The sequence below is a fragment of the Bacillus sp. NH11B genome (assembly GCF_001884205.1).
In the GTDB taxonomy this organism is placed as follows: domain Bacteria; phylum Bacillota; class Bacilli; order Bacillales; family Bacillaceae_G; genus Bacillus_A; species Bacillus_A proteolyticus.
Genome location: NZ_MAOG01000043.1, coordinates 1 through 44,604 on the forward strand (window position 1 = coordinate 1; position 44,604 = coordinate 44,604).

Consider the following 44,604-nt stretch of genomic DNA (forward strand, 5'->3'; position numbering starts at 1 on the left):
ATTAGAGTTCGATAGAACTCTTTACTTAGGAATCCCCCTCTTCTAAACGAAGTGAAAGTGGGGGTAGTTCAATAACCATATAGAATATAAATGTGTCTGCATTTCGCATCACCGTATCCCAACTACTCGTGTATCTCTACTAAGTGGAATATAAAATTCACCACTCCTTAACCTGTCACTGGGATAGATGATTTTTATCAGTACTATGTGGTTGCAATTATAGTCATACGACTGCTATACTACTTAGACATAACGTTTAGGCAGCGGTTATGACCAAGCGGATACATATCATTAACAAAATAGAGCTAGCCAGTCTGGACAGCTCGTTTCCATAATTATCGTTATCAGAAGTTGTTTTTAGATAATCAGTTCTTATATTTTATAATAGTGCCGTTTGTTCCTTTGTCTCAGTCTTCAATTTGTCTTGCAGATCTGATTTGTTTAACTGAAGTTGTATTACTAGGAATGCTAGGGACAATTGCATTGAGAGGAATAATGGTCACTATTTCTTCGTTTGTATAAAGATATTAATGCTTATAAAAAAGACACTCATTCTAAAATGTACCCTATAGAATAGACAATTAAAAAAGTCTATTCTATAGGGTGTTTTTATAGAAACATAATGTTACTATCGTTGGGCTACGCCCTTCACAAGCTTGAGGAAGAAGAATTATTTCGGGGAATTCGTTAAATTCGTAAGTTTATCCTTTATTGCAAATTGTAACTACAGTTTACTTTGCTGTAAAGAAACAAAAAACATTTTTCTTATTCAATAATTCCAATTTCTAGAGCCTTTTGAACAGCTTCTTCTTTGTTACGGACTCCTAGCTTTGTATAAGCTGTGGAAGCATAATTTCTGACCGTACCATTCGATAAATATAACCTTGATGCTATGGTAGTGTATCGAAGTCCTTTTGCTACTAGTTGCAATATTTCTATCTCCCTAGCTGTTAGCTCATAAGCGGTTGCTTTTGATTGTGGTGTCTCTTTTTGCTCATCAAACTTCTCAAATATTTTGTGAGACATTCCCTGATCAATTAGTGTCCCACCTTTGTGAATAAGTCGAATCGTATTAGCTAGTTCCAACGTTTCAATAGATTTGAGTAAAAAACCATCCGCACCATTGCGAAATGATTCCAACGCCTGTTCGGTATCCTGAAAAGTTGTAAAAACCAATACGCGGATATGTGGCCATTGTTGCTTAATCTTTTTGGTTGCTTCGACTCCATCCATGTGCTGCATATCTAAATCCATAAGTATAACATGGGGTTGAAGGCGCCCACACAAATCGATGGCTTGATTGCCATCCTCAGCCAAACCGACTACATTTAAATCTTCATATCTATCGAGTAGTGTTCTCAAACTTTCCCGAACAAATGGCTGATCGTCTACAATTAACAAACGAATAAGTCCATCTTTTATTTCAGTTTGTCGTGGTATGGTACAAGTAACAAGCATTCCTTCCTCTGGCTTTGTATATACAGACAATTGACCTTGCAAATTCATTGCCCGCTCTTTCATCGCATTCATACCAAAGCCTTCCTGCCATTCTACATTTCCTGTTCCATTATCTTGAACTTCTAACCTCGTATATTGTTGTTCAAACTGCAATGAAACTATAATTTCAGTCCCTTGACCATGACGTACTGCATTCGTAAGGGACTCTTGTAAGCAACGAATGAATGCGATCTTCGCTTGCCGAGACAATTGATATTCCTCTCCGAATGTCCTAAAACTTACATTTACCTGAGCGTGCTCCTGAAATTCGGCTCCAAGATTTTGTAGAGATTGAATCAAGGAAGGGGATTGACACGGAGAATCCATTTGGTGTAGATAACCTCTCACGTTCTCGATGCTTTTACGCCCCATTTCAAGCAGAGAATCTAGCCTCTGTATACCCATTTCAGTAGCAAGTTCGGTACGCAACGTTTCCATCCCCATAATAATAGAAGTATAAGCGTGACCAACTGTATCATGAAGCTCGCTCGACAGCCTGTTCCGTTCTTCTGCCAGTGTAATGCGTTCAATCTGAGACATATATTGCTCAAGTACTGCGTTTTGTTTACGAATTGCTTCATTTTGCTTATGATTGGCGATTAATAAATGAAAAGCGAATCCCATTACATAAGCGAATCCATAATAGGTGACCATAGCCCAATAGCTATTACTTGGCGCAACCGCATAGAAAATTCCAGTTGTTATAAAAACTGTTGTTGGAGCTGTCCAATAATAGGACAAATGCTTACTATTTACAGCAATTAGAAACACCGATATAAGAAATATGTTGTAAGCTTCCGGAAATAATGAGGTTAAATATATACATTGTCCACCATACAGCAGTATTTCTGTGAACAAGTAATATTTGTAATTGAACAGTAAGGCTACCCATGGAATTGAGAAGGCAACAACCTCCCAAAGAATAATGATCCAAAGTGGCAATGTTAACCCATCCTGAAAACTTAATGTAGCTAGGATGATAGACACACTAGTAAGTAGACGTATCCCTAACATAATCCAATCATACCAAAACCAATACTTAACCATATCTAACAAGTCATTTACCCCCTAAATAGCCTACCATTTTACTTCCTATATTAAAATTTAATCCTTCATGTCTTATTATACTTTTAAATTTAAAACTGCGATACTACTCACAGACTGCAAACTTCTATTGATTTAGTTGCCGAATCATACTACGTGTATAGCCCCCAATTTTCTTTGTCAAACGATCTACTATTCTAATACTTATGGCGGTAAATACTATACCCATAAACATTACAAAGAGTGACTTGGAAAAAGTATCTATCTGTATGAAAATAATATTCATTTCGATGTAGCGATACAGTAGTGGTGCCAACAGGAACATAAGTGGCATTACATAAAAAATGGTTGCACTAATAAGACTAAAAATGCCAATCGTAAGTTTCTGCATTAACCAATAGACAGCAGACCAAGTACGGCGATCTGTAAGCACTAATTTCACCTGAGTCCAGTTCGATGTATCTATTGTTATACTTCTATCATAAGAGTCTGTTGAAATATCTGTATAAATTTTCGTCTGTATGCGCTCGAATTGGATAAAAGGTGTAGTAGTCTGTAGTACGCGTATAACTAGTGGAATCCCAATTACCGTAAATGAAAGGGTGAAGCTGAATAGCAGAGCTATTAGATAAAAACAAAAATAGAACAATCCTGTAACGAAAGTTAGCAATAAAAAATAACCATTCTGGATGAATCTTAATTTCATAAAGTTCATCACTCCTATCTATGTAATAACCGAATTGTACTGCTTTTTTTGTCATTCTCACTAGTGTAAAAGTGTCATATGACATTTCTAAATGATGCTAAAAAGGGGAGAGTAACCTACTTCTGGTTAAAAAAGATGCTTATATTAATCTCCATAAAATAATCCCGTTCTTGCAGATGCAAGAAGGGATTGTTTTGTACTTTTATTTAATATGAGATGGACTTGTTTTTCGAATGTGAAAAATAATATCAAATTGCTCAAGCAATGACTTATCAAAGTATGCCGATTCGTTCGGTAAGAGTCGTGCCCCTATACTTAGTAATGGTCTTTTTGCTTTAACCCATTTCTCTGCTGGTCCTTTAAGGTGACGGTTATCCAATAAAAACATTTTATATGGTACTTTTCCGAGGGTATAATTGAAACTATTTATATCTTGTGGAATCAGATCCGTTGTAATCTTATCTCCAGTGGCGTTGTATAAGGTGAAATTCCCCTCCGTAGTTGTACTGCCAATTGTGACATAATTATTGTCTAAACGTTCCTTCAAAAATTGCCCCGCAACATAAGGGTATAATTTCTCATCGATAATTCCTTTAGCTATATGAATATTGTGTCCCCATACCATTGTTTTACCACCCAATGTCTCTTGTGCCCACATTGCATGATCGGCCAAGTATTGCTCATGTAGCTTTAACATACTTGGATAGTCGTTAGGAATTAGCATTGTGGTAAATTTCTCTATTGCACTTGCCGTTGCTTTCGCCCAGATGTACTCGGGTGAAACTATTTCTGTGTTGGCTTGCTTATTCTCATCTTTTAGTAATCGAGCTACTCTCTCAGCGTTTGCTTTGAACTTTTCTTTTATTTCAGGAGCAAGGTCCATATATTCCTGTGTACTTCCATTAAAAGCCGACAATTCTTTATAATTTTCTTCTACTTCTGCCAGCAAATCTGGTCGATGCAGCCTTACATAATCAATTACTTTATTAAAGCAACCTTGGTCCAACTCCTTTAAGTCGAGCCCAATAAATTGGATCTTTTTTTTATTGGATGGATCAGCATTATAATCTTTCATCCACTCAATCATGGCTATAATTTCATCAGTAGGATATAAAAAGTTTAAAAATTCCCTAGGGTTTCCTTTTCCTGTTTGGATATATTCATTTAGCTTTAAGCCGTTTCCCCAATCTTCTTCCATTGTGAAATTTGTAAAACCCATCTCAGTAACCAAATATTTCACAAGTCGAAACTTCATAGTGAAAATTTCAGAGCTTCCATGAGTATTCTCTCCTAATGCTACATATTGTGCGCTCCCAATCATTTTCTTAAGTGGTTTTAAATCCTCAAATGTTTTTGATGGCTCTATCGTTTTTAATGGGTAAGCTTGTGATTGTATTGATTTAATTATATTTTTTTGGATTGATTGACCTGAATTTTCGACTGCTACCGTTTGAGCGTTTCCTACTTCCACACATCCTGTGACTAATAAAGCTGTACTAACCATTGCAATTATCCTTTTCTTATTCATCTTTGCCACCTCAATTGAATTATTTTTATAAGCAAGATTGATTCATGTACTTGCATGAATCCTTTGCCTTAATTCAATTGTTATCTATTCCATATCATATTTTCTAGTTACATATTGTCATAAGGTTAAATTGACACAAGTCATAGGTTAATCATTACACTTTTGTACTAACGGCTATGACAACTTATAAATAATAATTACATTGATGAGTCGCAAGTAAGACTAGATTATGAGTTTGGGAGGGATTTTAAAGATGAATGATCTGTATGTCAAAATATTTTTATTCTAAAGTGTGTCTGTGGAAATGACAAGAAGTAAATTCGATAAACAAGTGAATTAAAGGGGAAGGGCGGATTACAATGATATTACACGCAAAATCGTTCCACAATAAAGATAAAATCCAACGTGCTAAAATAGGACTTCAACTCTTTCTGAGTATCTTAATCATTACTTCTATTATCCTAAATGTAGTAGTAATAATTACTAAAAGTATGCCGCTTATTGTGGTATATATGTTTACCCCAGCATTTTCTTCTATTTTGACTCGCATAATACTGAAAGAAGGGTTTAAAGATGTATCTTTTAGTCTCGGTAACTTAAAGATATGGAAGGGGATTGGTCTTGCTCTGTTAATACCTATGATAATATGTGGAATTACTTATTCTATCGCCTGGTTGAGCGGAATTGCGAGGTTTCAGCATCCCGAAGGTGGTATGTTAGAACCAATCTACAATATACTTGGACTTCAGTATTTACCGGCACCATTCAGTTTCATTTATCTAGTAGTATTGAGCGGCGTTTTAGGAAGCTTGCTTAACTTAATCCCAGTTATGGGGGAAGAAATGGGTTGGCGGGGGTATATGCTCACAAGGCTAGTCGATGCGGAATTTTCACGTCCCATCCTTATTAGTGGATTGATTTGGGCAACGTGGCATGTCCCAATTGTTATTGCTGGATTATACGTAGAGGGAACATCTATCTTTCTCTCTGTACTTGGCATCTATTTTTGTATTGTACCATTCAGTTATATTACTGCTTATCTACGACTTTTAACAGGTAGCATTTGGCCTTCGGTTATCATCCATACTACTTGGAATGCCATTATTCAAGGACCTTTCGCGCGTGCAAGTACAGGACATCAAACTGAGATTTGGATTGGAGAATCTGGTTTGATAACCGCTATTATTATCTTAATAACTGCAATAATTGTGTCACGAATAATAAGATTTACTAAACATTGATTTTGTTTGTAAACAATTAATCAGTTTATGTGTAAATAGTTGTATTTTGATTATTTTCTTTAATACCATGTAGCATAATTTTTTCACTTCCAAAAGAGGTACTATGGAATGCTGTTGTTATTCAAAGATATAATTAACTAGAAAGAATTTTAGTGTTTATTATATAGAAAAATCAAAATGTTACAAGTCAATATTAACTAAGCCGCTATAAAATACCCCCATTCGATATTTTGAAAGAGGGTATTTTAATTTGGGATATTTGCCTTTCTTCGAATGATGGGCATATGCCATTACCCATCGCTATCCTCGAAAGGGTTCTGGTGCAAAGATTGTATTTATTTGAAAGAGGTATATTGATTCCTAATGGAATCTATTCTTATGCAGACATTCCGAATAGTTGATGAATAAACTTCACTTCATTTCATTTCATTTTGGACAGACTTGTCCCGTAAAATAAGTTGGCCTTTTTTAATGATATGCATCGCTTCTATTTCTGAAAGAATAGATTTTGCTTTTCCATACCAATCACATCCTTTTTTAGAGTAATAGTATCAGTATGTCCAAGTCTGAAAGACTTTTTTTAGATATTTTGAAGTTTTTGCACCAGAACCAAAAAGAGCACCCAGTATAGGTGCCGGAATAAAAATTATTCAATGATAAAGATAATTACTTATCACCATTTTATTTGTATGTTTCAATTAAAAACATGAACAAAAATTGTACATGTCTATATAAAATCTATGTTCTGTCTATGTAAACATTTGTTTTATTTACAACGTAAATAAGAATTCCATCTGGTGTAATATCTATACCAACAGGTTCGGTACCCACGCTAATTGTACCAATAACGGAATTGTTAGCGAAAATCCAAGGCTCTTTATATTGAGAAATAAAGAAGAGTCATTATAAAGAATCTTACTTTTTCATAAATAAAAGAGCAGCTAGCAAAAGCTAACTGCTCCAATCATGGAATATGGTTAAGAAATGGGTTGTATACAGTATTGACAGAATATTTAGTTTCATTCAGGGGTTTACTAATTATGTAGGTTACATGAGAAGTCCTATTAATATCCAGGCTGCTGTACAGAGATAATAAAGTTGTTTAATTTACAATAAAGTCGTTTAAAAAACGCAAGTCATGTTATTCAACAATCCGGCCATTTAATGGAATAAAAATCGCGAATCTAATTGGATATTTATGTTAATATTAGTGTAGAATTTGTGAAGGATTGTCTTAATCTAAAATTGCAATTAATTTTTTTTGGTTGAAAATATAAGTAGTTTGTATCGCTGTAGGTATTCAGATAACAAGGTAGACAAGGAGACTGAAATGATAAACTTTGTTAAGCAAGAAAAAGTTAAATGTTCTACATGCGGGAATAAAATCAGAGAAAAACAGGTTATGAGGAAAAGTCAATTTGCAATAGGCAAAATGTTCGTAATCGCCATACTAATGCTAATGATAAGTGTTAACGGAGTTGTATTTGCAAACGATAACGAATCTACAAATGGTAGTTTTGATATTTCTAAGATTGATCAGTTTATGACAAATGAGATAGAGAGACTGAACATTCCTGGTGCATCATTGGCTATCGTAAAGGGAGATCAAGCGGAATATATACAAGGATATGGTGTTTCAAATCCAGATGGGACAAAAATGACATCGCAAACGCCAATCGTTCTTGGTTCGACTACTAAATCGTTCACGGCCCTTGCCATTATGCAGTTAGTGGAACAAGGAAAAATCTCCCTAGAAGAACCGGTGCAATCCTACATACCTTGGTTTCAAATTGCAGATGAAGAAGCATCTGAAAAAATCACCATTCAACATTTACTGAATCATACAAGCGGTCTTTCTACAAATGATGGTCAAGTATCTATATCACAAGGGAATAAAACATTAAAAGAACATATTAAAAGCTTGGCAAATACAGAATTGACATATTCTGTGGGCGAACAATATCAATACTCGAATTTAAATTATAACATTTTAGGTTTAGTCATCGAGGAGGTTACGAATAAATCGTATAAAGAGTATATCAATGAATTCATATTCAAGCCGCTTGAAATGAACAATAGTTATGTTAACCCAAAAGATGATACAAACAATGCAATTGCGATTGGATACCAAACTGTATTTGGATTAAAGGTGCCGACAAAGCAATTAATCCATGAAGGAACTGTTTCTTCAGGTTACCTTATTTCCAGTGCGGAAGATATGGCAAATTACATGATCGTACAATTGAATCAGGGAGAATTCAAAGGAAAAAGTATTTTATCAGCGAATGCAATGACCACAATGCATCATCCATCAGCACTCATGGGGAATGATACCTACTATGCAATGGGATGGGAAGTGAATAATGAAGGAATCTCGCATAATGGATGGACAGAAAATACATACTCAAAAGTTGTGTTAGATGGGGAGTATGGCATCAGCTTGCAGATCAATTCAATGGATTATCTTAATCTTAATGAATATGATGCCATCATAAGCGGGATAAACAAGCTGGTACATAATGAAGAACCTTCTATATCTGATAGCAATCCATTTATGAAATATGTAATTATTGATTTGATTTTACTGGCAATAGTTGCTTTAATTGTTTGTTCAGCTTACAGAATTTTCAAACCTAAAAATCGTAAAGTAACAACATTCCGTAGGATTCTAAATGGGTTGTCTATATTAGTATTTAACTGGCTGCTGCCATTGATTATTTTGATTGGATTTCCTAAATTATTTGGTCCTTTGTCTACGGTAACATTATTTGCTCCAGGAATAGGGCATCTCTTATTTTTAATACCTTTGCTCTTTATAATTGTGGGAGTCGTTAAATTAGGTAAAGTAACACTAACATTAAAGAAAAATACTTTCGATGCATAAGCTGAAAAATCGTGATTGATTTCATTAAAGGGTGCTATTGTTGAATGAGCCATAGATTTTTAAACGATTTTATTGTTATATTTTGAGTACAGTGAAGTATCTTATATCGAAAATTAAACAACTAAATTTTAACCCCGTCCTAAATTTAGAACGGGGTTATGCTTGTTTTGGGTTTAAAAATTAAATAACTTTATTTTCTTTTCACACCAGTTTCATTATTGATTGGTTTACAAAAAAGGTCTTAAGTAAACTGAATTCTCCTAAAAAAATTCATTTAGTTCAACTATTTATTTATGCGATATTTGGCGTAATTTCATTAGGTATATTGTTTTCATTTGTTTTTATGGTACCTGACTTGGTATGGAATGCTCTTTTTGGAATAATACTAGCTGTTTTATATTTCTTTGTATTATCGTCTTTAAAGAAAAGAGATAAATCAACATCCTGAATGTATACTTTTGATGATGATTTGTTTAGGGATTTTCACAGTTATCTTTCCTGGTTATCATAATATGTTTTATCTGCATATTTTTTATCTTTTCCTTTTAGGTAGGCTAAGATTACTTTTGGATTTTTAAGTAAAGCCCAGTCTCCATATTTATCAAATCTTCTGCATGAAGTTATCATTCCGTTTTTAATGGTACCGAATTTCTTATTATTTTGCTTTCCCCATTTTTTTAACCGTTTAGCGAAATCTGCATCTTCTGCCATAAGCATGTTTTCATTAAATCCGTTGATTGCCATAAAGTCTTTTCTATAGCACCAAAAAATCCCTACAGATATAGCTCCATATTTAAAAAGTAAGGGGATTATTATTAACATTGCGGAAACGAATATTCCTAAAGATATTCTTTCAAACTTCCCAGTTACCCCACCGCCAATGTATTTATCTGAAGCTAAATATTTATCTACATTAGACAACATAGACTCTGTCATTTGGGTATCAGCGTCTATAGTAACGATTATTTCTCCACTAGCTATTTGGGCCCCAGCATTTCGGATTTTGGATAAGTTTTTATCGTTATTTTTTAATGTAATACAGTTATAAGACTTTGCTATTTCCTCTGTTTTATCTGTACAACGATTTAAAACAACTATGACTTCAGTTTGATCTTTATATGCCTCTGATGCCTTTGCAATTGAATCCAAACATTTTCTAATGTACTTTTCTTCATTGTGTGCAGGGATTATAATAGAAAACTTTACATCTTTTTTAAAATTGGCTCCTGAAGATTCGTTTGTTTCAGTCATAATATTCCCCCTTGTTATATAAAGTGAATATCTATTATATATATTAACATTTAGTGGGTTGTATTATAGAAACTGAAAGTAAACTATTATTTAAAAGTTTACTTTGGAATGGCTTTAGAAAAATAACATTCACTTCTTATGGAAAGTAGTCATAGGAATACATCCTTCATTGTGGGCGGGGTGCACATAGTTAAAAAAAATAGCCTTGTCCAATCCATTATCATTCTTTTGTCTTTTAATACTACAAAGGGGGTGAGTGGATGGGAAATAACGGAAAAATAACGTTTCGATTTGTAAAAAAAGATGGGCAAGAAATTAATTTGGGAAATCTTGATGATAGACGAAAAATTGTCATTGTCATTAATAATCAGATTACATTTGCACCGAATACAACACAAATTGCCAGTGGAGCCGGACAAAATAGTGTAGCAGGAAGTAATGCAGCAATCGATTCATCGAATATACGACAGCAAGAAACGGTGGGCGCTGGAGGCGAAGCGATAAATAAAGGAATTAGTGGGGATCAGATTGAGCCACATAAAATGAAAAAAGAAACTTCGGATGAAGAAGCAGAAGTTGTACTCATCATCAAAAATCAAATTAATAGAACCCGTGAGAAACAGGCTAGTGCTACTCAAGTGGCAAGTGGTGGTGGGGATGACAGTGCAGCGGGAACAAACGCTGCCATCGAAAGTTCTAACACTAAACAGCTACATGCAGTGGGAGGCGGAACGGATAGTTCGGCAGTAAACACAGGTGAAGAAGGCGATCAAATAGAAGAATGCGATTAAAGAAAGAAAAATAATTGCATTTTTTTCTTAATAGGGGTCACCATACATGCCCATCAACTTAAGAGTGGAAACACAATGAACTTTCGTTCGTATAAACGAAAAAACTCTTAAAATATTTTGTGTCCTTAAAAACGAGCATACCAAATAAATCTAGATAGGTATCGTTTTTAAAAATTATGCAGCTTTCTTTTGTTTTCTCAAACCATTATGCTCATAGACAACACCTAAAATATCAAAGACTGTTTTCTTCTCGTATCGATGAGATTTCCGGCCATTCTTCTGGAGTAAGTGGAACAGGCGGATTAGAATCTTTGTTATTTCTTGGGTGTTTTGCTGTATGGTTCGATATAAAATGTGTAAATGATCTTTAATCATTCCAATTGCTTTATATTCACTTAATTCTTGTTTCTTTTTTATAAAAGAAGTTAGCGCATTTTAAACATCGTAGAGGGGCACAGGAAAATAGCGATTAGCTTTCCATATAGCTGGCACTCTAATCTCTCCTGTTTTGTATGTTCGATTTTTAAATAATACCCAAGAAGGAGTGGGTTGCAGTTATAGAAATACTCTATTTTTTGTATTTCTATAATAGATAAAATTTCAAAAAAACAGAATTATCTTGACAGTTATTGAATGGATTGATAAGGTTATAAAAAAAATATTTCTTATCCAGAGAGGTGGAGGGACTGGCCTTATGAAACCTCAGCAACAGGTCTGCTTAAGTAGACACTGTGCTAATTCCAGCGGGTGATAATCCTGATAGATGAGAGCTTCCGTTTTTATTTGTCAGTAGCGCCCTCTTTTTTAGAGTGCGTTTTTGTTTTTTCTGGATAGTAACTAAAGGAGAGTAGAAATGGAGAACAAAAATGGGCAAGAATTTCAAAGGAAAATGCAAGCACGTCATATAGTCATGCTATCACTTGGTGGGGTGATTGGAACTGGCTTATTCTTAAGCCCGGGTTACACTATTCAACAAGCTGGCCCGTTTGGAACAATTCTATCCTATCTGATTGGTGCGCTAGTGGTTTATCTAGTTATGCTATGTTTAGGAGAGCTTTCTGTACATATGCCTGAAACGGGCGCATTTCATAGTTATGCAGTTAAATACATTGGACCGGGTACAGGGTATACAGTAGCCTGGTTGTATTGGTTAACTTGGACTGTTGCTTTAGGTTCTGAATTTACAGCCGCAGGATTACTAATGAAGCGATGGTTTCCATCGATTGATGTTTGGGTATGGAGTGCTCTTTTTGCCATTTTGATCTTTGTATTAAATGTCCTGACTGTTAAATTTTTCGCCGAATCCGAATTTTGGTTTTCATCGATAAAGGTTATAGCTATTGTGATTTTTATTGTTTTAGGAGTAGCGGCAATGCTAGGGTTTCTTCCGATGACTCATTCAAAAGCAGCACCATTCTTTTCTAATTTTACAAGTGGAGGTTTATTTCCTCATGGTGCTACGGCCATTATAATGACCATGCTTGCGGTTAATTTTGCTTTTTCGGGAACAGAATTAATAGGCATTGCAGCTGGAGAAACAGCGAACCCGGAAAAAATGATACCGAAGGCCATTCGAACTACTCTGTGGAGATTAATCATCTTTTTTGTAGGAACGATTGTTGTTTTATCTGCGTTATTGCCTATTTCCGATGCAGGGGTATTAGAGAGCCCTTTTGTTGCAGTTCTAGAACGAATTGGGGTGCCATATTCAGCTGACATAATGAATTTCGTTATCTTAACAGCCATTTTATCTGCGGCAAACTCAGGCCTTTATGCCTCTTCTAGAATGCTTTGGTCGCTTGCTAATAAGAATACGATATCCCCGATTTTTGGAAAAATGACGAAGCAAGGTGTTCCAATCAACGCCGTCATTTTCAGCATGGTGGGTGGAGCTTTGGCTTTGCTCTCAAGTATTGTGGCACCAGATACTATCTATATCGTACTTGTTTCCATTTCCGGTCTAGCAGTAGTTGTAGTTTGGATGAGTATTAGTGCTTCCCAGTTCCTTTTTCGCAGACAATTTTTGAAAGAAGGAAATTCTGAAAAGGACTTGATTTATCGCACACCACTATATCCATTAGTACCAATTGCTTCTTTTATCCTTTGTCTGGCATCGTGTATTGGAATTGCATTCGATCCAACACAGAGAATTGCCTTATATTGCGGCATACCGTTTATTTTGTTTTGCTATGGAAGTTATTATCTAACAAAAAATCTAAAAAAGAGGGGCGTAGATTATGTCGAACAAAATCAACCCAATTGATGCTATTTTATCCCAACATTCCATTATGCTTCTTGACGGAGCATTAGCTACAGAATTGGAGGCGCATGGATGTAATTTGGACGATCCCCTTTGGTCGGCACGTGTGTTACTAGAAAATCCGGAACTAATTTATCAGGTTCATTCGGACTATTTTCGTGCTGGAGCGGACTGTGCCATAACAGCAAGCTATCAAGCTACTATTAGTGGTTTTTCCGCGTATGGAATACTAGAACAGGAAGCTTTGGAATTAATTAAGAAAACGGTGTTACTTGCAAGAAGGGCAAGAGATGATTTTTGGAAGGAAAATACGCAAACGAATAGGCCTAAACCATTGGTTGTTGCATCAGTTGGTCCGTACGGGGCTTACCTTGCAGATGGCTCAGAGTATGTAGGCAACTATGGTGTGACAGATAAAACATTAGCAGACTTTCACCGTTCGAGAATGTCAGCGTTAATCGAAGCAGGTGCAGATCTATTGGCATTTGAAACGATCCCATCCCTACAAGAAGCAAGAGTATTAGATACATTATTGCGTGAGTTTCCAGAAACATATGCTTGGCTTTCCTTTTCGCTAAAAAATGAGAAAGAGATTAGTGAAGGTATGAAACTCGTGGAGTGTGCACGAGCTTTTGAGAAAAGTGAACAAATTGTAGCGATAGGCATCAATTGTGCGCCAGTAACCGTTGTGACTGGTGCAATCCAAGAGTTGAGGGCAAACACCAAAAAACCGATTATTGTTTATCCAAACTCGGGTGAAACTTATAATCCAGAATCAAAAACATGGCATGGTCATGAACAATGTAACGCGTTGGATATTCAATCTGAAGAATGGTACCAAGCAGGTGCACGTTTAATAGGTGGATGCTGCAGAACGACACCTTATCACATTGAGGAGATATCGAACAAGTGGCGTTCTTCCGAGTTTTTCTATTCGAACGAAGCAAAACAGTAATGTAATGGATGATAATCTATCTTTGTGCGTATTTTCATGATTTTGCTTGTTCAGGAATCTACAGTTACGTCTATTGGAACAAAATGCCTTTTCAGAGACACAAATGTGGATGGTAGCCTCGGGAATCCAGTGGACTTTTGGGTATCTTAGGTAAGGAAAGGAATCAGGGAAAATAAAAATCGCTAGTTTAATAGATATGGTAGACAACATGCTGAATCTTTTAATGAAGATGTAGTTGATCCAATTGAAGGTGAAGGGGACCATTTATTCGTAATTAAAGTTAATGAAGAGGTTAATTTAGTTATTCAAAAAATAGTTCAATAACTATATGAAAATTTGTTGTGGTAAAAATCCTTGTTGTAGTAGTAAATGTGGTCATATTGTTGTAAAAAAGGATAGATGTAAACAGGTATACTCTCCTGTTCATCTATCCTTTCCTTTTTACCTTATAAAATGTGTGACATTATATTCAATCGCATTAATATAGGATTTCATTACTATTTCCTTGACTTTAAATAAAACGATAGGGTTTATTTGGTATGCGTATTATTAAGAGTATGCTTCTATTTTAGGAATGCTTTACCCCACAAAATGAAAGTACACTTTATTTCCATTCTTAAGTTGATAGATGTGGGGTAGCATCACATGCCCAGCATGCTAGAAATAACAAATTACCCCATACCCATTAAGCTAATATTTTGAGAGCCCTCCATAACGAAAAGTTTACCTCTTCACAGTTAGTTATGAGATTGGGGTTCGTTTTTTTCGTTTTTAAGAACAATTGATTTCATAAGTTGATGGGTATGTATGGTGACCCCTAAAAGAAAAAACACCCGCCTAAATTAGAAAAAATTAGGTTGTATCGGGTTATTCTTTGAATTGCTTCCGTAACATTAAATGGTCAATTCTTCGTGAAATACCTAAAAAAAACGTCACAATACTGTGACGTAAAAATGGAGAAGTTTTAACCTATTATCATTTATTCGTAGTTTTTAAAGTATTTAACACTATTCTGGTTGCTTCTGCAATAAGTTTATCATCGTATTCAGCACCCTCTTTATCATGATTAGAAAGTATTGCAAGAACAATTGGCTTTTTATTTGGTGGCCAAATAATTGCAATATCATTCCTTGTTCCATAAGATCCTGCACCTGTTTTATCAGCTACTTCCCATCCCTTTGGTACGCCCGCACGAATCAATTTATCTCTAGTTGTATTTCTCTTCATCCAATCTACTAATAGTTCACGTTTTTCAGGTGAAAGTACAGTTCCTATTGTAAAAGATTGAAGCGTCTTAGCTATCGCTTCTGGTGTACTGGTATCATGTGTTTCCCCTGGATTCACTTCATTTAATTCAGGTTCAAATCGTTCTGAAGTAGTAACAGTATCACCAATTTCTCTCAATATTTTTTCAAACTCAGAAGGACCACTTAATTGTTTAAGAATCAAATTATGTGCTGTACTGTCACTATATCGAACAGAAGCATCAGCAAGTTCTTTTAAGGTCATTCCTGTATCAACATACTTTTCTGTGATTGGATTATAATTAGAAAGATTTTCACGAGTATATGTAATCCTTTGAGCAAGATCTTCTATTGAGTTCTGACGTAAAAGAGCGCCCACAGCTAATGATTTAGATGTAGATGCATATGCAAAACGATCATTTGATCGATAAGTAAAAGTTTGATTGTACCAGTGTCCAATGCATAAATACCGAGCTTAGCATCAAATTCTTTTTCGAGTTTAGCAAAAGAATGATTACCTGTATTTTCTTGTTTGGTTTGTTTAGGTGGTTCAGATTGAGTATTAATATTGGAACAGCCTATAAGCGTTAAACATGAAAGAATAATAAAGGTACAATCTTTTTGTAATGTGAAGTGTTAAAGAACTTGTTTAAAATTATCATAAATTTTCAACCTCTTTCAAAAATATATGGATTTTTTCTAGGTACTCTAAATACTGATACAATTAAAGAGTGTATAAGATAATAATACCTCTGCAGCCAAAGTTTTATAGGTTAAAGCACATGTAAAACGTTTATATGATTGATAAGCTACTGTTTGGATTGTTTCTTTTTCGCTTTCACCTGTAAAAGTATTAAATTTGTAATCCTTAAACATAGTATTCCAATACACATCATTTTTTACATTATTTTACTTTTTAAAATGATAATTCCTTTCATATTTTGTAATACATAAAAATAGATGTCAAACGGGATATATTGTACCCAATTTGGACATCTATTTTTAGGAGCACACTTAATAGACAATCTAAGTAATAAAGTTCTTCCACTTTAAAATGAGGAAGAATTTGGTGTTTGTATAATAACAAAAGTAAATTTTCACCCAGTAGTTTACTTTCATAATTTTGATTTTTATACGTGTTTGGTAAAGAAAACACAATGAATTACAAAAAAATACTATACCGAAATCTAGTTCGATATAGTAATGTGCATATAAAAATCCCTCTTTGCTATATCCCCAAAAAAAATCATTGCTGCGAGATTTATAAACTGTATTTTCAGAAATATTACAAGCATGTAAGCAAAATGTAAGGCAATTCAATATGAGAAAAATAATCTCACTACTACAATGAATAACAGATACATTCATGAAAAATCTGTGGTGCGATATCAAGTTATTTTAGTGCTTAAAACATTCGACCAAGTATTACAGTTTAAATAAGGAAATACGAAACTAGACCATCAATTGTGACAAGACAAATGAGGATCCTATTTTTTTACCGATTGTAGTGGCTATGATTCACAGCAGTATTGCATTTCTAACTTTGCACCAATTAGGACAAAAAACAAATAGGGAAACGTCTGTTATTCAAAGCTCAATTGTTGTATTAGTAAGCTTTGTTTGTATGCAAATTATTTACTTCCTTATTATTAGAAATCACTATATAAAATGCATATGTACAAAATTATATTCATAAAAAAGATAACCCAAAAATTGAAGGTGCATACGTAGTCAATAGAACATGGATACCAGTATATAATCTTATGTTAATTATTATTAGGAGTAACAATCTATCTAAAATAGTATATAAAAGCTATTAAATATTTAATTCATAAAAACAGAGGTGTAAAATGAACTTTATTTTCGATTTAATCACTAGTTTTGCGATTCCTGCGATACTACTCACATTCTTGTTACTACTTGTATTTGTTTTTAGCTATTTTGTAGTATACCAAAAGATATGTAAAGGAGAAAAAAAACTTACTGTACAACAAATTATATTGTTTGTATTAATAGCAGGATACTATTCCTTTGCATTATCAGCTACTTCATTTGGTCGTTCAGATGATATGGTTTTTGCAAGAACGTTTGACTTCGATGTACTTAGTGTTTATAAAAAAGCATGGAATATCTTTTCGTTTTCTTCTTTTTTCCATATTATTTTAAATATAGGTATGCTGTTTCCGTTAGGAATTTTATTCCCTTTATTTAGTAAGGTTTTTCAAAAAACAAAATGGATGTTAATCATCTCAATTATTGCAAGTTTATTGATTGAAATTCTTGAATTTACATTGCAACGCGGAAGTATGGAACTAGCGGATTTACTTCATAATACTATAGGCATGATGCTAGGATATTCTGTGTTAAATATAGTTCTTATATTTTTGGGAAAAAATGAAACAAATACAAAAATAATCAAATATTTATACCTTCCCATTACAGTAAGTTTCGTTGCACTCGGAATAATGATTTCGTATCAAATGAAGGAATTTGGAAATATGCCTATTGATCCCATTACAAAAACTGATATGTCTCAAGTTACTATAAAAACATCAATAGAGTTAAAAGACGAAGGGAAAAAAATGCCTGTTTACAAAGATTACGTTACAAAAAAAACACATGTTCGAGATGTTGAAATTCTTTCTCCAAAGGAAGCATTTCAAAAACTGAGACAAGGAGAATTTGATCCTATAGGATCTTTCAAAGCAGGTGATACATTATTCATTACAAAATATAATATAGATTACTATACTGATACAAAAGGTTTCTCTCAGCCTATATATGTTTTTGAAGTACACTTAAATGATAAAAATATTTGGTCTCAACCAATTTCCGCAAAGAAATAACGTAAATTTGGTTCTGTTGCAAAATTTTCCAATAAATAAACAGAGACATGAATGTATGAGGAAATATTATGAGGAGAAGTAGTACTTGCTGTAATTCATGATACATCCGAAAGGCGGAGTCCGTTTAAAGACTTCGCCATTGTTTGTATAGTGAATGCCCAGAGGAGAAGGGGCAGAATAAAAATGCTCATTTCTTTTGGTGTTTCGATTTTTCTTCAACAGGAATTTGCATATTCATAATTATCTGTTCTTCTGGATAAAACAGATTCAATTCATGTAAATCTGTTTCAATTACATTACATGATCTAAACTGTAAACCATTTCTCTCTATATAGTCTGTAATATTTGTATATATTTGACGTCGTATTTCATCCATATGCTCTTCTGTACATACGTAATCAACGCAAAGATAATTACCTGCAGGTATACTAAGAATTTCAACATGCTCTATCTCTGTATCGTTAAAAACAGGATAATAAACTGAAAGTCCCAGATCATCATTGAATAAATTCTTAATAGAACACATTGTTATAAATTGTTCTTGAAAAAATTCACCTTGCTTAAAAATAGAACGGAATTTCTCAAAAAAGGATTTTACACTATTAAAGTTTTCTCCTTTGATGTGATAATATTTTCTTTCCTCAAAATAGACACTCTGAATTTCATTGAAGTTTCTACTTCTATTTTGAAGGAGATCGAGGAGCCTAGTAATTTTCTTGTGCATTTCCATAAATCGATAAATTTCAGTTTCAATATCATTTTTTTTGTTCTGTAAGATATTTATATTGTTTATTATATTTCTCTTATTTATTACTAAATCAATTTCTTCAATTGAAAAGCCTATATCTTTACAAAAGAAGATTTGGCTAATTCTCTGTAGGTCTTCATTTCCATAAAGTCTATAGTTATTATTACCTATCTTTGGCTGAACTAATCCTTTTTCTTCATAGAATCGAAGTGTTTCTTTCGTTGTATTAAAAATCTTAATTACATCACTTTTAGTTAACTTATAGCTATCCATCTATTTATATTGCCTCCTATAAGGAATAATATTCATACTATAAACTATGTGGTTACTTCATAGTCAATAAATAAAAAGAAATCCTTTTTAACCAAAAATGATCGTCGTTTTTGGAACAAAAAGTTTCTAGTACAAAATTATGTTTTGTATTATGTAATCCCATTAACTACAAATACACCATTATAATAAATTTTCAATTTTAGGGTTATCCCTGCATTTTATCTTTACATAAAACATGTAACATATAAGCGTAACTAAAAGGTATTACAAAATATGTAGATGGTTAGATGTAAATATATTAAGCACAAACAAATTGATCAATGGAGTTTTTTATAAAACATGTATCTATCTTAGCTGTTATTTATTGGTGTGATTGTATAGTGAATAGATATATTGGTAAATTACGGAATGAATGGGAAGGTAAATTTAAGAGTGTTATAATCATTGTTCGAGCAGCTTGTTAACTGGAGGTCAAATATTGAAAAGAGGAATTGTATTAAAATTATTTATGATAACAACAGTGTTGTGTATGTTCATTTTGGCAATCATTATTATTGGACAAACAATATTCTTTAAACAATTTTATACGAATAAAAAAGTAAATGATGTCAAAATAAACGTGAATTCTTTTCAAAAGGATTATTTAAAAAGTGAAGGCAATTCACAAGTTAATCAAAAACTAGAGCAAGATTTCTATCGAGAACATAATACATGGATTACCACATTAGATAGTAATGGGTATTTAAAGAATGTAAATGATTTTTATATAGAATTAAAATTAGATCCGTCTAAAAATAAAGAAAAGCAATTCACGAACTCTACAATTTCTATACCACTGTATAATTTCAAGTTTGAGGGCGATTATACAAGAGAGATGTTAAATGAAATATTCCCTTTAGGAAAAGCAGTTATTTTGCAGGGGATAGAAAATAATTCTACATTTATTCCATATCTTTTATTCTCTAACACGAAAAATCCAAGTTTGATAAATCCGATATTAGAAAAAAGAATAACTGATATTTTAATACAGCAAAAAAATAAATATAATTCTAAAGAAATCCCTGAAATAGATACTAAAGAATATAAAAGAGCATTCGAAGAACAACTACCTATAGCATACCTAGAAGGGAACATTACAAATGTTCAACTTTCGGGTGGGAATGAGCAATCTAATTTTGCTTATACAAATAACTTATTTATGGAAAGGGTACAGGAGTTTCAGGCAAATTTATTGCTTAATAAAAAGAATGCTAACTACAATTCTTTACAGGAAATAGATTATGAACAGAATGATATTAAATATAAGATAATAATAAAACCGATAAAGGACAAGAATGGTGAAGTAACATACATTTTTTCAATGGCTTCATTGCAGCCAGTTGATGAAGCTGTACAAATGATAAAAGAGTATTATGTCTATATTGTTTTGCTTGTGTTGGTTCTTATTTTTCTATCTTCTTTTTACTATTCAAAAAAAATAGCCAAACCCTTATTACAAATAAACAAGACAACTAAACAAATTGCAAACCTAGATTTCTCAGAAAGGGTTTCAGTCGAATCGAGAGATGAAATTGGTGATTTATCCCAAAATGTTAATTTACTTTCAAGTACATTACACTCACATATTGAACAGTTGCAGCGAGATATAGAGAAAGAAAAAAAATTAGAAAATACAAGAAAAGAATTTATTTCCGGGGTATCGCATGAGTTAAAGACACCTCTAAGTATTATGAAAAGTTGTATTTCTATTTTAAAAGATGGTGTTGCAGATCATAAGAGAGAATATTACTTTAAGGCTATGGAAAAAGAAGTAGATAAGATGGATATGATGATTGTAGATATGCTTGAGTTAGCAAAATTTGAATCCGGTACGTATAAAATGCAAATGGATGTTTTTTATATTGACATTGCCATTCAGCATATATGTGATCAGTTATCTTTGGAGATAATAAAAAAACAATTACATGTTCACACACATCTTTCTGCGATTGAAGTTATTGCAAATCATCGTCTTATGGAACAAGTAATCACAAACTTTATCACGAATGCTATTCGTTACACACCAGAAAAAGAAGACATTATTGTTTCTACAATAGATGAGCCAAGTCGAATAAAAATCTGTATTGAAAATAAAGGTGCCCATATCGACGAAGATCAATTAGATAAAATTTGGGATCGTTTTTACCGGGTTGATACAGCAAGACAACGGTCGCAAGGTGGAACAGGACTTGGACTTGCCATTTCAAAAAACATCTTAGAACTTCATGGAGCAGAGTATGGAGTATATAATACAGTTGATGGTGTGTTGTTTTATTTCTATTTACAAAAAAAGGTGTAGAACTTTTGTTCAACACCTTTTTTTATTTATTTTAATCAGATCTCAACATTTCCTTTAATGTACAGAAAAATAGAGGAAGAAATTGGTGAACGGTAAAGAAAATACAATGAATTGTAAGTAAAATCTATACGGAAATTCTTTCCTTTATAGTACGGTGCATGTGAAAAATCCCTCTATGATATCTTTCAAAAAAAAATCATGCTTATTGACTGTATAGACTGTATTTTCAGAAATATTTCAAGCGTGTAAGATAAATGAAAGATAATTCAATATGTAAAAAACAACCTTACTACTACAATGAAAAACAGAATCATTCGTAAAAATCCTGAGGTACGATATTAAGTTATTTTCGCGCTTAATACATTTGACCAGGTATTCCAGTTTAAATAAGAAAATTCAAAACTAGACAATTAATGAATGGTACTTTACTCGTATTTTAAAAAAAGTCAAAATGTAGGCAGGCATCTTCTATCAAGTCTCATTCTTAGTGTGTAAAATTGGGGGTAATTTCTCATATGAAAATAGTAAAAGTAAAAAATCTTAGTAAAGAATACAAAGGGAAGGTTTCACATACAGCACTTTTAAATATTAATTTAACAATTACAGAGGGGTAATTTGTTGGGATTATGGGCCCTTCGGTTAGAGGAAAAACAACATTATTGAATATGGTTTCTACTATTGACTCGCCAACATCAGGCAGTGTATTCATTCATAATAAAAATCCGTATCAACTCTCACCCAATGTTTTGTCCTTATTTCGCAGACAGGAATTAGGATTCGTTTTTCAATCCTTTAATTTGTTACGTACATTAACAGTAAAAGAGAATATGGTTCTTCCGCTCGTATTAGATGGCATGAATGTGAAAAGAATAAATAAACGAGTAGAATCTATTTCGAATAAGTTAGGAATCAACGAAATTTTAAATAAACGAACATATGAAATATCAGGAGGGCAAGCGCAGCGAACAGCGATTGCCTGTGCCCCCATTCATTCTCCTAAATTGGTTCTTGCTGATGAACCAACAGGAAACTTAGATTCTAAAGCTTCCCAAGGTGTAATGGAGATATTAATACGATTAAATAAAGAAGAAAAGGCAACAATGATGTTAGTAACGCACGACCTAGTTGCTGCAAGTTTCTGTAACCGCATTATTTTTATTAAAGATGGACAGTTATACAATGAAGTTTGCTACAATGATGGTCGCCCATTATTTTATAAAAATATTATGGAGAGTCTTTCTATGTTAGGGGGGGATAAACATGACTTTTCGACAGCTCGCATTCAATAATGTTTTAAGGAATCAACGAATATATCTTGGTCATTTTTTTAGTAGTACATTTGCGGTATTGATTTTTTTCACTTATGGACTACTTATCTTTCATCCGAACCTACAAGGCGAACTGACTCATGTAAGTACCATCATGAGTACATTTGGGAGAATAGGATTTCATCTATCTTATTACTTAATCTTTGTCTTTTCTTTCTTATTTATTTTCTATTCTGTTAGTGCATTTTTAAAAAATAGAAAAAAAGAGTTTGGATTATTAACGTTACATGGAATGTCTCATCAACAGCTTCAAAGATTAATTTTTTTCGAAAATATGTTGATTGGAATCCCTTCTATAGTAGTAGGCATCGGACTTGGGATGGTTTTTTCTAAATTATTTTTACTAGTTAGTGGGTCTTTATTAGGAGTAGAGCAAACATTAGCATTTTACTTTCCATTAAAGGCAATGCTAGTAACAGCAATGTCCTTTTTTGTTTTATTTCTACTTATTTCATTGTTTACATCAAAAATGGTGAAAATGAATGAGCTAGTAGAACTCATAAAATCAGATGAAAAACCAAAACCTGAGCCAATAGTGTCTGTTTGGATATCCTTGTTGGTCATTATTTTATTTGGAGCAGGTTACTCCTGCGTTCACCATAGTATCGCCGCGGTCGATTACATGCGTTTAAATCAATTATTTCTACTTGTAGGAGTAGGTGTCTTATTAATTGTATGTGGAACCTATTTTTTCTTTACTCAATTGTGTGTATATGTGTTATCCACTTTAAAAAATAGAGAAACTACATTCTTTAATAGTACGAATCTCCTTGTTATTTCAGAATTGATGTATCGAATGAAAGATAATGCGAGAACGTTCTTTATCGTTACAATTATATCTGCAGTTGCTTTTACGGCAATTGGAGTTTGTACGGCTATCGCAAATCCTGAATTGGCAAAACATGAGACCCCATATGCATTTACCTATCGATCGGATAAGGGGAATATACAAGAAAAAGCGCATATTGATGAGATAAAAAAGCAATTAAAAGAATCTGGATTTTCTTATAAACTTGTAGCAACAAAATTTAAAAGGGCACAAAATGGGCCGGTTTTAATTAATCTTTCTACGTATAATGAATACGCTAAAAAATTAGGGTATGAAATAGAGAAATTAACAAATGAAAATGAAAGTATCGTTATACGATCAGAGAAAAAACACAAAAGTGCAGAGGATCTAGAACCTTTTGAATTAAGGCATGGTGAACTAGAAGTTCCACTTTCTGTTCAAAAAACAGTTTATATCCCAGAATTAACGAGCGCGTTTGGGAAACCTGTTATTGTCTCTGATGCTGTTTACAATAAGGTCCTAAATGTTCAACAAGAAGGCGTAATCCGAGATTACACCATATACGGTTTTATCGTTAAAAATTGGTCTGAAACAAGTGTGATTTCTACAAACCTTATGAAGTTCATTGGTACGAATCAAGAGGATTATTATGCCTTTTCATCTTTGTATTTAAAATGGATTGAATTGAAACAACAAAACGGATTACTTTCTATTTCAAGTGTAATGGTGGGAATAGTATTTTTTGTGTTTACGCTTAGCTTTTTATATTTCCGTCTATTTACTGATTTAGAACGTGATCAAGAGCAATATCAGATGATTTCAAAATTAGGTTTAAGCCAAAAAGAGTTAAAGCAAATCGTGACAAGACAAATGATGTTACTATTTTTCTTACCGATTGTAGTGGCTATGGCCCACAGCAGTTTTGCATTTTTAATTTTTCATCAATTAGGACAAACAGTAAGTAAGGAAATGTCCGTCATTCAAAGCTCAATTGTTGTATTAGTAAGCTTTATTTGTATGCAAGTGATTTACTTCCTTATTATTAGACAGCACTATTTAAAACGCATATGTATAAAAACATATTTATAAAAAAGATAATCTGAAAATTGAAGGTGCAGACTCAATCACTAATTGTGGTTGGCTATGCACATTTAGAATGTTAAAAATATATCAAGGTTAATATGTATTTGTTCCGATTTATTTTGATCTTCTTGGCTCAAAAAAAGGAATCATAGTCTTACCCCTTTTAGATAGCCCTAATGGGTATAAAATTTATAAGTTTTTTAGTTAATATGTAAAATGGATATTGTATCTAATGAAGCGCCCTGTAAACAGGGTGCTTTTTCAATTATATTCTACTCATCCAATTGGAGAATTAACATACTATTTTAAGTAAAGAAAAAAAGATGGATACCATCTCTATTACGTTTATTAATTTAGAAACAATAAATATACACTTTAATGGATACTTATTGCATTTTAGGGGGGATATAAGATATCATCTTTTTTAAATAAATAAAATATAAAACACTAAACGAACTTTAAAAATTACACCTAAATTAAAGGAGATTACGAAATGAATACAATCATGATTGTAGAAGATGATATGAAAATCGCTGAATTACTGGGAACTCATATAAAAAAATATGGATACCAAAGTGTTATTATAGAGGATTTTGAAAATATCTTAGAAACATTTCAAGAGATAAAACCAGATTTAGTGCTATTAGATGTAAATTTACCTAATTTTGACGGTTATTATTGGTGTCGTCAAATACGAGCTATTTCTACATGTCCAATTGTATTTCTATCTGCAAGGAGTGGAGAAATGGATCAAGTTATGGCTTTAGAAAATGGTGGTGATGACTACATTACGAAACCTTTTTATTATGAAGTTGTAATGTCTAAAATCCGTAGTCAGCTTAGAAGGGCATACGGTGAATATGCTCCTAAAGTAAAAGAACGAATAGTTGAGCAATCAGGATTATTCCTGTTCCCAGAAAGAATGGAACTTCAACTAGAAGATAAGATAATTATACTTACTAGAAAAGAAACATCTTTATTGGAAATATTGATAACAAAGTCTCCACTCCTTGTAAAACGTGAAGTGATTTTAGAACAACTATGGGATAGTTCATATATAGACGAGAATACATTGAGTGTAAATATAGGGAGAATTAGAAGGAAGTTGCAAGATTTAGGTATTGAAAACGCACTGGAGACAGTTCGTGGTGCTGGATATCGTTTGCATGCTACTTGGGAGAAGGAAGGAAAGGAATAATGAAATTATTTTTAGAAGAACATATTCCACTCATTTGTTATACATTTGCCCAATTGCTTATCATTCTTTTTATATATTGGTTTGATGGTTATCCACATATTTTGACAGCATTATATTCTGTATTTTTGGGTGTTTTTTTATTAATAGGTTATCTAATATATCGTTATTATAGTCATCGTTCATTCTACAAGCGTCTATCAACACCAATGGAAACTTTAAATGAGTCAATAAAAGATAGTGATTTGACTCCATTATCAATGGCCTTAGATAAATTACTACAAACTCAATATCAATATTATCAAAACCAATTAAAAAAATGGGAACGAAAACAACAAGAACAAATGACTTTTATGAATCAATGGGTTCATCAAATGAAAACACCTCTTTCTGTTATTGAGTTAATTACACAAGATGCAGATGACTCTCGATTTGACAGTATTAATGAAGAAACGGAAAGAATCAAAAAAGGATTGGAAATGGTCTTATATGTTGCTCGTTTAGAAACATTTGAACAGGATTTTCATGTAGACAGATTGCGAATATTAGGAATGATTGATTCTGTTATTCATGAAAATAAACGTCTGTTTATACGTAGTTATGTGTATCCAGAGGTAAAGGTAGATCCGAGTCTTATTGTAGAAACAGATAAGAAATGGTTTCGATTTATACTCAATCAAGTGCTGTCAAATGCAATTAAATATTCATCAAGTAAGAAAGAGAAAGTAATAGTATCGGCGTATTCAAAAGGACGAGCAATTATTTTGGAAGTAAGAGATTATGGAGTGGGCATTCCTACTGCTGATTTACCACGTGTTTTCAATCCATTTTATACAGGAGAAAATGGTAGGAAATTTAAAGAGTCTACGGGAATGGGATTATATCTTGTTAAAGAAGTATGTGAAAAATTAAATCATAAGATTGAGCTAGAATCTGAAGTAGGTAAGGGAACAAAAGTTAGAATCGTATTCCCATATGCATCTCGTTAACCGATGAAAGGTAGACTTTTCATCGGTTTTTTCTTTTGAATCTTACAAACTTGTTAGATAAATGTTAGGGAAATCGATAGGAAAAATCCAATGAAATATGTACATTGTATGTAGAATCAAAACTGAAAGGAGAAAGGAATTATGATACAAAAGCAACGTATTGAAATAGTTGATTATTTACGGGGATTTGCGCTTATAGGCATTACTTTTACAAATATATTTCAAAACACGAGTATGGTGAGCGCTGATGCCCATCCTTATTTTAGCTCTTTCGTTTACACTTTCATGGTATCCAAATTTATTTATATATTTATGTTCCTTCTAGGCTTATCTTCTGCATTATTAATGTCAAATTTAAAGAAGAGGGGTGAAAGGGCAAATTTAATATATATCCGGCGTTTTATTATCCTGTTATTAATTGGTGTTACATGTACATTTGTAGGGGTCCCTGCCGGTGGATTATTTATTATGTATGCAATTTATGGGCTAATAGGATTTGTATTTCAGTATATACCACCGAAGATTAACATTATCGTTTTTATCGCTATTGCAATATTAATTTGGTTCACACGTGACATGGTTTTAATTGAAGGTGAATCAACTAATAATCAAATTGTATCTTTAGTAAGCATGTTAAGTGGGTTTTCAATGGTTATTTTAGGGATATTTTTAGGACAAGTATCTTTTTTCAATCACCTACAACGATATAAGGTATTACTTGTAACAGGTTTAGTCCTCCTTTTCTTTTTAACATACTATTCTTATGGCTGGATGAATAATTTTAGTTCTTTCGTACTGCCCCTATTTTATATTGTTTGCTTTACTATTTTAAGTATGATTCCCATGGTAAGAAGTATGTTCTCATGTTTAATCGCATTTGGCCGAATGTCTATGTCAAACTTTATAGTGCACACATCTATTGTTTTTGACTATTTAGAAAATGGGAAATTCTCATTCTTAACCTATTTAGGTATCGGTCTATCCATTATTGTTATACAAATTATTTATAGTAACATATGGTTAAAGTACTTCAGAATGGGACCTTTAGAATGGATATGGCGTATGGGAATATATTGGAAGAAAGTTCGAATTGTAGATTCATTCGCGAAAGATTCTAATTTTAAAGAAAACAAAACCTGTTAAAGAAGTATGTGAAAAATTAAATCATAAGATTGAGCTAGAATCTGAAGTAGGTAAGGGAACAAAAGTTAGAATCGTATTCCCATATGCATCTCGTTAACCGATGAAAGGTAGACTTTTCATCGGTTTTTTCTTTTGAATCTTACAAACTTGTTAGATAAATGTTAGGGAAATCGATATGAGACATACTAAGTATAGGTTACACTTCATGTATCGAAAAGAGAAATGGAAGGTGAAATATTTGTGGAGATACTACATGTTTCAGATTTAGGGAAAGTTTATCCTGGGAAAATTTCTTATACAGCGTTATCCCATATTGATTTAAAAATAAACAAAGGTGAATTTGTAGGAATTATGGGACCATCTGGGAGTGGTAAAACAACGCTATTAAATATGGTGTCTACTATAGATGCTCCAACATCAGGAGAAGTATTAATTCATGGAGAAAATCCATATCTGTTATCTCCAGATCAGTTGTCTTTATTTCGAAGACGTGAACTAGGGTTTGTTTTTCAATCATTTAATCTCCTTAATACACTGACAGTGAAAGAAAATATTGTTCTTCCACTTACGCTTGATGGTGTAAGCCCTAGAGAAATGGAAGGGAAAGTGGAAGCTATTGCTGAAAAACTAGGGATAACTGAAATATTAGATAAACGTACGTATGAAATTTCTGGTGGGCAAGCACAAAGAACAGCAATCGCACGAGCTACTATTCATAATCCGAAATTATTACTTGCGGATGAGCCTACAGGAAATCTGGATTCAAAATCTGCTAGTGATGTGATGGAATTATTGACAAAGCTTAATAAAGAAAATAGCACAACGATGATGTTAGTGACACATGATGCAATGGCTGCAAGTTATTGTGATCGCATTGTGTTTATCAAAGATGGACAGTTATACAATGAGATTTATTGTGGAGATAATCGCAAAGTATTCTATCAAAAAATTCTAGAGGTTTTAGCATTATTAGGAGGAAATGCAAATGACTTTTCGACAGTTCGCATTTAATAACGTCATTCGAAGTAAACGAACATATTTGGCTCATTTTTTAAGTAGTACGTTTGCTATTATGATTTTCTTTACTTATGCATTACTTGCATTTCATCCTAATTTACAAGGCGATCTTGCTGCCAGTGTAACAATCAATACATTTGCAAAGTCAGGATTACAGATATCGCAGGGGTTAATATTTTTCTTCTCATTCTTCTTTATCCTATATTCTGTAAGTGCATTTTTAAAAACAAGAAAAAAAGATTTTGGAATTCTAATGCTACATGGGATGTCACGTTCACAGCTGAATAAATTAATATTTATTGAAAATACAATAATTGGAATCGCTTCTATTTTAACAGGAATTACAATTGGAATGGCGTTCTCTAAGTTTATCTTAATTATGAGCAACAATCTGCTAATGATTGATAAAGGACTCCCATTTTACATGCCCTTTAAAGCAATTGGAATAACATTTGGAGCTTTCTTCTTATTATTTTTATTTATTTCACTTTTCACTTCTCGACTAGTAAATGTAGAGCAATTAGTAGAATTAATAAAAGCAGAAGAAAAGCCAAAGCCTGAACCCAAATCATCCTTTTGGCTGTCTTTATTCGCACTTATTTGTATTGGATTAGGATATACGGCTGTATTCCATAGTGTTAATGCAATTCAATACAAGGATATGAAATATGTATTATTCATGATGGCGACAGGGGTGAGCTTTGTTGTACTTGGAACGTACTTCTTATTTACACAGCTCAGTGTATATGTGTTACGTGCATTAAAGAAAAGGGAAAATATTTTCTTTAAGAAAACAAACATACTCACCATCTCAGATTTAGTGTATCAATTAAAAGATAATGCAAAAATGTTTTTTATGGTCACTATTATATCTGCCGTTGCCTTCACTGCAGTTGGAACTTGTATGGGATTAGGTAACCCATCAATGGCTGAATCGAATAGTCCCTTTGCATTTTCTTATCAGTCCTATAATAATAATAATCCTTTAGAAAAAGAGCATCTAAAAAAAATAGAAAGCGAACTCAATAATGGTGGGTTTAAATTCAAACAAGTAGCTTATTCAATAAAACAAATTCCAGATAGCCTTTATAACAGTAATGTATTATTAAGCGTTATAAAAATAAGTGATTATAATAAGTTAGCTGAGGCATTTGGTTTTGAAAAAGAAAGCTTAAAAGGTGAAAATGATAGTTTTGTCATACCTTCAAGAAATGTAACTAATACAAAATCTAATCAAAATAACTTTCGATTGTCGCATAGAAATATAAAAATAGATATGCATGTAAATAAAACACTAACGCCAAAAGAACTACAAGATACAAACATAACGACAATTATTATACCAGACGCTATATATAATCAAATGATAGTGGATCCAGAGAATTACCGTGGTGAATCCACCATTAATGGTTTTATTGTGAAGGATTGGGAGAAAACGAAAAAAGTTGCTGAAAAAATCGTGACTACTCTTCAGAAAGATAATGAAGGTATACATGAGCCTGTATTATACAACGAACAATATAAATTTTCTTCTTTAATATCTACATGGATAGTGATGAAACAAGGTTTTGGACTTGCATCCATCATGAGTGTATTAATAGGCATTGTTTTCTTTACGTTTGCTGCAAGCTTTTTATATTTCCGATTATATACAGACTTAGAACGAAATCAGCAGCAATATAAAATGATAGCAAAAGTTGGTTTAAGTAAACCTGAATTAAAGAAAATTGTGTCACGTCAACTTGCATTGTTATTCTTTTTACCAATTGCAATAGCGATTATACATAGTACAGTTGCTTTTATGGCCTTACAAAAGTTAGCTAATTTTTCAGTCTTGGGTAGTTCCGTTATAGTATTGGTTTGTTTCTTAGTTTTGCAAATTATATACTTTTACTTTGTTCGTTCTCAATACTTGAAAAAAATGTATAAAACGATTTTTTAATTCAAAAATAATAAAAAGAAGGAGAATATAGGATGAAAAAAAGACTTGGGTTATTAATAGTAGCTGGTATTTCGATTACCGTGTTAGGAGCATGTTCATTCTTTGGTGCAAAAAACTCCCCGGCAAATGGGCTTTCAATAGAGGTAGAGCAGTTAAATGAACAGACAAGAAATTCTATAATTGACTCATACAAAGATATAACAACCTCACAAGACCTATATCAATTAAAAGAAGGGACTATAGATAATAATAAGCTTGACATAAAGCTACCGACTAAATTTGGGGATTCTATGGATACTGCTACTAGTGATTTACTATTTATTAGTAGAACAACTGCTGAAAAAATGAATAAAAAGGGACTTATTCGTGAAAGGGATAATAACGAGGGGCTCCTATCTTCAGTCCCTCTTGATTCGTTACCAAAAATAGAAAAAGATGAAACTATCATATTTGCAAATAAAGAATATAAGGACTTAAAAGAAATAACATATGATGGGAAAAAAATGAGTACTCAATACGAAGGGGATGTATGGCTATCTCCATATCGTGGCGGATCCAACAAAATCCTATTAATTGTAGATGATACATTATTTAAAGAAATAAATGGGAAAGAAAAAACTAGACAGATTCTATCTTTTAATAAATCTTTTGGGAATCATAATTTACTCAATCAAGGGAAAGCACCAGAATTAAGTAAAGAAATAGATAAAGTGAATACGGCTTTAGGTACTGAGGGTAAGGGAGCCGTTGAATTTGTAAATATTACAGAAAAGTAAAAATTACTTTTATATAGAATAAAAGTTTAGAACATATTAATCATCTTTGAAAAAATCATTTATTGATTTTTTCAAAGATGATTATTTTTGCACCAGAACCCTTTGCAATTCCTGGTATAGTTGCTCTTTCTAGCGCTCATTAAAAAAAGTAAAACCTACTGCACAAAAGGGTCCTTTAGTCATAAGCTTCACTAACTGTTGTGCAGTATATTTTGGTGAATATTTCATGTCATTTTGAAGCCACCAAATTTCCATCCCAACAACACAGGAAGTGAAGAAACGTAATACCATATCCTTTGGAATATCTGAGTCATGTTCTCCAATTTTAAGCTCAATGTAATTTCGTTCAAGATTATCCATAATAGTCTGCTGCATTTGTAGGTTGAAGTCATGAATGCCATGAGGCCCAAACATGGTTTTATAAAAGTCTGCATGTTTTACCATACACTCAAATATCGATTGTAAAACTTCCTCGAGTTTCGAAAAATCTATTTGATGTCCCTGCACATGGGCATAGGGTACCGCCACATGCCCATCAACTTAAGGATTTTATAACCTCCAAAACTAAAAAAATGTACATTTTCTCGTTTTGGAGGTATTTGTATTTCTTAGCTAGATAGCAATGTGACGCTACCCAAAAAAAGACGATTCCCTTGTGAGAGTAGGGATTCGTCTTTTTCTTCGCTGCTGATAATGAGACGTTATGTTAACTAATCATGTATACAATATACAACTAAAATCATACAACATATCACCTCTCTCAAATGGTAAAATAGGGAAAAAGGATGTAATAAATAATGCCTTTAGAAACCACTATTTATCACATAGGAGTTACCGAAAAAAAGAGATGAAAAAGAAAAGAAAAAAATATAGTAAAAGGGGGGGCATAAGTGAAATATATTAATGGATTGTACATATCACTTATATTGATAATGTTCATTAATTTACTTGATATTACAATATTCGATAATAAATACTCAGGGATAACAATGTATATCTCTTCCGTTATATTCATAATTGGAAGCGCATTTTTCATAAATGCAAAACGGCTTAAAATTAGTGAGAAAAAATAAAACAAAAAAGTGATAAAAAGTCCTCCAGTTAAACAAACTAGAGGACTTTTTAGACTCCTATTAAGTTAAAGATGGTCTTAAGTATACTTCCAATAACGAAAATTATGTAAATATGCTATCTATTAGGCGTTTCAAACCTTTTCCCATACCTTTAAACGCCCATAACAGTTTAAGGAAAACTTTGAAAATAGAATCCCATATGATTTCGCTAAAAATAAAGTCTAAAGCTTTTCGTAAACAGTCTTTAGGGGATTTACACTTACGTTTAAACTTACTCCATCCTTGTTTCAACATAACTACCCCTCCTTTCTTATTTAATCAAATATATTTTCTATTAGGTGTTTTAAACCTTACTATATAAATCTATAATACATTATAATAGAATACAATTATATTCTAAATATACAAGAAAGAGCAAACTCTTACTGTGAGAACTTGCCCTTTCTTTTTATGCTATTCATATGAGAGTGTGACTAGAAAATAAAAGTGAACTTAATGAAAGTCAAAAGGGGTATATATGGGAACGGCGAATAATAATATATATTTATTTCTGAATTTTCTAATGCAAAATAGGATGGAGGATGTAATATGATTCAATTTCCGAAAGAAAATGCTGAGCAATTTTTCAGGTCATATAGTATTAGTGATTTTACGGTGAGTGAAGATGAAAGAAGATTACTTTTCAATACAAACTTAAATGGGCATTTTAATTTATGGTCGATAGATTTACCTAATTTATACCCTTATCCCTTAACATATTGTAATCAACCAAGTAATTTTATTAAAATAGATCCCTCGAATAGATTTATTTTAGCTGGATTTGATAAAGATGGAGATGAAAACTATCATATTTATGCATTGAAACCAGTGGGTGGAGAATTGCTTGAGTTGATTCCGGCAGGAGAGAAAGAAAAAGATTATTATGTGCATTTAACAGCGGATGGAGAAAGACTATACTATGTCACAAGTAAAGATAACCCAAGGTTCTTAAACTCACGTTGTTATAATATACGTACAAAAGAAGATACTCTCCTGTTTACCGGTACAGAGACACCTACATATGTGGAGGCAGTGAGCCCGAATGAAACAAATTACATTGTCTTAAAGTCATATAGTAATACATATAATGTAGGATATGTGAAAAGTGGAGAAGAATTCATTTGTATAGTACCTTCCAGCGAGCTAGAGCACACCATAGCATCCGTTTGTTATGTCGATGAAAATACAGTGATTTTTGTTACAAATTATGAAGAGGAGTTTTCCTATGTAGCTTCTTTTGATTTGAATGAAAAGAAATTCAAGCCAATTTGCAAAATAGAAGGTGAAGACATATCTGATATAAAATGGCACCCAGGATCAGCAACTTGTTACATTGTTACTGCCAAAGGTGTTACCGATAAATTATATAGATTTGAATGGGGTAAGCAGGAATTAACTTTATTAGATACTCCAGTAGATACGATCAAACAAATTCATGTCGCTAAGTCTGGAAACTTATACTTATTGGGTGAAAGTGCGACGAAAACAGCGAATATCTACTGTAAGGAGTCTGATAGTATCGAATGGATAGCTTTGACTAGAAACCATGTAGTTGGGCTTTCAGAAGATACTCTTGTGGAGCCTGATGTTGTTACGTATTCTTCGTTTGATGGGTTAATCATAGAAGCATTGTTATTCCAAGCTAAAAAAGGAGTGCAAAATGGATATACTATATTCTGGCCTCATGGTGGTCCACAAAGTGCCGAGACGAAAAAGTTCAGAGCAATGTTTCAATATTTATTAGGGCAAGGTTATACTATTTTCGCTCCAAACTTTAGAGGTAGTACAAGGTATGGTTCAACATTTACGAAAATGATTGAAGGTGATTGGGGAGAAGCCCCTCGATTAGATTGTGTAGCAGGAATAGAATGGCTATTTAAGCAGGGTATTTCAACTCCTAATAAATTATTCGTTGTGGGCGGTAGTTATGGAGGGTATATGACTTTATTACTCTACGGGCGTCATTCAGAGTATTTCCGTGCAGCCGTAGATATTTTTGGCCCTAGTGATTTATTTAGTTTTATAGAATCTATGCCTGAGAATTGGAAGCCACTTGCAGTTAATTTAATTGGTGATGTTAAGAAAGACAAAGATAAGCTTAGAAAAGATTCGCCAATCACATATTTACATCAAATGAATAAACCGCTTCTTATCATACAAGGGGCAAATGACCCTCGAGTTGTAAAATCGGAGTCGGATCGAATTTTCCAAGCTCTTAAGGATAAAGCGGTGGATGTAGAATACCTTGTACTAGACGATGAGGGACATGGATTTTCAAAGAAAGAAAATGAGATACATGTATATCGTCGTATAATCAAATTTTTAGAAAAGCATAAATGAAGCAAATTCCAATTAATCTTGTATTGATTTGAAAAAGTGATAGTATCTGCTACAAGCCTTTTTAGGTTAGTTTTAAATTTTCATAAAAATAATTGCCAACTAAACTACTTAAGTCATAATAGATAAACCAGAAGCTAGCACGCCTCTTAACGAAGCGCATCGGGGTTGTGTTGCAAAGATTTCTAAGCGAAGTTAAAATGTAAGGAAAATGATTTGAGGAGCATCATGTATGGGCTATTTTAAAGGAAAACAATTCAAAAAAGATATTATTTTGGTAGCTGTTGGCTATTACTGTCGTTTTTCTTTAAGCTATCGTGATGTATCTGAAATCCTACGGGAACGAGGAATTTCCGTGCACCCTACAACAATCATGCGTTGGGTCCATGAATATGGCAATTTGATTTATCAAATCTGGAAAAAGAAAAATAAAACTGCTCAATTATTATGGCATTTAGATGAAACCTATATCAAAGTCAAAGGAGAATGGTGCTATCTATATCGTGCAGTGGATAACGATGGACATACGCTTGATTTTCAAATTCGTAAAACACGCGATCATCAAGCGGCTTATATGTTTATGAAACGACTCGTCAAAATCTTTGGAGAAACAACGGTTCTTACTACAGACAAGGCTCCCGCCTTACTTTGTGCGTTCAAAAAACTGAAAAAGAACGGCTTTTAAGGAAGTACGAAACATTGTACCGTCAAGCACCTCAATAACCTGATTGAACAAGATCATCGACATGTAAAGCGGCGCTTTGTCAAATCTTCTGGATTTCAAACTCTTCGCCATGCTTCACGTACCTTGAAAGGTATTGAAACCATCCATGCGCTATATAAACGAAAACGAAGTTTGCACCAACCAAACTTCGTTTTTTCGACGTACAATGAACTACAGCAATTATTCATAACTGCTTAAACTATAACCTTATTTTGTAAACAAGTGTATGTTTTTTTAACTTTGCAACACAACCTATTTTCTCAACAATAGATGGCAATTAAGGTAGTAATTTAAATGTCTTTAAGTTAATCAGAAGAATTCTTTTTTCATACCTTAATGCTCGATTAAAAAGACATTACATTTATTTGGGTGCTTTAGTGTATTTGAATTTTGGACGCTAACAAATTTTGTTTAGGGACAAAATGATTTTTTCAGAATTAACAGAAAAAATAACGTGCAAAATTCCTATTGGTTATTTTAGTAGGTATCAAATATTTCTTTGGCCTTATTTTCTTGATATTACCGTACGTTTATATGTTTCTAAGGGAAAGAAATACTTTCATTTTTATTACCATCTATTGTTTGATTAAGATGGTAACATGAAATTGAAACGTTTACAACCAGAAAATAAAGAAAAAATATTAAAATACGACTTTTTCCGACAAATTTTCTGTGTTTAAATATAATAATTTTATAGGAAAAGGTGGAGGAAAACTTACCTTTTCCTATAAAATGTTTTGTAGTAATAATAGCCTAAAATTAAAATGAAATTCAATGAATTTGAGTCCAAAGTCATGAAAATCATTGATAAAGTTATAATTGAATTTTTGAACCGTAAGAGTTTTAAAAGTATGGTCAAACTTTAGTCCACTTTGCGTTTCTTCCTTTTGTAACTAGCTTAATATGGCCAAACAATTGCAAGGAATTTAAAGCCTTACTGATTGTACTCTCTGCAATGTCTGGATAAGTGTTACGAATACTCTCCTTAGTAAAGGGTTGTTTTTGTTTAAGTATAAAATCCTGAATTCTCTCAACTTTAGTATGTTTACATATAGAATCTAGAACTGTGTTATGAAGATCTTTGTAAGCCTCTAATATAATTGTTAAAAACGTTTTTAACCAAAAGCTAATATTATGTTCCTCGCAGTACCAATTCACCGAAGATTTATAAATCGAATTGTAATAATCAGATTCATTTTTCTTAATATATTTATCCAAACATACATATTTTACAAATGTATGTCCGCTCTTAATTAACAACAATTGCATTAACATAAATGCCAGCCTGCCATTACCTTGATTGAAAGGGACTATGCAATAAAAATTTAATATAAAACGAGCTATTAATAAAAGCGAATGTAGCCCTTTACTAGTATTTAATGAGTTGTATTGATCACATAATTGCTTCATAAACTGTGGAATAAGTTCATGCGGAAGAATGCGGTAACTATTCAAGTGCATTCCATGTTCTGGAATACCTGGAATAATAAAAGGCTTTTCACGCCATTTGGCACTGTCAGAGGTAATGTAATGTATTAGTTGAAAATGTAATTCCTGTATAGTTGCTGGATTGATTAATAAAGTACAGGAGTTTTTATGTACAAAAGAAAGTGTTTGATAATAACAAAAAATAGCATCTTCCGAAATATTTTGAGGTACTATATCATCTAAAATAAGTTCTTTTAATCTTTTATTAGGAACTTTTATATCCTCATAAATAGTTGTGAAATTTTTTATGTAATGTAGTGGTATAGTTCTTTCTAAACTATTAAATATGTCAGGGTTTTGTTCCTGATAAGCAGCTAATTTTCCTTTGAATTCGCTAATTTCACTTATTAAATTTATTAACCTCCTTTTTAATTCAATATTTTTATACTTATCATCAAAAAAGTCTCTCATTTTTGTTCCCCCTGTAACCCCTTAACACGTTGTTGCGTATATCTTTCCATTCTAAAGGTATTCCACGACATTATTGTAAAATAACGACATTTTTGTTCTGGTTTTTAATGTATTTCAGAATCTATATTTTTATTTAACAATTAAAATATAGAAATTATAAAGAAGAATCGTTAGGATTCAATTTTATTAGGCATAATCCTAACATCAATTGTACAAATGTACAATAAAAAAATGAAAAATATAAAACTATCAACTTTTTTGAAAGATTATTTAAAAGATTGTTAAGTAATTGTAGGTATAGATGTGTTTTAGTTTAGGAGTAAATATTGAAGTGGTAATAAAGTTTTCATAGGTGAAAAAAAATAGATAACCTATTAATTTGTGACAATTATGTGCCTAATCTATTATTTGATATTATGAGGATTTTAAAATTAAATCCTAACGAGCTTAATTTTCTGTATTTAGTATAAAGATAAGGGGAGGTATTTTGATGAAATGTATCATTAAACATAGAAATGTGTAACATTTAACACTTGTATTGTAAAATATTTTGACATACGCTAATTTAAATATTAGGTACAGGAACATTTAATAAAAACTCAGTACTAAAGTACCCTTTAAGCGTTTAACCCTAAAAACGTTTATATTTATAATAAAACTCAAGCACACTGAAGTTTTTCTTTTGTTTCTGTGCCTTATTAGGTAAAAATAATATAATAAATTATTAGTATGAGATAGGGGAAAATGAATTGTAAGTTAATCCCTGAATTAACAATCTATTGATAATTAGTTTATGATAAGGAATTCCAGGGTAGAAGGTGGCTATTAACAAGGACTATAAAGTTAAGTTGGATATCTTAGGTATTTTATAGGTAATTAGGGTATAGTTTGACTTTGTAGGAGTATTTTATGAGCTTATTGTACCGCTTGTTTTAATTTGCCTCGTACTTTTAATTTATGAGTTTTAACATCTAGAAGCTAATCAATATATATTACATTAGTTATGTGGACCTTTATAGGAGTATATTTCTAAGATTAAAGGATTTGTGTGGATTAACCATGAGAATATAACAATAATATTTATTGTTTTTTTAGGGTTTAGAGACTATGTGTGAACTTAACCTTGGAAATGACGTATTTTTATGTTGTATAACAGAAGTGGAAAGTCTGGAAGAAACTGATATAATCGGTTTCTTCCAGACTTTTTTACTTTAAAATTGTTTTTTTTACATGAGGTTAAATATAATTATTCGGTTTAATGTTTGAATTTTTCGTAAAATTAATCGGGGTTTTTATTCCTCTTTTAATACATAATGTTACAAAATAGAGTAATTGTATTTATTTTATTTTTATATGAGATTAAAAATAATAATAAATGTACCAATGTATGAGAGATATTAATATATTTATTAGTGATTTGTTCGTTTATCTAGATATATATTGCTATTGTATTAGCGATAACAATAGTATATTGGGGGGGACAATTAACATCTAAATTTGAAAGATTAAGAAAAAGTAAAAAAGGAATTGGTGCTTGTGTTTTAGCGGCAGGGGTGACAGCAATTACAATGATTCCTCAAAGCGCATATGCACATGGGTTTGTTGAAAAGCCAAGTAGTCGTGCTGCTTTATGTAGTCAGAATTATGGAGCATTGAATTTAAATTGTGGAAATGTAATGTACGAACCTTAAAGCCTAGAAGCACCTAAAGGATTCCCAGATGGTGGACCTATTGATGGGAAAATTGCTTCGGCAGGAGGACTGTTTTTTGGGTCTTATTTATAAAAGAAATGCTGCCATCTTCCCACGAATTTCATATGAAACTTATAAACAAATGCAAAACGGTATGAAGAGAGTAGAATTTTTCTTCATACCGTTTGTATTATTTAGCTATTTAACATATTGGTATATGTAATTAAAGACTATGCTCTTTATCCATTTCAAACAATATAAAAAAACACCCGCGATTGTTCGAGGGTGTTACTTCGCCTGTTTACACTTATTCAGCCAAACAGGTCCGATTTTGTTGATACCTTTTATAAATAACAGCATTACATTAATCTTTTTTTGGGAGTACAATTCTTTTAAATAATTGAACAGTAATCCAATAATACATCGAGTAAATTACTATAAAAATTACAAGTGGTAACCAAATGCGAGAGTACGGATCGATTAAAAGAGGGCTAAACATCTTCATACCAACTAATATGTGAGTAATCCCCACAATTGCTGGGAATAAAAATATGAAGAATAACTCTTTATAAATTGATTTTGTTAATAATTCTCGGCGGACACCAATTTTATGAAGCATTTGATAACGTGTTACATCTTTTGATGCTCCCGACAGAACTTTAAACATTAAGCAACTTGCCATCATTGCTAAAAATGCAATTCCAACGAAGAAACCCATAAACATGAATCCACTGGCCAAACCATGACTCAGATTATACATTTGATACGTACTACCTAATTCTTCCGATTTCACATTTTTATATTTCGCTACCTGTAATTCATCAAGTTTTTTCCATTCTTTTAAGTGTGCTCCAAAATCATCTGTTTTCCCAATAAACACAGTATTTTCTTTTTCCTTCATACTATCGTATATGTTTGAGTCTATAATTTTTATTTGATGATCAGGATACATATAAGTTGGCTGGATTGTGAAGAATGCTTCTTTCCATTGTTTTGTTTTCGTATCATCGTTATACAGTTTATACAGCTGTTTTGGCAATGTAAATGCATCCTTAGGAAATTCCTCTGAAACTTTCATCTTCTTCCCATTCTCACTATCTTGTGCTAATGGACGATTTTTCTCAACATCTTCTTTTATGTAATATACATACTGACCATCTACTTTGTAGCGATATTCAAACTTCTCTTGAAATAAGATGCCATTCAAAATTTTCTTTTCTTCCGCTGTTGGATTATGAACGATTGAATCGTAAACTTTTTCTTTATCAGTCGTCTTTAGAACGTTATTTTCAAATGCCATACCACACGCAATTCCACCAGCGCCAAGAGCCACTAGGATTGCTACGGTTGCAAGCACCCGTGTTAGGCTATTAATTCGGAAATTCAATTGTGCAAAAGTAAAAGCATTCAGTCCTTTTTCACGACGTTTTTTATTACTCTTTATCTTGTTAAGCATAACTGGGAGAAGTGATCCAAATAACATGTAAGTACCGACTGTTGCTGTGATTAATCCAATACCCATGAATTTAGGTACGGTTAATAGCTCTTTTTCCTGTAAATGTGCTATATGGATCAGTGATGCATACCCAATACCTAGCAAAATCAGACCAAGGAATGCAACTACACCTGTCATTTTTCCTTTTACAGCGATACGCTCTGTTTTTGCATCTGCATGTACAAGTTGCAGTACAGAAATACGAGATAATTTCATACTATTCATGATTGCTGATACTATAAATAGTGCAAAGAAAAAGAGGCAAGTAACAGTCATAGATGGAATATAAAATGCTTTATAACCTTCACCAGAGAATTCCAACTGCTTCATTAATAACTTACCAATACCTTCTGCAAGCCCTATACCAACTGTGATTCCAATTGCAAGAGATGCGGCACCTATTACGATTGTTTCGATAAACATAAGTGAGGTAACTTTATACCTTTTTGCCCCTAACATCATGTACATGCCAAATTCTTTTTGGCGAAGAGCTGATAAGAAAGAATTTGCATATAAAATATAGAAAAACGTTACAATCGCTAATAAAAAGGAACCGATTTGGAATGCAATTGCAACCGTATCAGCATGTGGATTGGAGTTAAGGAACGCTTTATTTAGTGATAACGTTTGAAACATATAAAAAGTTGAAATAGCTACAATCAAACCAACAAGTAAGACAATATAGTCTTGTAACTTACTTTTTAACCCTGACATGGAAAGTTTAAATAACATGATTGAACTTCCTTCCTTACGCTTTTTGTGTGCCTAAGTTTGCAAGCACGTCTAAAATTTCTTTATAGAATTCTTCACGGGTACCACCGCGATGAATTTCTTTATATAACTCACCATCTTGAATGAATAAAATACGCTGACAGTAACTTGCGCTGTAAGGGTCATGCGTAACCATCATAATGGAAACACCTTGCTCTTTATTTAAGCTTGTCATGGCATCAAGTAAACTCGTTGCATTTTTAGAATCTAGAGCTCCAGTCGGCTCGTCTCCCAAAATAATTGCTGGTTCATGAACTAACGCACGTGCTGCTGCGGAACGTTGCTTTTGTCCACCAGATACTTCAGAAGGATACTTTTGAAGTATAGATGTAATGCCTAACATATCAGCTACTTTTTCTACTTTCTTTCCAATATTACGAGATGAAACACCTTGAAGTGAAAGTGGAAGTGCAATGTTCTCATAAATAGATAAGTTCTCTAATAAATTAAAGTCTTGGAAAATGAACCCTAACTTTTGTGAACGGAAATCAGAAAGTTCACCTTGCTTCATTTTCGTAATATCCGTTCCTGCAATTTGAACAACGCCGCCCGTTGCTGTATCTAACGTTGAAATTACATTTAATAATGTTGTTTTACCAGAACCAGAAGGGCCCATAATACCAACAAATTCTCCTTCTTGTATTGAGAATGATACACCTTTTAACGCGTGTGATTGATTCTCACCTTTTTTACCGTACAATTTTTGAATGTTTTTTACATCTACAACTGGTTTTATCATATATATATCCTCCTACGTTTGTTTTTTAATTTCTATAAAATAAGGGTTATTCATATTTGCTCCAAACAAAATAGTCGTGTTGCATCTACCTTATTCATTTCTCCTCTCTCCTCATCGCTTTGAATACATGATAAACTATGAAAATTAGGAAACATCCTATAAAATCCTTAAGAATTCTTAAGTTTTTATAAAAAAAGCTTATGGAACCTGTAATTCCATAAGCCAATCTATTTGATAGGATGCTCAACGATAAAGGACATCCAGCCATCTTTATATTCTGCATGTATATTACCATGATGAAGCTCAACAATTCTTTTTGAGATAGCAAGTCCCAGACCATTTCCTTGGTCATCTTTTCTTGCCTTGTCCCCCCTGAAAAACCTTTCAAACAACTTATTTGGATCGCTAACAGGTGGTTTCTCAACTTTATTTGAAACTTTCAAAATCGCTTTATTATCTATTCGTTCAAGACATACGGATAATTCGGATGGTTTTATGCTGTACTTTATCGCATTCATAAAAAGATTCTCATATACACGTACCATTTTTTCTACATCTATGAAGATAGGTATTGTTTCTTGTGTGATTGATTTTTGAACGATTAAGCTTTCCTTTTCAAATATAGGAATGTATTCTCCAACTATTTGCTCCAACAAACCTGATAAATCAACTTCGTTAAGATTTAACTTAGCATCTATGCCTGATAAACGAGTATATTCAAACAGCTCATCAATTAAATATTTCAGTCTCTGTGACTTTGAATAAGTGGTTTCAAGGTATTCCTGTAATTGTGTTTTACTGTTGTATTGCCCTCTTTTTAATAAATCTATATAGCCAATAATAGATGTTAAAGGTGTGCGTAAGTCATGAGATACATTGGTTATAAGTTCATTTTTTGTACGTTCTAATCGTCTTTCTTGTTCAAATGTATTCTCCAATTCCTTGGACATATAGTTGATATTTTGAGCAAGTTGGGTCAATTCGTCCTTCCCTTTAATCCCAATTGTCAAACCCAGTTTTCCATTGGCGATATCATTCACATTATCAGAAATGAGCTTCAAATATACTATTTTCTTTCGAACCAATAGCAAAAAAATTATTATAAAGTTAAAGATTGCGAACGCGAATAAGAACAACAGTGACAAATTGAATTCAAACATACCAAATTCTTCGTGTTTTTTAAATAATGGATCTATGACGAATAGCAACATAAGGATTGTTAAACCAAACGCAATAAAAAAACTAACTGCTACAGCACCAAGAAGTTTTATAATGATCTTATTTCTAAAACTAACATTCTTCATATTTTATATCCAATTCCCCAAACAGTTTTAATATAAATAGGATGTTTAGAATCCTCTTCAATTTTGTCTCTTATTTTTGTAATATGCACCATGACAGTATTATCTGATTTATAAAAAACCTCTTTCCAAACTGCTTCATATATTTTTGCTACACTCAGGACAATCCCTTTGTTGCGGGCAAGTAGTTCGAGAATATCAAACTCTTTTGGAGTTAGTCTTGTTTCTTTTCTCCTTACCCATACTTGACGAGTATCTGTATTCATGGTTAAGTCACCAATTTCTAGTATGCTTTTATTATGTTCGATTGACGTATTGTATTTTTTAAATCTTCTTAATTGGGATTTTACCCTAGCGATTAATTCCAATGGGTTAAACGGCTTTGTTAAATAATCATCAGCACCAGAGGCCAGTCCCTGAATTTTGTCTATATCCTCAGATTTAGCAGATAGCATAATGATAGGCATATTGCGTTCTTCCCTAATCTTCATACAAGCTTCAATACCATCCATATTTGGCATCATAATATCTAAAATAATTAAATCAAATTCCTTTTCTTCTAACAGTTGTAAAGCTTCTATAGCATCTTCTGCCTTTTGAGTTTTTAGGCCTTCATTTTCCAGGTATACAGAGATAAGATTTCTAATCTCTTTATCATCATCAACA

The 44,604-nt window shown here is 32.6% G+C and carries 28 protein-coding genes, 10 pseudogenes and 1 riboswitch; of the genes and pseudogenes, 23 read left to right on the top strand and 15 right to left on the bottom strand.

The genetic code is table 11. From position 1 onward, the window contains the following. Positions 1-393: 393 nt before the first annotated feature. Positions 394-522, top strand: a pseudogene (locus BAU27_RS32815) (homoserine dehydrogenase); the annotation flags it as partial. Between the two features lie 243 nt (positions 523-765). Here BAU27_RS32815 and BAU27_RS07970 read toward each other — a convergent pair. The 3 genes from BAU27_RS07970 to BAU27_RS07980 all read right to left on the bottom strand — a co-directional run bounded on the left by BAU27_RS07970 (position 766) and on the right by BAU27_RS07980 (position 4,775). Next, on the bottom strand, positions 766-2,553 hold the full coding sequence (locus tag BAU27_RS07970; protein ID WP_071745324.1) for a helix-turn-helix transcriptional regulator: 1,788 nt from the start codon (positions 2,551-2,553) through the stop codon (positions 766-768). A gap of 115 nt (positions 2,554-2,668) precedes the next feature. Then, positions 2,669-3,247 (bottom strand): sensor domain-containing protein, encoded by a 579-nt coding sequence (locus BAU27_RS07975; protein WP_071745323.1) that lies wholly within the window; start codon positions 3,245-3,247, stop codon positions 2,669-2,671. 202 nt (positions 3,248-3,449) lie between these two features. Continuing rightward, complete coding sequence (locus BAU27_RS07980; RefSeq protein WP_071745322.1) at positions 3,450-4,775, bottom strand: erythromycin esterase family protein; 1,326 nt, start codon at positions 4,773-4,775, stop codon at positions 3,450-3,452. Between the two features lie 359 nt (positions 4,776-5,134). Between BAU27_RS07980 and BAU27_RS07985 the strand changes: the two genes are divergently transcribed. After that, on the top strand, positions 5,135-6,016 hold the full coding sequence (locus BAU27_RS07985) for a CPBP family intramembrane glutamic endopeptidase (RefSeq protein WP_071770583.1): 882 nt from the start codon (positions 5,135-5,137) through the stop codon (positions 6,014-6,016). A gap of 376 nt (positions 6,017-6,392) precedes the next feature. Here BAU27_RS07985 and BAU27_RS32820 read toward each other — a convergent pair. Then, a pseudogene (locus BAU27_RS32820) lies at positions 6,393-6,531 on the bottom strand (IS6 family transposase); the annotation flags it as partial. 887 nt (positions 6,532-7,418) lie between these two features. Between BAU27_RS32820 and BAU27_RS07995 the strand changes: the two are divergent. After that, on the top strand, positions 7,419-8,900 hold the full coding sequence (locus BAU27_RS07995) for a serine hydrolase domain-containing protein (RefSeq protein WP_071770603.1): 1,482 nt from the start codon (positions 7,419-7,421) through the stop codon (positions 8,898-8,900). 489 nt (positions 8,901-9,389) lie between these two features. Here the strand turns inward: BAU27_RS07995 and BAU27_RS08005 are convergent, their stop codons facing one another. Continuing rightward, positions 9,390-10,151, bottom strand: coding sequence for a glycosyltransferase family 2 protein (locus tag BAU27_RS08005; protein ID WP_071770584.1), 762 nt, complete (start codon positions 10,149-10,151; stop codon positions 9,390-9,392). A 260-nt stretch (positions 10,152-10,411) separates the two neighbouring features. On the opposite strand from BAU27_RS08005, the gene BAU27_RS08010 reads away from it, so the two are divergent. Next, positions 10,412-10,942 (top strand): hypothetical protein, encoded by a 531-nt coding sequence (locus BAU27_RS08010; protein WP_071770585.1) that lies wholly within the window; start codon positions 10,412-10,414, stop codon positions 10,940-10,942. A 174-nt stretch (positions 10,943-11,116) separates the two neighbouring features. On the opposite strand, the pseudogene BAU27_RS08015 reads toward BAU27_RS08010, so the two are convergent. Further along, positions 11,117-11,451, bottom strand: a pseudogene (locus tag BAU27_RS08015) (IS4 family transposase); the annotation flags it as partial. A gap of 153 nt (positions 11,452-11,604) precedes the next feature. Next, positions 11,605-11,712, top strand: a riboswitch (SAM riboswitch). 83 nt (positions 11,713-11,795) lie between these two features. Between BAU27_RS08015 and mmuP the strand changes: the two are divergent. Both mmuP and mmuM read left to right on the top strand, forming a co-directional pair. Further along, the gene (gene mmuP / locus BAU27_RS08020) at positions 11,796-13,205 is read left to right on the top strand and encodes an S-methylmethionine permease (RefSeq protein WP_016130533.1); all 1,410 of its coding nucleotides are present in this window, start codon (positions 11,796-11,798) and stop codon (positions 13,203-13,205) included. Beyond that, entirely contained in the window at positions 13,180-14,157 is a 978-nt protein-coding gene (mmuM, locus tag BAU27_RS08025; RefSeq protein ID WP_071770586.1) for a homocysteine S-methyltransferase, read from the top strand. The genes mmuP and mmuM overlap by 26 nt, the downstream gene beginning before the upstream one ends. A 975-nt stretch (positions 14,158-15,132) precedes the next feature. On the opposite strand, the pseudogene bla reads toward mmuM, so the two are convergent. Beyond that, positions 15,133-16,063: pseudogene (gene bla, locus BAU27_RS08030) on the bottom strand (class A beta-lactamase). Between the two features lie 801 nt (positions 16,064-16,864). Here bla and BAU27_RS32825 point away from each other — a divergent pair. Both BAU27_RS32825 and BAU27_RS08045 read left to right on the top strand, forming a co-directional pair. Further along, positions 16,865-17,097, top strand: a pseudogene (locus BAU27_RS32825) (ABC transporter permease); the annotation flags it as partial. Positions 17,098-17,251: 154 nt separating this feature from the next. Beyond that, a complete protein-coding gene (locus BAU27_RS08045) occupies positions 17,252-18,247 on the top strand; it encodes a VanZ family protein (protein WP_071770588.1) in 996 nt (331 codons plus the stop codon). Between the two features lie 187 nt (positions 18,248-18,434). Here BAU27_RS08045 and BAU27_RS08050 read toward each other — a convergent pair whose 3' ends face one another. After that, positions 18,435-19,268: a MerR family transcriptional regulator gene (locus BAU27_RS08050; RefSeq protein ID WP_071770589.1), complete on the bottom strand. Its 834-nt coding sequence runs from the start codon at positions 19,266-19,268 to the stop codon at positions 18,435-18,437. A gap of 478 nt (positions 19,269-19,746) precedes the next feature. Between BAU27_RS08050 and BAU27_RS08055 the strand changes: the two genes are divergently transcribed. From BAU27_RS08055 to BAU27_RS08095, 10 genes and pseudogenes are all read left to right on the top strand, one after another. Beyond that, positions 19,747-21,606 (top strand): HAMP domain-containing sensor histidine kinase, encoded by a 1,860-nt coding sequence (locus tag BAU27_RS08055; RefSeq protein WP_071770590.1) that lies wholly within the window; start codon positions 19,747-19,749, stop codon positions 21,604-21,606. A 515-nt stretch (positions 21,607-22,121) separates the two neighbouring features. Next, positions 22,122-22,895: pseudogene (locus BAU27_RS08060) on the top strand (ABC transporter ATP-binding protein). After that, positions 22,867-24,813 (top strand): FtsX-like permease family protein, encoded by a 1,947-nt coding sequence (locus tag BAU27_RS08065; RefSeq protein WP_071770591.1) that lies wholly within the window; start codon positions 22,867-22,869, stop codon positions 24,811-24,813. The pseudogene BAU27_RS08060 and the gene BAU27_RS08065 overlap by 29 nt, the downstream one beginning before the upstream one ends. A gap of 487 nt (positions 24,814-25,300) precedes the next feature. Continuing rightward, complete coding sequence (locus tag BAU27_RS08070; protein ID WP_071770592.1) at positions 25,301-26,005, top strand: response regulator transcription factor; 705 nt, start codon at positions 25,301-25,303, stop codon at positions 26,003-26,005. Further along, positions 26,005-26,991 carry a sensor histidine kinase gene (locus BAU27_RS08075; protein ID WP_071770593.1) on the top strand — a complete coding sequence of 329 codons (987 nt, stop codon included), beginning with the start codon at positions 26,005-26,007 and terminating at the stop codon, positions 26,989-26,991. The genes BAU27_RS08070 and BAU27_RS08075 overlap by 1 nt, the downstream gene beginning before the upstream one ends. A gap of 141 nt (positions 26,992-27,132) precedes the next feature. Then, the gene (locus BAU27_RS08080; RefSeq protein WP_071770594.1) at positions 27,133-28,134 is read left to right on the top strand and encodes a DUF418 domain-containing protein; all 1,002 of its coding nucleotides are present in this window, start codon (positions 27,133-27,135) and stop codon (positions 28,132-28,134) included. Then, a pseudogene (locus tag BAU27_RS32830) lies at positions 28,130-28,231 on the top strand (sensor histidine kinase); the annotation flags it as partial. The gene BAU27_RS08080 and the pseudogene BAU27_RS32830, both read left to right, overlap by 5 nt. A gap of 143 nt (positions 28,232-28,374) precedes the next feature. After that, complete coding sequence (locus tag BAU27_RS08085; RefSeq protein WP_071770595.1) at positions 28,375-29,145, top strand: ABC transporter ATP-binding protein; 771 nt, start codon at positions 28,375-28,377, stop codon at positions 29,143-29,145. Next, positions 29,120-31,093 (top strand): FtsX-like permease family protein, encoded by a 1,974-nt coding sequence (locus tag BAU27_RS08090; RefSeq protein WP_071770596.1) that lies wholly within the window; start codon positions 29,120-29,122, stop codon positions 31,091-31,093. Before BAU27_RS08085 ends, BAU27_RS08090 begins: the two co-directional genes overlap by 26 nt. A 32-nt stretch (positions 31,094-31,125) precedes the next feature. Next, positions 31,126-31,869: a lipoprotein BA_5634 family protein gene (locus BAU27_RS08095; RefSeq protein ID WP_071770597.1), complete on the top strand. Its 744-nt coding sequence runs from the start codon at positions 31,126-31,128 to the stop codon at positions 31,867-31,869. Positions 31,870-31,998: 129 nt separating this feature from the next. Here the strand turns inward: BAU27_RS08095 and BAU27_RS08100 are convergent. Continuing rightward, positions 31,999-32,391 (bottom strand): annotated as a pseudogene (locus BAU27_RS08100) (TetR-like C-terminal domain-containing protein); the annotation flags it as partial. Positions 32,392-32,759: 368 nt separating this feature from the next. On the opposite strand from BAU27_RS08100, the gene BAU27_RS08105 reads away from it, so the two are divergent. Beyond that, positions 32,760-32,942: a hypothetical protein gene (locus BAU27_RS08105; protein ID WP_071745310.1), complete on the top strand. Its 183-nt coding sequence runs from the start codon at positions 32,760-32,762 to the stop codon at positions 32,940-32,942. 102 nt (positions 32,943-33,044) lie between these two features. On the opposite strand, the gene BAU27_RS08110 is transcribed toward BAU27_RS08105, so the two are convergent. Then, positions 33,045-33,236, bottom strand: a complete 192-nt coding sequence (locus tag BAU27_RS08110) for a hypothetical protein (RefSeq protein WP_071770599.1) — start codon at positions 33,234-33,236, stop codon at positions 33,045-33,047. Between the two features lie 294 nt (positions 33,237-33,530). On the opposite strand from BAU27_RS08110, the gene BAU27_RS08115 reads away from it, so the two are divergent. Further along, positions 33,531-35,321: a S9 family peptidase gene (locus BAU27_RS08115; protein ID WP_071745308.1), complete on the top strand. Its 1,791-nt coding sequence runs from the start codon at positions 33,531-33,533 to the stop codon at positions 35,319-35,321. A gap of 229 nt (positions 35,322-35,550) precedes the next feature. Next, a pseudogene (locus BAU27_RS08120) lies at positions 35,551-36,240 on the top strand (IS6 family transposase). 657 nt (positions 36,241-36,897) lie between these two features. On the opposite strand, the gene BAU27_RS08125 reads toward BAU27_RS08120, so the two are convergent. Then, positions 36,898-37,941 carry a Fic family protein gene (locus BAU27_RS08125; RefSeq protein WP_071745307.1) on the bottom strand — a complete coding sequence of 348 codons (1,044 nt, stop codon included), beginning with the start codon at positions 37,939-37,941 and terminating at the stop codon, positions 36,898-36,900. Positions 37,942-39,404: 1,463 nt separating this feature from the next. Between BAU27_RS08125 and BAU27_RS08130 the strand changes: the two are divergent. Further along, positions 39,405-39,713 (top strand): annotated as a pseudogene (locus BAU27_RS08130) (lytic polysaccharide monooxygenase); the annotation flags it as partial. Next, on the top strand, positions 39,709-39,855 hold the full coding sequence (locus BAU27_RS32265; protein ID WP_175546529.1) for a hypothetical protein: 147 nt from the start codon (positions 39,709-39,711) through the stop codon (positions 39,853-39,855). The pseudogene BAU27_RS08130 and the gene BAU27_RS32265, both read left to right, overlap by 5 nt. A 141-nt stretch (positions 39,856-39,996) precedes the next feature. On the opposite strand, the gene BAU27_RS08135 is transcribed toward BAU27_RS32265, so the two are convergent. The 4 genes from BAU27_RS08135 to BAU27_RS08150 all read right to left on the bottom strand — a co-directional run. After that, positions 39,997-41,859, bottom strand: a complete 1,863-nt coding sequence (locus tag BAU27_RS08135; protein WP_071770600.1) for an FtsX-like permease family protein — start codon at positions 41,857-41,859, stop codon at positions 39,997-39,999. Between the two features lie 16 nt (positions 41,860-41,875). After that, positions 41,876-42,637 carry an ABC transporter ATP-binding protein gene (locus BAU27_RS08140; RefSeq protein ID WP_071770601.1) on the bottom strand — a complete coding sequence of 254 codons (762 nt, stop codon included), beginning with the start codon at positions 42,635-42,637 and terminating at the stop codon, positions 41,876-41,878. A 227-nt stretch (positions 42,638-42,864) separates the two neighbouring features. Continuing rightward, the gene (locus BAU27_RS08145; protein WP_071770602.1) at positions 42,865-43,941 is read right to left on the bottom strand and encodes a HAMP domain-containing sensor histidine kinase; all 1,077 of its coding nucleotides are present in this window, start codon (positions 43,939-43,941) and stop codon (positions 42,865-42,867) included. Beyond that, on the bottom strand, positions 43,938-44,604 hold a 667-nt coding region (locus tag BAU27_RS08150; protein ID WP_139254622.1), incomplete at its 5' end, for a response regulator transcription factor. The genes BAU27_RS08150 and BAU27_RS08145, both read right to left, overlap by 4 nt.

What these genes read in the sequence shown, in the direction of transcription:
- BAU27_RS07975 (WP_071745323.1), bottom strand. Translation starts at nt 3,247, where the DNA reads ATGAAATTAAGATTCATCCAGAATGGTTATTTTTTATTGCTAACTTTC.
- BAU27_RS07980 (WP_071745322.1), bottom strand. Translation starts at nt 4,775, where the DNA reads ATGAATAAGAAAAGGATAATTGCAATGGTTAGTACAGCTTTATTAGTC.
- BAU27_RS07985 (WP_071770583.1), top strand. Translation starts at nt 5,135, where the DNA reads ATGATATTACACGCAAAATCGTTCCACAATAAAGATAAAATCCAACGT.
- BAU27_RS07995 (WP_071770603.1), top strand. Translation starts at nt 7,419, where the DNA reads ATGAGGAAAAGTCAATTTGCAATAGGCAAAATGTTCGTAATCGCCATA.
- BAU27_RS08005 (WP_071770584.1), bottom strand. Translation starts at nt 10,151, where the DNA reads ATGACTGAAACAAACGAATCTTCAGGAGCCAATTTTAAAAAAGATGTA.
- BAU27_RS08010 (WP_071770585.1), top strand. Translation starts at nt 10,412, where the DNA reads ATGGGAAATAACGGAAAAATAACGTTTCGATTTGTAAAAAAAGATGGG.
- mmuP (WP_016130533.1), top strand. Translation starts at nt 11,796, where the DNA reads ATGGAGAACAAAAATGGGCAAGAATTTCAAAGGAAAATGCAAGCACGT.
- mmuM (WP_071770586.1), top strand. Translation starts at nt 13,180, where the DNA reads ATGTCGAACAAAATCAACCCAATTGATGCTATTTTATCCCAACATTCC.
- BAU27_RS08045 (WP_071770588.1), top strand. Translation starts at nt 17,252, where the DNA reads ATGAACTTTATTTTCGATTTAATCACTAGTTTTGCGATTCCTGCGATA.
- BAU27_RS08050 (WP_071770589.1), bottom strand. Translation starts at nt 19,268, where the DNA reads ATGGATAGCTATAAGTTAACTAAAAGTGATGTAATTAAGATTTTTAAT.
- BAU27_RS08065 (WP_071770591.1), top strand. Translation starts at nt 22,867, where the DNA reads ATGACTTTTCGACAGCTCGCATTCAATAATGTTTTAAGGAATCAACGA.
- BAU27_RS08070 (WP_071770592.1), top strand. Translation starts at nt 25,301, where the DNA reads ATGAATACAATCATGATTGTAGAAGATGATATGAAAATCGCTGAATTA.
- BAU27_RS08075 (WP_071770593.1), top strand. Translation starts at nt 26,005, where the DNA reads ATGAAATTATTTTTAGAAGAACATATTCCACTCATTTGTTATACATTT.
- BAU27_RS08080 (WP_071770594.1), top strand. Translation starts at nt 27,133, where the DNA reads ATGATACAAAAGCAACGTATTGAAATAGTTGATTATTTACGGGGATTT.
- BAU27_RS08090 (WP_071770596.1), top strand. Translation starts at nt 29,120, where the DNA reads ATGACTTTTCGACAGTTCGCATTTAATAACGTCATTCGAAGTAAACGA.
- BAU27_RS08095 (WP_071770597.1), top strand. Translation starts at nt 31,126, where the DNA reads ATGAAAAAAAGACTTGGGTTATTAATAGTAGCTGGTATTTCGATTACC.
- BAU27_RS08110 (WP_071770599.1), bottom strand. Translation starts at nt 33,236, where the DNA reads ATGTTGAAACAAGGATGGAGTAAGTTTAAACGTAAGTGTAAATCCCCT.
- BAU27_RS08115 (WP_071745308.1), top strand. Translation starts at nt 33,531, where the DNA reads ATGATTCAATTTCCGAAAGAAAATGCTGAGCAATTTTTCAGGTCATAT.
- BAU27_RS08125 (WP_071745307.1), bottom strand. Translation starts at nt 37,941, where the DNA reads ATGAGAGACTTTTTTGATGATAAGTATAAAAATATTGAATTAAAAAGG.
- BAU27_RS08135 (WP_071770600.1), bottom strand. Translation starts at nt 41,859, where the DNA reads ATGTTATTTAAACTTTCCATGTCAGGGTTAAAAAGTAAGTTACAAGAC.
- BAU27_RS08140 (WP_071770601.1), bottom strand. Translation starts at nt 42,637, where the DNA reads ATGATAAAACCAGTTGTAGATGTAAAAAACATTCAAAAATTGTACGGT.
- BAU27_RS08145 (WP_071770602.1), bottom strand. Translation starts at nt 43,941, where the DNA reads ATGAAGAATGTTAGTTTTAGAAATAAGATCATTATAAAACTTCTTGGT.